Below are 56,997 nucleotides of genomic sequence, written 5' to 3'. Positions count from 1 at the left end.
CGCCCACCCACGACGAGACGGTGCCAGCCGACGCCGTGCCCGTCGCCCTGCTGACGTTCCGCGAGAACATCCGGCCCGACGCCCGTGAGACGCTCGACTACTTCGCGGCGCAGGGGGTCGCGGTGCGGGTGATCTCCGGCGACAACCCACAGACCGTCGCCGCCATCGCCCGCGACGTGGGCCTCGACGCACCGCACGGCTTCGATGCGCGCGAACTGCCCGAAGACCAGGATGCCCTGATCGCCCTGCTCGAGACCACGACGGTCTTCGGGCGGGTCACCCCCGAACAGAAGAAGCGGATCGTCGTCGCGTTGAAAGCGGCCGGGCACACCGTGGCCATGACCGGCGACGGCGTCAACGACGCGCTCGCGATCAAGGAGGCCGACATCGGCGTCGCCATGAACTCGGGCGCCGCAGCGACGAAGGCCGTGGCCCGGCTCATCCTGCTCGACGGGCGATTCTCGCATCTGCCGCACGTGGTGGCCGAGGGGCGGCAGGTGATTGCGAACATCGAACGCGTCTCGATGCTTTTCCTCACGAAGACGGCCTACGCCGCATTCCTCGCGCTCGTGTTCGGGGTGCTGCTTCTCCCGTTCCCGTTCCTGCCGCGCCAGCTCTCGATCACCGACGGGCTGACCATCGGCATCCCCGCGTTCTTCTTCGCGCTGCTGCCGAATGCGAAGCGGTACATTCCCGGTTTCCTGCGGCGTTCACTGACCTTCGCCCTTCCGGCCGGGGCCGTCGTGACGCTCGGTCTGGCGGTCTTCGCCGTCGTCTCGGCGAACCTCGGAACGCCCCAGGCCGAGATCCGCACCGGCTCGACGCTCATCCTCACGGTCATCGGGCTCTGGATACTCGTGGTGCTCTCCCGCCCGGTCACCCCGTTCAAGACCGTCGTGATCGGCGCGATGATGATCGGGCTCGTGCTCGTCTACACGATTCCGATTGTGGGCGACTTCCTGCAGCTCGTCGACCCGTCGTTCGAGACCGCCGCGCTCATCCTGGTCGTCTCGGCCGGCTGCATCGGGCTCATCGAGATCGTGCGGTTCGTGCATCGTCGGCTGACAAGGCGCGACGAGATGAGGATGCTCGGCGGCCAGGCCGCGAACCGGAGCCTGCTGCACCGTCCGGCCGCGGGCGCGCCCTCAGCTCAGACCGGGACGGTGGATGCGGCGAAGTAACGCCCGCCCCGGCCGATCCAGAGCGGCAGGATGACCACGGTCGAGATCACCGCCTGCACGATCATCCCCGCGGGGCCCTGGCCGGTGTCGGCGATGAAATACACGGCGGTGAGCACGAAGCTGATCAGCAGGAGCCCGGTGACGCACCAGCGCGCGACGCGGTCGCCCCTTGCGATGCCCGAAGCCAGGGCGACGGTGAGCAGACCGAACAGCAGCGTCGCCGCACCCACGAGGGTGACGACGAGGCGTATGCCCTCGCCGTCTTCGATGACCTCGGGCAGGTAGCGCGCGAAGATCGCGAGGATGCCGAGCAGCACGTCGAACAGCCCCGCGACGTAGGTGAGCACGACGACGAGCGTCACGACCCCCGGGCGCCGCATCCGCGATCCGGCCTGCACCGCGTGGGAAACCTCTGTCATGCGCTCCAGCATACGGCCGCGCTCTCTTCCGAGCTCAGACCGGCCGATCGGAGGCGTCAGCGGTACTGCTGAATGAGCTGTCCCATCGTGGAGAGGGCCGAGACGACCTGCACCCCGACCACGATGAAGGTCACGACGACCAATCCGATGTAGGCCCAGATGACGGCGAGGCCGCGGCCGCTCTCCTTTCGCACCATGACGGTACGGCCGATGAGGTAGACGACAGTCAGGAAGCCCCACGCCCAGTGGAACCGGCGCGCGAAGCCCAGGCGGCCGAGGCGTCTCCAGTCGAAGTAGGCGCACACGACCATCCCGGCCCAGATCAGGAAGCTCAGCAGTTGGATCAGGAGGTACCCCGGCGTGAGCATGTACGAGCTGCCGAAGCTCCGGCTTCCCGGGTTCGCCAGCGCCTGGCGCATCGACTGCTCCATCACCGCGCTGAGGTTGAAAGGGATGAGGGAGAGCAGTGACACGACCGGCAGCAGCGTGAAGAGCCAGATGAACACGTTGTAGACCGGCGTCGACGCGGTGACCGTCGAGGTCGCCGCAGACGCGACGTACGGCTGGTTCTGGAGGTGCTCGGTCCACTGCACGCCGTCCCACCAGCGGAACGTCGGCGAGCCCGGCGCGGTCGGGTACCAGCCGGGTGCCGCGGCACCGGCGGGAAGACGGTTCGGATCGCGCTGGGGATCATGAATGTCGGTCACGGTCAGCCTTTCGAGGGGGTGCACTGCGCTGGGTAGGGGTCGCTCGCCCGGGGGCGACCCCGTCGTGGCGCACTCGACACATTAGCGCTCCGGGCGGGGTGAGGCGCTAGGTTCGACCTATGCGGCTTGGCGTTCTCGATATCGGATCCAACACGGTGCACCTCCTCCTCATCGACGCGCACCCGGGGGCACGGCCGATCCCGTTCGGCTCGTTCAAGCGGGCGTTGCAGCTGGTGGCCTTCCTCGACGACGACGGGGCGATCAATGAGAAGGGCCAGCGCGAGCTGCTCGACTTCATCACCGAGGCGGCTGCCTTCGCACGCACGCACGACGCCGAAGACCTGCTGGCGTTCGCCACGTCGGCCATCCGTGAGGCGGCGAACGGTGAGGCGGTTCTCGCCCGCGTGTATGTGGAGACGGGCATCCGACTCGCCGAGCTGAGCGGGCCGGATGAGGCGGCGGCCACGTTCCTCGCTGTGCGGCGCTGGTACGGCTGGGGTTCGGGCAACATCCTGAACCTCGACATCGGCGGCGGGTCGTTCGAGCTCGCGATGGGGGCGGATGAGCATCCGGAGCTCGCGCTGTCGGTGCCACTCGGTGCCGGCCGACTGACCTGGGACCACCTGCCGGGCGATCCGCCGAGCGCGAAGAGCGTGAAGGCGGCGAGGCGATACATCCGCGAGACGCTCGAGGAGCCGATCGCGGCGCTCAGGCAACTCGAACCGGCGACGATCGTGGCGGCGACCTCGAAGTCGTTCCGGTCGCTGGCACGCATCACGGGGGCGGCACCGCGCGCGGCGGGCCCGTACGTCAGACGCGAGCTGCACCTCCGCGATCTGACGCTCTGGGCGAACCGCCTGGCAGCGATGAGTGTGGCCGACCGGGCTGAGCTGCCGGGGGTCTCGGATGTTCGCGCGAAACAGATGCTCGCTGCGGCCCTCGTGGCGGAGGCCGCGCTCTCGGGCCTCGGCATCGCGGTCGCCCAGATCTGCCCGTGGGCCCTCCGGGAGGGCCTCATCCTGCAGCGGTTCGACCAGCTGCGAGCCCTCTGACACCAGTCGCCCCCCGCCCCAGCCGGGCGCCCTGTAGGATGAAGACCTGCCCGACCACGTGGTCTGGGGACGGTCAGGCGGGCACAGAGTGTCGTGCAGATCCGAGGCTCGAAACCTCCAGCATCTTCGTTTCTTCAGAAGCCTGGGGGTTTCTCCATGTCCGACGCACTCCGCCTGCCGAACGCGATCCGCCTGCCCAACAGGTGGCTCTCGCTCGCCGTTCTCGCGCTCACCCAGCTCGTGGTGGTGCTCGACGCCACCATCGTCACGATCGCGCTTCCGGATGCCCAGGCCGAGCTCGGGCTCAGCGACCTCGAGCGCCAATGGGTCGTGACGGCTTACGTTCTGGTCTTCGGCGCGCTGCTGCTGCTCGGCGGCCGTGTCGCCGACTACTGGGGCCGCAAGCGGGCGTTCCTCGTGGGCCTGCTCGGCTTCGGGATCGCATCGGCGCTCGGCGGGATCGCCCAGAACGGCACCGAGCTGGTGATCGCCCGGGGGCTTCAGGGCCTGTTCGCCGCGCTGCTGGCCCCGGCCGCGCTCGCCCTGCTCACGGTGACCTTTGCTTCGGGCAAGGACCGCAACACCGCCTTCGCCGTGTTCGGCATCATCGGTGGTAGCGGCGCGGCGGTGGGACTCATCCTCGGCGGTGTGCTGACCGAGTTCACCAGCTGGCGCTGGTGCCTTCTCGTCAATGTGGTCTTCGTGGTCATCGGATTCATCGGCGGCATCCTGTACCTGCGTGAGAGCCGATCGGAGGGCGAGAACCGCCTCGACATCGGCGGCGCCATTACTGTCACCCTCGGCCTCGGCTCGCTGGTCTACGGCTTCAGCCTCGCGGAAGACGGCTGGGGTTCGGCCAACACCATCGGTTTCCTCGCGCTCGGGGCGGGGCTCCTGGTGCTCTTCGTCGTGATCGAGTCCCGAGTGGCGCAGCCGCTCCTGCCGCTCCGGGTCGTGGCCGACCGGGTTCGAGGCGGAGCGTTCCTCATCCAGGCGATCATCGGCAGTGTGCTGATCGGCGCCACGCTCTACCTCACGTTCCACTTCCAGATCGTGCTCGGCATGCGCCCGCTCACGGCGGGGCTCGCGAACGTCGCGATGACCATCGTGATCCTGCTGGTCGTGCCGTTCCTCACCAAGATGCTGCCGAAGATCGGCCCGCGGCCCCTGCTCATCGTGGGACCACTCGTCGGTGCGGCCGGCCTCTGGTACCTCAGCGGCATCACGCCCGGCGGCAACTACTTCACCGAGGTGCTGCCCGGGCTCGTGCTGCTCGGCATCGGGCTCTCGATGCTCTTCGTCACGCTGCAGAACCTCGCCCTGGCCGGTGTTGCTCCGCACGACGCCGGTGCGGCATCCGCCACCGTCAACGCAGCGCTTCAGATCGGCGGATCGATCGGTGTCTCCGTGTTCACTGCGATCTACGCCGGTGTCGAGAAGTCATCCCTCGAGTCGGGCGTTCCGATGTTCGCGGCCTTCACCGACGGCTATTCGGCGGTCTTCGTCGCCGCTGCGATCGTGATGGTGGCGGCATCCGTGATCGCCGTGATCTTCATCCGCGGCTCGAAGAGCGAGCTGCTGCCGCAGGGCGAGCAGCAGCTCGCCGCGCACATGGGCTGACGCGCCGGCGCCGGCGCCCGCGCCTCCGCCGCCCGCCCGCGCGCGACCCGTCGAGGCGAACCACCACGATCGAGTGGGCAGTTCGGGCCCCTTGGGGGCGATCTGCGGGCCGAAACTGCCCACTCGAGCATCCGGCAACCGCCCGGTCTTCCGCGGGCGGGCCGGCGGGCGTATGTTCGGGGCATGGCAACCTCGAACGAATGGACCTTCGACGGAACCGACGGTGAACGCGTCGCCCGCACCTGGGGCGGTGCCGCCGACCGCGGCGATGCCCCCGAACCCCGGTATGTCGTGCTGCTCGCGCACGGTTACGGCGAACACATCGGGCGCTACGAGTACGTCGCCGACTGGCTGGTGTCGCGCGGCGCGATCGTGCACGGCGTCGACCATGTCGGCCACGGCAAGAGTGCCGGCGAACGGGTGCTCGTCGGCGACTACGAGGATGTCGTGGCCGACCTGCACACGCTGTTGGAGCTCGCCCGGGCATCCGCACCCGGCTCGGCCGGCCGGGCAGACCTTCCCGTCGTGCTCATCGGGCACTCGATGGGCGGCATGATCGGCGCGCGTTTCGCCCAGCGCTACGGCGGAGAGCTGGCCGCGCTGGTGCTCTCCGGCCCGGTGCTCGGCCGCTGGCAGGTGGTGGATGACCTGCTGCTGCTCGACCCGATCCCCGACACCCCCATCGAACCGTCGACCCTCTCGCGCGACCCTGCGGTCGGCGAGGCGTACGTGGCCGACCCGCTCGTCTGGCACGGTCCGTTCAAACGGCCGACCCTCGAGGCGCTGAACGCCGGCCTTGCGCTGATTGCCCGCTCCGGCGACCTCGGCGCCCTTCCCACGCTCTGGATCCAGGGCTCGGATGACCAGCTCGTGCCGCTCGTCGACAGTCGTGCCGGCATCGAGGTGATCGCGGGTTCGGCGCTCACCGAGCACATCTTCCCCGGGGCGCGCCACGAAGTGTTCAACGAGACGAACCGGGACGAGGTGCTCGGCACGGTGACCGACTTCGTCGACGGGGTGCTCGGCGGCTGAGGATGCTCGGCCGGCGTGCTGCTCAGCCGGCACAGGGCTCAGCCGGCGTTGTGTTCAGCCGACGTTGTGCTCAGCCGGCGTGGGGCTGGCCCGTGGACGCGCTCGTTCCGCCATCGACGGCGAGGATCGCGCCCGTGATGTACGCGGCATCCGCACTCGCCAGGAACAGCACGGCGGGTGCGATGTCGTCGGGCGTGCCGGGGCGCGCCAGGGCGACGCGGTTCGTGAACGGGGCGAGCGCTTCGGGGGTCGCCGCCATGTGGTCGGTCATCTCGGTGAGGGTGAAGGCCGGGGCGACAGCGTTCACTCGCACGCCCCGGGCGCCCAGGTCGAGGGCGAGCGACTGCACCATCGCGTTCACCGCACCCTTGGTGGCGTTGTAGGCGGCCTGGCCCCAGTCGCCCCGGAGCCCTGAGACCGAGGAGACGGCAACAATGTTGCCCTGTGAGGCGACGAGGTGGGGGAGGGCCGCCTGCACCGAGAACACCACCCCGTCGATGTTCGTACCCTTCAGCGTCGCCCATTGCGGGTCGGTGAGTTCGTCGATCTCTCCGCCGAAATACACGCCCGCGTTGGCGACCAGCACGTCGAGGGCCCCGAAACGCTCCACCGTCGTCGCAACGAGGGCGTCGACGTCGGCTCGCGCGGCGATGTCGCCGGGCATGACCAGGGTGCGGGCATCCGGGAACCCGCTGATCGTCTCCGCCAGGGCTTCCGCACGTCGGCCCGAGACGACCACGTTCGCATCGTTACCGAGAAAGTGTCGCGCGATCGAACGGCCGATCCCGGAGCCGGCCCCGGTGACGATGACGGTCTTCCCGCTGAAGGCGTACGTGTTCGTGGTGGTCACGGGGCTCCTCTGGTCGGCTTCCTCCAGACTGGTCACGCGGGGTCAGGGTGCGGCGACCGGTCCCACGTTCATCCAGTCGACGGTGTTGCTGCAGGCGAGGATGCCCGCGGACGCCACGAAGAACGCGGTGAACGAGTGCGGCGGGTAGATGCGGTAGCCGTCGCCCGGGACGACAGTGCAGTTGCCGGCGAGGGGCCCGCCGGCGGCATCGATGTTGGTCTGCTGGAGCGGGGCGGAGACACTCTGGCCCGGCTGCAGGGTCACCGTGGCGAGCGTCTGGTCGGTCTGCCTGGCGGGGGAGCCCAGCTGGGTGCCGTTGCCGTCGCCGACGATCGAGACCCCGGGTGCGCCGCGGAGGTCGCAGGCGCCCGCGCCCGTGTTGGTGAAGTCGACCGTGAAGAAGACGGACCCCGCTGCCGCGCCGCCCGCGGCCGGGGTGACGGCGACAGCCAGCGCACTGTCGGCACACTGGCCGGCCGGGGCGTCCGGGTCGACCTGGCCACCCGCCGTGGCAGTCGGGGTGGGGGTGCCGGTGGCGGTGGATGTCGCGGGAGCCGTCGGTGCGGAGGTGACGGTGGTCGTCGTGGTCACGGTCGGCGCGGGTTGACCGGCCGCGCATCCGGTGACGGTGAGGGCGGCGGCGGCAACGACGAAAAGTGCGGCTCGGGTGTTCATGCCCCCCACGCTAGCCCCCGCCAACGACGGGGGCGCGTCACTGGCCGCCAAATGTGCCGGTCCAGTCGCTCCCGCTAGCCTGAGAACATGGACGAGGCTCGGATCGACGTGACGACGGTCGAGATCATCGGCGGCGCGGAGGCGGGGAGACTCGAACTCCACAGCTACGACGAACACTGGGTCAGCGCGTACCTCGATCACCGGCGACGCATCGCGGAAGCGCTCTCGGCTGTGCGCACTGACATCGAACACATCGGTTCCACGTCGGTTCCGGGGCTGGCCGCGAAACCGATCGTCGACATCGTCGTGACGGTCGACGACATCACCGCCGAGGAGGACTACCTCCCGGCTCTGCTGGCCGCCGGATACGAGCTGCGCGTGCGGGAGCCCGGGCATCGTCTCGTGCGCACACCGGAACGGGATGTCCACGTGCACATCTACGAACGGAACGCCCCTGCCGTAGGGGAGTACCTCCTGCTCCGCGACCATCTTCGCGGCGACCCGCGCGACCGCGCCCTCTACGAGAGCACCAAGCGGGAGCTGCTCAGCCGGCAATGGAACGACATGAACGAATACGCGGAGGCCAAGACCGATGTGATCCGCGAGATCAAGGCGCGGGCGAGGGCGGCGCGCGGCGACTGATCCGCGCGGTGCGGCGAGCCGCCCCCGCGCGGTGCGGCGAGTCGCGCCGCGGGATCTACTCCTGCGGTTGGGTCGTGTGAGCGGCGAGCCAGCTGACGGTCTGCGCGAGGGCGGCCTGCGCGTCGGGCAGTTTCAGGTGGAACTGGTACTCATGGGGGAGCTGTGGCTCGTGGTCGGCCGGCCAGAACAGCTCGGTGACATCGACCCCGCGGGCCTTCAGAGCGTTGCTCATCGGCACCGACTCGAGCCAGGTCAGTTCGTCGCCGTTGCCGCCGCTGATGTAGGTGGGCGGAAGATCGGCCGTGACGAAGTCGATCGTCGACATGGTCGAGCCGACGGAGGTCGACGACCACTTCTTCGTGCCGGTGTATGCCCAGAGCGAGACCTGGAGTCCCCACGCGAAGATACCGTCGAGCTCCGCCATCGAGGTCATGTCGTACACGCCGCAGTTCAGGATCATGCCGCGCAGCTGGTTGGCGGAGAGCGCAGGGGTGATGCCGAGCAGATTGGCGTAGTCGGCGTTGTCGGTCAGCACGGCCAGTTGGCTGGCGAGCTGGGCCCCGGCGGAATCACCCGCCAGGACCAGTTGGGTGGGATCGACGTTCAGCTCGGCGGCATGGCTGTTGATGTAGCCCAGGGCATCGTTCAGCTGGAAGACAGCGGTCGGGTAGGTGGCTTCGGGGCCCCGCGAGTAGTTGACGCCGATCGTCGTGTACCCGTGCGCCGCGAGGATGCGCAGGTAGGGTGCCACGTTCTCCTTGCTGCCCGCAATCCAGGCCCCGCCGTGCACCCAGACCACCGTGGGAAGGGGCTTCGTGGCCGAGGCGGGAGTGTAGGCATCCAACTGTGTGTCCACCCCGTCGTCGCCGTACTGCACGTCGAGCTGCTCGGTCAGTGGGGTGTCGGTCACGAAGGGTTCCATCTCCTTCACGGCACTGTTCCCGCCGGCCTCGAAGACGGCGCGGATGAGCATCGCCGACGGCCACGACGTTCCGGACGTCACCAGCAGCACCACGAGCAGGATCGCGGCCACTACGGCCAGGCGGAAGGCGGCCCGGGATGACAGGAGGCCGGGCCGGACCATTCGTGCGGATCTCGACATGCCTGAAGTCTGTCGGGCATCCACCCCCGGTGTCCACTCTCACCGAGTGATGACGGCGACCCGCTCTTCGACGACCTGCTGCAGAAGGCGGGCATCGAGGTCATCCCGATCATCCGCGACGCCGTCGACTACTGAGGCGCGCCGCCGGCGCGTCAGAACCGCCTCAAATGGTTGGAAAGGCGGTCCGGGCAAGCAAGAGCGTGAGTCTGCCCGCTTCGAACAACTCTCGAGGTGTTTCGGAGAGGTCGCCGCAGGGTGCGACCCACCATTCAAGAACGCCCGATCGCCGGTCGTCGTCATCGAGGGTGCTGGCCAGGTGCTCGTAGAGATCAGCGTTGATGGCACCGACGAGCGGATGTATGTCGCCAGAACGGGCGTCGATCTGAAAGGTGGGAAAGAATTTAGCCTCGCCCACCGATGTCCACATGAGGGCATGGTGCTTCGTGAGGTAGTTCAGCCAGCTCCGTCGCCCCTTCGGCTCTCTACTGTGGAGGAGGTCGCGCAGGGTTGCAGTGCTTGCGACGGAGAGACCAGCGAGCAGGCCGATGCGTCTGGTGGTTGCGGGGTCGCGTCGATAACTGTCCGACCAGAGGCTGGCCTCGCCCCATCCTGCTGGGAAACCCAGAGCGTCCAGATCGATTCTGAGTTCCAGGGTCCGGGTCTGGATCAGGTCGCGGACACGGAGGCGCCACTCGGATTCAGGCGTGATGCGAGCCAGGAGGAACGAGAGGATGGAAATCGTTCCGTACAGTCGGCGTCGCGATTTCTCGGTCAGATGCGCCAGTTCGGGGATGCGGGGCACCGCGGCCAGCTCAACGTCGAAACTACGATTCCAAAGCCGTGAATGGTGGGCGCAGAGGTTTCTCACGTACCTGATGTGGTTCAGCCAGTTGGACAGAAGGGCGACGTCACCCTTGCCGTCCTTCCCCAGAAGATCGAAACCGACAGCGATGGAGGCACGGTCATCTTCGGAGGCACCGTCGTACAGCTGTCCGAGAGTTCCCAAGGACATGACCTCGGTCGCCACCCACACAGGAAGGTGTGGGCCATATATGGCGCGGAAATGCGCCGCGAAAGCCTCTCGGGAACGGCGTTCCTGTTCGTCGAATCGCACGAGCCATTCCTGATGTCTCGTCACAGCTGTTCGTTCTGGACGCACTGCAGCGAAAGCCGGGTTCAAGGACGCCGGATCGCGATGAGCAAACGTGTTTCGACGGCCCAAGGTGTGGCCGATCTGGAATCGAAGTGCGATTTCGACAGTGTCCAGCGCCTCGAAGATCGCTGTGCGAAGGTCGCGATCGAAGTCGTAGATGGCGCAGACATGCTGCAGCATCGTCCCGGGCAGGAAGGTCGACGACACCATCGCGTGGCCGATCTCGTCGACAAGACGCTCGCGGAAGGGGTACCAATACCCTGAAAGGCGGTAGTACCCGATTCGCGTCAGCAGGCTTTCCGCCTCAGCGCGGTCGCCCACATCCATGCCGCGAGAGGCGAGGAGCGTGACCTGCTCGCGTACGGTCAGATACGGTTTGGTGTAGGTACTGTCGGAGTGCATGTTAAAGAAAACTAGCCGCCTCCCGGTGAAGGGATAGCGACTAGCCGTGTTGAGGAGAGAATAACACACAAGTCTGAGAATGCTCTGCGGATGTGTGCTCGAAGCTGGCTGCGCCGTCGCCCGCGCTGGCCCGCTGCCGAAACCTCGAGGCGCGTCAGAACTGCCAGGGGTAGGGGCCCCAGTCTGCCTCGCGCTTCTCGAGGAACGAGTCCCGGCCCTCGACCGCTTCGTCGGTTCCGTAGGCGAGCCGGGTCGCCTCGCCTGCGAAGATCTGCTGGCCCACGAGCCCGTCGTCGACGGCGTTGAACGCGAATTTGAGCATCCGGATCGCCGTCGGCGACTTGCCGAGGATGGTGTTCGCCCAGGCGTAGGCCGTCGACTCGAGCTCGGCGTGGGGCACGACCGCGTTGACGGCGCCCATCTCGTAGGCGCGCTGGGCGCTGTACTCCTCGGCGAGGAAGAAGATCTCGCGGGCGACCTTCTGCCCCACCTGCCGGGCGAGGTAGGCACTGCCGTAGCCGCCGTCGAACGAGCCGACATCGGCATCGGTCTGCTTGAAGTGGGCGTGCTCCGCGCTCGCGATGGTGAGGTCGCAGATCACGTGGAGGGAGTGACCGCCGCCCGCTGCCCAGCCCGGGACCACGGCGATGACGACCTTCGGCATGAACCGGATGAGGCGCTGCACCTCGAGGATGTGGAGCCGGCCCGTGGAGTGCGTACCGTCTTTGTACTGGTAGCCGTCGCGGCCCCGGATGCGCTGGTCGCCGCCCGAGCAGAACGCCCACTTGCCGTCCTTCGGGCTGGGGCCGTTGCCGGTCAGCAGCACAACGCCGATGCGGGTGTTCTGGCGGGCATCCTCGAGCACCCGGAACAGTTCGTCGACCGACTGCGGGCGGAACGCGTTCAGCACCTCCGGCCGGTTGAAGGCCACCCGGGCGACCCTGCCCGCGGTGTCGTGGTGGTAGGTGATGTCCGTCAGGTCGGAGAAGCCATCGACGGGCATCCACACGGATGCATCGAACAGGTCGGAAACGTTGGTCATGACGACAGCTTATTCAGCCGCGCGGTCGGGCGGGCCGGGCGGCTGACGAGTCGTTCAGCCGCCGAGCGTGACGCGCAGGATCTTCTCGTCGCTGTTGTTCGGCACGCTGTCCTTGTCTCCGAGAGTGCTGGTCGTCAGCCAGAGCCCTCCGCCCGGCGCAGGCTCGACGGTGCGGAGCCGCCCGTAGGTGCCGTTGAAGAGCACCTGCACGTTCGTCAGGGCGGTGCCCGAGATGACCTCCCGGTAGAGCCGGGTGCCCCGCTCGCACGCCACATAGAGCACATCGCGCACGATCGCGATGCCCGAGCAGGAGCCCTCTGAGGTGGGATACGTCTGTGCGGGGGCGCGGTAGCCGGCCGTGCCGCAGGTACCCGTCGTGCCCTCACAGGCTGGCCAGCCGTAGTTGCCGCCCCGCACGATGAGGTTCGTCTCGTCCATCACGCTGTTTCCGAACTCCTGCTCCCAGAGGCGTCCCTGCGAGTCGAATGCCAGGCCCTGGGGGTTCCTGTGGCCGTAACTCCAGACGTAGTTGCCGTAGGGGTTGTCGCCAGGCACGGTGCCGTCGGCGTTCATCCGCAGCACTTTGCCGTTCAGTGAGGCGAGGTTCTGCGCGTTGTCGCCGTTCTGGGCGTCGCCGGTGCTCGCGTAGAGCTTCCCGTCCGGGCCGAAGCGCAGGCGCCCACCGTTGTGGAACTTGTTGCGGAGGATTCCGGTCAGCAGCACCTGCTCGCTGGACGCCACGAGAGTGTCGTTCTCGACCTTGATGCGAACGATGCGGTTGTCGGTCGCGGTGGTGTGCATGATGTAGAGCCAGTGCGTGGATGCGAAATCGGGGGCGATCGCCAGCCCGAGCAGCCCGCCCTCACCGTCGGTGCTCTCGACGTTCGGCACCGTCCCGAGGGTCGTCTTCGCCCCCGTCGCCGGGTTCAGGTGGGTGATGTCGTGGGCGTCCCGCCGACTGTAGAGGATCGACCCGTCGGCGAGTGTGACGAGGCCCCACGGGATGTCGGTGTCGACGCCGACCTGGCTGACCGAGCAGACGGCCTGGGCGCATCCGGAGCCGGTCTTCACTGACACGGAGGCGCTGTGCGTCGACACGTTCGCCTGGCTGTCCCGCGCGACGACGAAGTAGCCGTAGGTCGTCGCCGGGGCGAGTCCGCTGTCGACGAACGTGGTGGCGGGGGCCGCGGATGCCGTGCCGGTCACCGCGCCGACCTTCACCGAACCGCGATAGATGTCGTAGGCCCGAACGCTGATGTTGTCGGTCGAGGCCTTCCAGTTCAGTGTGACCGCCGTTCCCGAGGCGGCTGCCGTGAGCCCGGTCGGCGCGGTGGGCGGCTGCGTGTCGGCCTGGCAGTTGGGAGGGGTGATCGACACCGTCTGGCTCGCCTGGGACACATTGCCCGCGGCATCCCGTGCATTCACATAGAGCCCCCACGTCGCACCCGCGACCACCCTCAGGTTCGCGCGGCGGGTTGGGGCGGCCACCGAGGTCATCAGCTGGCCGTCGTGGTAGACGTCGTAGAAGGTGACGCCCACATTGTCGGTCGAGACGGTCCAGCCGAAGCCGACGCTGTTGCAGGTGAGCGTGCTGATGTGGGCGTCGCCCGGAATGCTCGGCGGGGTGGTGTCGGGCACCAGGCTGGTGCTGAATTTCTGGCCGGCGCTGCCGTTGCAGGTCAGCATGCCCACGGGGGTGCTGTTGGCTGTGGCGCCGCCGGTGACGTCGAGGCAGAGGCCCGACTCCAAGCCGGTGATCGTGCCGTTCGCGTTCAGTCGCCACTTCTGGTTCGCGCCGCCGTTGCAGGTGTAGATCTGTGCGCGTGCGGGGGAGGTGGTGACGTGGCTGGCGACGTCGAGGCAGCGGGTGTCGCCGAAGGCCTTCAGCTCGCCGGCGGTGCTGAACGTCCAGCCCTGGTTGGGCTGGTTGTTGCAGTCGTAGATGTTCATGCCCGTGCCGGGTGTGGCCACGTTGCCGGTGACGTCGAGGCAGCGGCCGGAGGGGGTGCTCAGGATGCGGGCGGGGGTGGCCGCGCCCGTGGTCGATACGGCCTGGGCCGCGGCGGTGGCAGCAGCCTGGGCCGGGGCGACCGCGGGGCCGGCGAGGGTCACGGCCAGCGTCAGCGCGACGAGGGCGGCGCCCAGGACGACAGGGCGGGAGCTTAGGAATCGGTGCAGCGACATAGCAGGGCCTCCGCGGCCGAGGCTACTCCCGAAGGTGAGCCGGTGTCACGCCCTTCCGGCCGGTTCCGGCCCAGAGGGTCAGGTCCAGGCGCGCGCGGTGCGTTCCGCCCAGTACTGCCCGGGCGGCTCCGCAAGCGCGGCCAGGGCGTCGTCGTCTGAGCGTGGCGGCCCGGCGTCGAGGTTCTCGCGCAACTGCGCTCCGGTGACGGCCCCGGTGAGCACGATGTCGGCCCACGGATGCGCGAGCGCCGCCCCGAGCGCGAACCCGGCGAGCGGCTGGCCGTCGGATGCAGCCAGTGCCGCCGCCGCGCGCTCGCCGCCGTGCACCTCACCCGCCGCACCCGCACCCCCCGCGCCCGCGTCGCCGCCATCCGCGCCGTCCGCGCCGTCCGCACCGCGCGCCGTCAGGCGCCCGTTCGCCAGCGCCTCCTTCACCACCACGAGCCACTTCGCGTCGTTCGCCCGGGCGAGGGCAGCCCCCGCGGACTGTTCCAGCAGGTTCCACGTGCACTGCACCGCGCTGAAGGGCGAATCCGGCATGGCGAGGGCGGCGTCGATCACCGCGGACTGGCTCGGTCCGCTCGTCGAGAACCCGACCCGCACCCCGGCCGCCGCGATCTCGCGCAGACGGTCGAGCAGTGCACTGTCCGCGAGGGCAGAGCTGTCGGGCGTGAGCGAGTGCACGAGGTACACGTCGGGCGACCCGCCGAGCGCGTCGAGCGTCTCTGGCCACTGTGCCTCGAGCATCCGGAGGCTGTGCTCCTTGCGTTCCTGCACGGCCGCGTCCATGCGCCAGCCGCCCACGTATTCGTAGCCCCACTTCGAGCCGATCGTGAGTTCGTCGCGGCGTTCCGGATGTTCGGCGAGCCAGGATCCGAGGAACTGTTCGGCGTGCCCGTACGACCGCGCGGCGTCGAAATAGCGGATGCCGAGCATCCACGCCCCCTCGAGCAGTCGGTGCGCGCGGCTGCGCATCACGTCGACCGACCTCTCGGTGCCGGCGCCCAGATCGTCTCCCCGCCCGACCGTGATGTACGCGGGGCGGCCGATGGCGGCGAGCCCGAGTCCGAGGCGGGAGGCGTTGTCGCTCATGCCTCCGACCCTACCCGCGCTGCCGCCTCTCGCTCCCACTGGGTGCATCCGGGCATCCGGGACCGAACTGTCGGGGAGATGTGCGAAAGCGCAACCCCCCGCTGCCCCCGCCGCCGCCCGCGTAGCGTCGAAGCATGACCGATGACCAGTACACGTTCCAGGATCCCTCGAAGATGTTCGCCGACATCACCCCGTCTGCGCAGTACCAGGAAGGCGCCGGGCTCGACTCCGAACTCGACGACCGTGCCGACCGCGGAGAGAAGACCTACCGCGGCAGCGGACGGCTCGCCGGTCGCAAGGCGCTCGTCACGGGAGGCGATTCGGGGATCGGCGCGGCTGTCGCGATCGCGTTCGCGCGCGAAGGCGCCGACGTCGCGATCTCGTTCCTGCCCGAGGAGCAGGAGGACGCCGACCGTATTCTCGCCCTGATCGACGAGGCCGGGCAGAAGGGCGCGGGTTTCGCGGGTGACATCACGAGCGCCGAGTTCAGCCGGAGCCTCGTCGCCGACGCCGTCGCCGCCCTCGGCGGGCTCGACATTTTGGTGAACAACGCTGGAAAGCAGCAGTTCGTCGAAGACCTGCTCGAACTCTCCGACGAGCAGTTCGACGAGACGTACAAGACGAACGTCTATGCGATGTTCTGGATCACGAAGGCCGCGCTCCCGCACCTCGCGCCGGGTTCCAGCATCATCAACACGTCGTCGATCCAGGCGTACTCGCCCTCGGAGACCCTCGTGGACTACGCCTCGACGAAGGCCGCGATCAACACGTTCTCGAAGGCGCTCTCGCAGCAGCTCGCGCCGAAGGGCATCCGCGTGAACGTCGTTGCGCCCGGCCCGATCTGGACTCCGCTGCAGACCGCGGGTGGCCAGCCCACCCAGGAGCTGCCGACGGTCGGCGAGCAGACGCCGCTCGGCCGCTGGGGCCAGCCGTCGGAGCTGGCGCCGGCCTATGTGTTCCTCGCGTCGGGCGAGTCGAGCTACGTCGTCGGAGAGACGCTGCACGTGAATGGCGGCATGCCGACGCCGTAGCCAGCTCCCCCCCCCTCCCATCGAGTGGGCAGTTTGGGCCCTGTATTCATGCTTTTTGGGGCCCGAACTGCCCTCTCGATCAGGGTGCGGCGCGGGCGAGCGGGGCGGGGCGAGCGGGGCGGACGGGCAAGGCGGGCTGCCCGCCGGGCGACTCCCATCGAGGGGGCAGTTTCGGCCCCATAGCCGCGTGTTTTGGGCCCGAATCGCCCACTCGATGGAGGTGCGGGGCGGGCGCCGTCAGGCGCGCGGCGGGTCGTAGACCGGGATGCCCGCCGCCACCGCGACCTCGCGGTACGCGGCCCCGAGCGACTCCGCCGTCTCGTGCGCATTCAGTCCGCTCGGGTTCGGCACGACCCAGAGCGGCACCCCGCCGAGCGGCTCTGGCTGGAGCCCCGGCGTCGCACGGGGGCGCCCGAAGGCGGCACGGTAGGCCGTGACACCGAGCATCGCGACCACGGTGGGTGCAATCATCCGCACCCGTCGTTCGAGATCGACGGCTCCGGCCACAAGAGCTTCGTGCGAGAGTTCGTCCGCCCGGGCGGATGCCGTAGCCACCAGGCTCGTGATGCCGATGCCACGCGCTTCGAGGTGGGTCCGGTCATCCGGCAGCAGTCCGTCGCTGGCGTCGATGCGGTGGTCGACGATTCCCGCGCGGAAGAGGGCCGGGTAGAACCGGTTGCTCCCTCCGCCGAAGGGCGCCTTTACGGCGACAGCCCGGAGCCCCGGGTTGATGCCGACGAACAGGAGGCGGACGCCTGGCCCGGCGAGGTCGGGGAGGGTGCCGCCGTGGAAGGCGGCCAGCTGGGCGCGGCTGAGCTTCATCCCTGCACGATACGCCGGTCAGTCGGCGCTCTGGGCCCAGTGGCTGTTGCCTGTGTGGTCGCCGTTCGCCGCATCGATCTGCGCCCACGTGTTGTAGCCGACCACCACCGACAGCACGATGCCGAGCGCTCCGAGAGCGGGGCGGATCTTCGTCAGGTACCTGTTCATCGTGTCCTCCTCGGTTTTGTCCCATCGTGGGTGCAGTCCCTATGAGCACTCAGTGAGAATGCTGGACGTGCGCTGGATGATCAGCCCGGGCATCCGGACGTATTCTGAACTCATGGCACGCGAACTCCTGCACGACACCGAGCGGCACCGATACTCGCTGCGCGTCGATGGCGCCCTCGTGAGCGCGGCGGACTACGTGCTGCGTGACAACACCATCTCGTTCAACCACACCTTCACCGACCCGAAGCTCCGCGGCAGGGGTTACGCGAACGAGGTCGTCACCTACGCCGTCGACGACGTGGAACAGAACACGACCTATCGCGTGGTGCCGATGTGCTGGTACGTCGGGCAGTGGTTCGACGGGCATCCGGAGCGCGCCGCCCTCCTCACGCGCTGACCCCCGCCACCCGCAGCGCCCCCGGGCGCTCCCCTCTTGTTTTGCGGAGGCGGGGGAGCGTTGTGGGTGTCCGTCAGGCGCTTTTGAGCCATTCGCGAAGGGCGTGACGAATGACTTCGCTTCGGCTCACGTGCTCAGCCGCGGCTCGTTGCTCGAGCGCCGACTCGAGCTCCGGGTCGAGCCGAATGGTTGTCACGTGAGCCACCGAGCTCCCCATGCGGGGTCGACCGCGGCGTTTCAGGTCTGTTGTGTCGTAGCCGATTTCGGCTTCATCTGCCCACTTCTGAAGCTGGGCGTCTGAGACCGGCTCGCCGTTGATCGAGTTGTCTGCCATGTTCCTCACCTTCAGTCCAGTAAATCGTAATAGGCCTTGCGCGCTTTCATCGAGTGGATGATGAGTTCGCGTTGGTTGTCGAATGTGAGGACAACCAGCTCAAGCAGCTGCCCGGTGGTGTCGAACCCCAGCCGGAGTTGCCTACTCGGATTGCCTTCTTCAAGGTCGATGGAGAAGAGACCGCCGGTTGCGGCTGCGATCGAGTCCGCCGGCTCAATTCCGTGTTTCAATGCTGAGTGGTGCACCTTCACCTGATTATCGTATTACGAAAAGCGTTGGCTGGTGAAGCTTTCCTTTGATGGCTGAGGAATCGGCACGCCGCCTCAGGCGTGCGGCACCGGCCGTTCACCGGGCGTCAAGGTGCCGGATGCCCGGAACCGGGATGCTCTGCGTGGGGAGAGCGACCGCGCGCCTCCCGAGGAAGTGAGAAGCATCGTGCCTGCCCGTTGGCGTTTCCCTGTCGGGATCGTTCTTGCCGCTGCCGTTCTGGCGTCGCCGTTCGTCGGACTCCAGACCGCGACCGCTGCCCCCGTCTCGAGCAGCGTGAAGATCAACGAGGTCGAGTCCAGCGGCGGCACGCCGGGCGACTGGGTGGAGCTTGCGAACACCGCCGCGACCCCCGTGGACCTGTCGGGCTACATCGTGAAGGACAACGACGACACGCACGTGTTCACGATCGCCGCGAACACCACAATTGCGGCGAACGGATTCCTCGCGCTCGATGTGGAGACCGCCTTCGGCCTGGGCGCATCCGACTCCGCCCGGCTCTTCGCGCCCGACGGCACGACCCTCGTCGACTCGTACACCTGGACGTCGCACGCAAACCCGACGTACGGCCGCTGCCCCGACGGCACCGGCACCTTCACCACGACCCTCGCCTCGACGAAGGGTGCCGCGAACAGCTGCACGCCGCCTGCCCCGACTGTGGCCACCTCCGTGAAGATCAACGAGGTCGAGTCCAGCGGCGGCACGCCGGGCGACTGGGCCGAGCTCGTGAACACCTCGGCGGTGGCTCTGGATGTCGCGGGCTACATCATCAAGGACAACGACGACACGCACGTCTTCACCATCCCCTCGGGCACGAGCATCGCCGCGAAGGGGTACCTCGCGCTCGACGTGGAGACCGCGTACGGTTTGGGCGCATCCGACTCGGCCCGGTTCTTCGCGCCGAACGGCACGACACTCATCGACTCCTACACCTGGACGGCTCACGCCAGCACGACCTACGGACGCTGCCCCGACGGCACCGGTGCGTTCCAGGCGACCACGACGTCGACCAAGGGCGCGGCCAACGACTGCGGCCCGGCCACGCCGACCACCCCCACCACGCCGACCGGCCCCACGGCCGAAGCGTGGCCGGGTGCGGCATCCATCGCCACCGCAGACCAGAACGGCGCAATCGGCGGCAACCTGAGCGGCCTCGCCTACGACCCGTCGGGCACCAGCGCCCGCGGAACCCTGTGGGCCGTGAAGAACGGTCCGAGCACGCTCTACAAGCTGAAGTACAACGGCAGCGCGTGGGTCTCCGACACCTCCGGCACGGGAGCCTTCGCGGCTGGCAAGTCGCTGCACTACGCCGACGGTACGGGCGATCCGGATGCCGAGGGTGTGACCTTCACCGGCGCGGGCCCCTCGGGCGGCGCCTTCGTGTCGACCGAGCGCAACAACAGCGTCAGCTCGGTCAGCCGCCCCTCGGTGCTGAAGTTCGACGCGACAGGCGCAGCGACCAGCGGCGCAACCAGCCTGAACGCCACTATGGAGTGGAATCTCACCGCCGACCTGCCGGCCGTGGCGCCCAACAGCGGTCTCGAGGCCATCTCGTGGATCTCCGACTCCTTCCTCACCTCGAAGGGCTTCGTCGACGAGAAGACCGGAGCCGCCTACAACCCCGCGACCTATGCCGATCACGGCAACGGGCTCTTCTTCGTCGGGCTCGAAGCGAACGGTGCGGTCTACGCCTACGCCCTCAACCAGGTGACCGGCGGGTACACCCGCGTCGCCACGATCGCCAGCGGCTTCACGGGCGTGATGGATCTCGAGTTCGAACAGGAGTCGAGCCGCTTCTGGGCAGTCTGCGACGACACCTGCAACGGGCAGTCGGCGATCCTCGAGATCGCACAGTCGGGCACGAACAAGGGTCACTTCGCGGTGACCCACGTCTATGACCGACCGACCGGCATGCCGAACTACAACAACGAGGGTTTCGCGCTCGCACCGCAGGCCGAGTGCGTGGCCGGACAGAAGCCGGTCTTCTGGTCGGACGACACGAACGACCAGGGCTCCGCGCTCCGAAGCGGCACGGTGAACTGCACCGTCATCCCCGACACGACGCCACCGGTGGTCTCGGCGGCGCTTGCGGGTCGCACGCTCACGCTGTCGGCGACGGACTCCGGATCGGGCGTCGCCACCATCGAGTACCAGCTCGACACAGCCACCGCGTGGTCCCTCTACAGCGCTCCGGTGGTGCTCGACGGCAGTGCCCACGCCGTGCGCTACCGGGCAACGGATGTCGCGGGGGTCGTCAGCTCGGTGCAGACGCTCTCGGCCTCCGCGACCGCCCCCGCGGGCATCCTCACCCTGCAACCGCAGGGCGTCGCTCGCACCATCGAGCCGAGCGGCACCGTCTCTGGCCTCGGCGCGCGGCTGGTCGATGCGAACCTCAATCCGGTGGTCGGTCTCAAGATCGCCTTCCGGATCACCGGCCCGGGCACGTTCGTGGGCGGGGCGACCTCGACCAGTGTCGTCACGAACTCGGCCGGAATCGCCCTGGCGCCGGTCGTCGTCGGAACAGCTCCCGGCTCGGTCGTGCTGACGGCCGCGCGCTCGGGGTCGACGACGATCGCGCTGCCGACGATCACCGTCGCTGCACCGGCCGCCGCCCTCACGGCAACGGTGGCGGCGTCGACGGCTGTCGTGGCGGGCAGGGTCTCGCTCACGGTGACGGCGACGAACACCTCGACGGTACCGGTCACAGTGCTGCTGAAGTCGACCTACGGAACGAAGACCTTCACGGCCGTCGCGCCCGGCGCCACTGTCACGCAGACCTTCAAGACATACGTGGCAGCGGTGGCGGCCGGGTCGGCCACCGTCGTGCTAACGGGTGATGCCGGCCAGCGCAGCCTCGCTGTGCCGTACGCGGCCGCCTCGGCGAACTGACGTCGTCACCGCGGCGGCACCGTCTCGCCATCGGAGCACCCGACACACCAGAAGAGAGAAATCATGCACAACGAGCCGTCGACCGACCCTGATGACCTCGCGAACGGATGGTCGCCCAGCCGTCGCGCGGTGATGCGCACGGCGGTCTGGAGCATGCCGGTCATCGCTCTCGCCGTCGGCGTGCCAGCGTTGGCCGCGTCGGGCGCTGCAGCGACGATCACTCCGCCTGACCCGATCGAGGCCGGTATCGGTGACTCGGTCCCGCTGGTCTTCACGGTCTCCGAGAACGGCGCACCCTTGGCGAGCGGAGTGCTGACGGTCACCCTGAATGACACCAGCGTGGTGTCGTTCGATCCGGATGGCGAAGGCTACTCGAGCCCCACGCTGGCGTCGTACACGATCACCGACGGCTACGCCTTCCCGCTGGTGATCGTCGCCGCGTACGGCACCGTCACGGGGTCGGCGACGGTCGGCGGAGTGACGATCTCGTTCGCCGTGCCGGTGTCGGCGGGCTGACCCGCCCCCCGCCCCGCCCACTCGATGGCCTCAGCGGGCGCCGGCGCTGGCCGAGCAGCACCCCGGCGACGACCAGCCCGGTGCCGATCGCCTGGCGAGGGCCGAAGGGCTCGGCGGCCAGCAGTGTGCCGAGCAGCACGCCGGTGACCGGGTTGAGCAGCCCCACCAGGCCGACGGTGCCGGCCGGCAGGTGGCGGAGCCCCGTGAACCACGCGACGAAGGCGAGCGCCGTGGCGACCACGGTGACGTAGCCGAAGGCGAGGGCCGCGGTGCCGTCGATCGCGGGGGGAGCCCCCTCGACGATAAGCGCGAAGGGCAGCACCATCAGCCCGCCGGCGATCAACTGCCAGGAAGTGATCGCCAGGGTCTTCTGTGCGACAGCCCATTTCTTCGTGAGCACGAAACCGAATGACGACAGCAGCATCGCTGCGAGGGACGCGAGCACTCCGGCGGGTTCGATGGACGCGGTGCCGCCGAGCAGCATCGTGCCGACCCCGATGAATCCGACCAGGGCGCCGAGCAGCGGGAAGAGGGTCGGCCGGTCCCGCAGCAGCGGCCACGCGACCAGCATGAGCACCGCCGCGGACGTCGCCATGATGGTGGACGCGATGCTCGACGGAAGGAGCTTGGACGCGAGGTAGACCAGCACGAAGAACGCGCCCACGTTGAGCGTGCCGAGTACGACAGACTTCCACCACCACGATCCGTGCGGACGGGATCGGGCCAGAGCGAGCAGCAGCACTCCGGCGGGCAGGGCACGAAGCACGGCGCCCCAGAGCGGATGATCGAGCGGCAGGAACTGGCGCGTCACATAGTAGTTCGAGCCCCACGCGATCGGCGCGATGGCGGTGATGAGCAACCACCGCCAGGCGACGGGGCGGGAGGTCATCCGAAGGCCGGTATCTTCCATGGAAGCGACTATAGCTTCCTCGGAAGTTATAGTCGAGTGTGCACAGGGATCGGGTTTCAGGCATCCAGGCGGAATGGCGGCGCGAGCGCCCCGACCTCGACGTGTCACCGCAGGGGGTGATCGGCCGGCTGCACCGGCTCGCCGCGCACCTCACGGCCGAGCTGACCGTCGTGTACGAGCGGCACGGCCTGGGGGAGGGCGAGTTCGACGTGCTCGCGGCCCTGCGGCGTGCGGGCGAGCCCTTCGAACGGGCGCCGGGTGAGCTCGCCGAACACACGATGGTGACGACCGGGGCGATGACGAAACGTGTCGATCGGCTCGTGGCCGCGGGCCTCGTGGTGCGCCGTGTGGCTGAGGGAGACGGGCGGCGGCGCGTGGTGGCACTCACCGCCCGCGGGCGTGCGGTGATCGACGAGGCGTTCACGGAGCACATGGCGAACGAGCGCCGGCTCGTCGACCTCGTTCCGGCGGCCGAGCGCCCCGCCCTCGAGGCGCTGCTCGCCGGCTGGCTCGCCGCCTTCGAGCGCCCCGGGCCCGACCGCGCCTGACCCGCCGCCCCCTCCCCGCCTCCCGCCCCCCACCTCCGGATCGAGTGGGCAGTTCAGGCCCTCACGATCCGATTCACGGGACCGAACTGCCCACTCGATGGCCTCAGGCGGTGCGCGACGACTCGAGCGCCGAGGCGACCGCGGCCTGCACGCGCGCGTCTTCCGCGGCGAGGCGCGAAGCCGCACGGCGGCGTCGGAGGCGCACCCCGAGCACGATCAGCGCGGCGAGCACGAGGATGATCAGCAGCAGCATCCACGGCACCGCCCAGCCCGACGCCGATGCAGTCACCGGGTCGAGGTCGGTCGTCGAACCTGACGCGTCGATCACCACAGGGACGATGCTCGCCGACGCGCCCAGCCAGAACGATGCGGGGACGCCCGGCACCGGCACCGACACGTTCCAGCTCTCGCCGGGGAGCAGCTGCGGGGGAGCATCCAGCGCACCGGCGGACGCACCGAACCAGCCGAACGGTCCCGCCACCGAGGCCGACTGCTGGGCCGAGAGAACCGCGTTGCCGGTGTTGTGCAGCGTGTAGCCGATCGTCGCGTCGCCGCCGGCGAACGGGTTGAGGCCGCCGTTCCAGTCGACGTGCATGTTCTCCACGGCGAGGGCTGGTGCCAGGTCGCCGCCCACGCGGAGGGTGATCTTGATGCCGAGCCGGCGGTCGACAGAGATGCCGTTCTCGGCGCCGGGCTGCGTCAGCGAGGTGACAATGCCTCCCGAGTAGTCGCCGGGAGTCGCGTTGGCGGGCACCGCGAGGGTGAAGGGGAACTCGGTGGTCTCGCCGGGCGCGACCGTGATGTGGTCGGTGCCGCCCGCGACCCAGGCGCCCACGCCGACGGACTCCGTTCCGGCCACGACGAGGTCGAACTGGCCGCTCTCGGTGGTGTATCCATCGGCGGCGTACACCTCGAGGTCGACGGCGGTGTCACCGTGGTTCGCCACCACCAGGGCATCGGCGACCGAGGCGCCCGGGGTGATCGCGTAGTTGTAGCCCGTGCGCTCTGCGCCGAACTGGTTGGATGCCGTGCGCACCGTCCACGTCACATCATCCCCCTCGGCGTGGGCGACCCCGGCGGGCATCCCGATGACACCGACGAGGGAGAGGATGGCGACCGCCACCGCGAACGCCACCGTGGAGAGGGGGAAGCGGGCTGATCTGTGCACGTTCATGATGTCCTTGAGGGGTTAAGAGCGAATGCCCGGCGGGGTGCGAGCCATCAGGCGCACACCCCGCCGGGGCCGTTCAGGTGCTGCTGCCTAGCTGCTGAGCGCGGTCAGCGTCAGGGTCGCGCGGTAGCTTCCCTTGTCGACGGAGCCCGGGATCTTCAGGTCGAGGTCGGCGCCGAGCGAGGCGGTTCCGCGGGCGTGGCCCTGGGTCGCCGAGCCGAGGCCGCGGGAGACCGAGAGGCCGTCGCCACCGTTGTAGCCGGACTGGATGGCGACTCCAGCGGTCGCACCCGCCCCGGCGGTGACGATCTTCGGCGTCCAGCCGAGGTTCTTGCCCGAGAAGGTGGCGGTGCCGTCGCGGAAGTCGCCGACCGATGCGGAGATCGACCACGGCGACTGCGTGTGACGGGTGTCGGAGACGACGATCGGGTTGATCGAGCCGGCGGCCTGGAAGTACTGGCCGTTCACCTCGGTCGCGGTGCCGAGGTCGACGAGGCGGTTGCCGCCGTCGATCGTCCAGCCGAATTCACCCGGGGCGGCGGTGGGAACCGTCACCTGGATGTCCTCGCCGCTGCCGTGGTTCGCGTGGATCGTGACCGAGTCGGTGACGGAACCCACGGGCTGTGCGGCAGTCGCGCCGCTGTTCGGGCCACACCACGCGACCTTGCCGAGCTCGACGGCAGCGTTCGGCGCGGCGCACGTGCCGGAGCGCACGTTCTGCACGACGAGCTGGTCGGACTGCACCTGCACCTTGACGTACGAGCGCACGTGCTCCTGGTTCTCAACGGAGTCGTACCAGTAGTTCGACGGATTCAGCGGATCGGCGCCGTTGCCGGCACCCGTGGTGCCGGAGGTGTCGGGAGCCGTGATGTCGTAGTACTTCGAGCCGGAGGAGCTGTTCGCCGTCACATAGATGACGCCGCCGGGGCCGGGGAACACATCGTTCGCGCCGGGCTGTTCCGCCGGGTTCGCCTTGATGCCGTTCTTGATCTCATAGCTGCGGGTGTAGACGTGGTCGTGTCCCTGCAGAACGAGGTCGACGCCGAGGTTGGAGAAGGTCGTCGGGAAGTCGACGCGGCGCACCTTGTTGTCGCTGTCCTTCGCGTGGTCGGCCGCGGAGTAGATCGAGTGGTGGTAGACGAGAACCGTGTACTTCGCCTCTGCGCCGTGCTGGGTGACCACGTCGGTGACGTAGCCGACGTGCGCGGCATTTCCGCCACCGCCCTGTGCGGTCGAGTAGCTGTTGCTGTTCAGGTCGATGAACAGAACGTCTTTGTAGATGTACCAGTAGTCGCCACCCGAGGTGTTCGACGCGGGGTTGCCGTTGGAGTAGTAGGCGGATGACCGGTCGGTGTTCGGGGTGGAGAGGTGCTGCTCGTAGGCCTTGCCGCCGACGTCGTGGTTTCCGATCGTCGCTGCGTAGGGAACCTGGCGCAGCTGGTCGGGCGCGAGGAACGAGTCCCACTGCGCCTCGGTGTTCGCGGTCTCGACCTGGTCGCCGCCCGAGACGAGCAGTTCCGCGTTCGGGTTGGCGGCGGTGGCGACGGCGAGCGTGTCGGCCCAGCCCGCGCCATCCTTCGCCACGTTGCCCGACGAACCGATCTGCGGGTCGCCGAGGAACAGGAAGTCGTAGTTGCCGTCGAAGCTCTGCGTCTTGAAGCTGTAGGCCGCGGACCAGTTGCCTTCCGAACCGACCCGGTACGAGTACGTCGTGTTCTCGCTGAGCCCTGTGATGGTGGCGTGGCGGTTGTAGCCGCCGCTGGTCGCGATGTTCGCCGCGCCGATGGCTGCGAACGTCTGGGCGCCCGCCGGGAATGCGCCCGCGACGATCGCCGAGGTCGGCGCGAGCTGCACCTGCTGGCTGGTGTCGGCCGAGGAGTACCAGGACACGATGCGCTGTGATTCGCTCGCACCGACTCCGAGGATGACCCCGGTGAGGTTCGCGGTCTCGGCCGCTGAAGCGGAGGGGGCAGCGAAGCCGCTGCCGACCGAGACGCAGCCCACGAGGGCTGCGGCGGTCAGGATCACGGCAGCGCGGTAGCGGGTGCGCCGCCGCCCTGCTGTGAATGCTGTGGGGGAGGACATGAGTCGTCCGTTCTCTTGGGGTTCCCGTGAGGGGAACAGGTTGACTGCCTCACGCTCTCGGCGCGGAGTGAACGGCGGTTGAACGGATGTCTCTGGGGTAGTTGATCGAGTGCGAATGTTCTGAGCCGATTCACACGAACGGCGCGGCTTTCTCACAGGTCCAGGAGGCGTTCGACGAACCAGATGAGCCCGAACACAGAAACCGCGACCGCAAGGGCCCCCGTTGCCCACAACCCGATCCGCGGCCGGCGGCGGCGCAGCAGTGCGAGCAGCGGGAACAGTGCGGCGATGATCGCGACCTGCACCGCCTCGATCCCGAGGTTGAAGACGAGCAGCGACCAGAGGAGGGTCCACGACCAGGGTTCGTCGATCCCGAGTGCCGACGCGAACCCGAGACCGTGCACCAGTCCGAACAGGAACACCACCCCGAGTCGCAGCCAGCCGGCCCGGTCGAGCCCGAGCGGCCCGCTCGACGAATCGAGCTCGTTCGCGGCATCCCCCCGCCGCCAGAGCCGCCAGAGGTACCACGAGGCCACGACGGCGATCGAGAGGGCGATGATCGGTTCGATGATGCGGGCCGAGACCGAGATCACGCCGGTGGCGGCGAGGATGAACGTGACGGAGTGCGCGAGTGTGAACGTCGTCGCGGCGAAGATGACCTCGCGGAACTTCCGCGATCCCGCGATGAGCGCCAGCAGGAAGAGGATGTGGTCGATGCCGGAGAGCAGGTGCTCGGCGCCGAGGTGGAAGAACTCCCAGAACCGCTCGCCGGTGCTCTGCTCGGTCGAGAAGGAGGGCTGGTTCGCGTCGAGCGCAGCGGTTCCCGAGCGTTCGTCGATGTCGTAGGTGAGGATCGTCTTCGTGCCGGTGACGTAGCCCTCCGAGTCCCCGAACAGGGTGCTCGTGACGATGTGCCCCTGGCTTGTCGGGGCGCACGCCTGGTCGAGGATGATCTTGGCGTAGGGAACGCCCTGCTGGAGTGTCTCCGTGATGTCGCCGGCGAGAGTCGGGGTGCAGGTCTCGCCTCCGGCCGTCACGGTGAGATGGCTGGCCAAGTAGGCGGCGAGGGATGCCTCGTGGTTCGCGAGCACGGCAGGTCGGGTCGTCTCGTCGCCATTCTCGAAGGCATCCGTGCCCGCCAGGAACAGGTCGTTGTCGTGCTCCGCGTCCGCGGCGGAGACCACCAGCAGGTCGTATTCCAGCTGGAGTTCGGTTCGGACAACACCCTGTTCTGCCGAGCTGACGTCGATGTAGGCGACGGAGGAGAAGCCGTGGGCCGATGCCGACGAGGCCGCACCGAACGCGGGTGCGAAAGCCAGTGCGACGAGCGGGAGCGCCAGAAGGGCGCGGTGGATCCGGGTGGACATGGTTCTCCTTGGGTCAGCTAGGGAGGCTGTCGTGAACCGGTGAACGGAGTGAGGACCGACGGCCAACGAACGGGGAACTCTGGGCCGGATGGCGCATCCACGTCACTGGAGTGACCGAGGATATGGAAGCACGCGACCACGCCCCCCGGCCCGCCCCGGCCGGGCCCGATCCGAGACGGATGCCCCTTTGCGATTCCGCGCCCGAATGCTCACTGTCCTCGTTCTCGCGAGCGGTGGTTCTGCGCTTCTCTCCGGCTGCGCCCCCGGCGACAGCTGGGCAGAGCCGCATCCCGCCCCGACCCTCGTGGGAGCTGTCGGGGCGGGGTTCCTGCCCGAATCCTCACCCAGCCCCGAGGCGACGGTGCAGCCGAAGGCGGGATCGTGGGACGACGTGCATCCGTCGAACGGTCTCCGGGTCGTGTTGGTCACCGCCGGCGGCGACGACCCCACCCGCACGCTCGTCTCGGCCGTCGAGTCCTGGGCGACGGCCGAGAACGTGGAACTCCGCACCGTCTCGGCCGGCGACGACCACGTCGGCGGAATCGTTCAGGCGTTGGAGATGAAGCCCGACCTGGTGGTGAGCGCCGGCAACGACCTCGTCGATGCTCTTGCGGTCGTGACGCCGAGCCACCTCGAACAGGACTTCCTGATTGTCGGGGCCGAGATCGCCGAGCCCACAGAGAACGTCACTGCCGTCGACTGGACCGGCGCGTCGTTCCGCGGTGTCGGGCTCGGAGCAGCCTCCGAGTACGACGCGGCGACCTTCACTCCGGAGCGCAGCGAGCGGGCCCTTCGCGCGGGTGTCGCCTCCGTGCTCCACGGCCAGACCGGCGTGGTGCTCTGGGTCGACTGAGCCCTGAATCAGTCGAGCTGGGCGCGGGCCGCATCCATCGCCTCGAGCACGGCGAGGGTGTGCGCGTGCGGCATCAGCGTCGATTCGGTCAGGCCCGCCGCGACCGCGCGCTCGAGTTCGAGTGCCTGGAACTGCATACCTCGGGAATCTTCCATGCCGCTGGCGGCATATGGCTCCCATGACTCGACGAGCCGGGTGGGCCGGGAGGCGTCGTGGCGCTGGAACGACGTCCACGCGAAGTACGGGGCGTCGAGATGGATCCAGCCCTCGTCGCCCATGATCGACGCATCGTTCGGGCCGGGGTGCTCCATCGAGAACGAGAGTGTGGCAACCGCGTCGGGGTAGCCGAGATGCACCTGCAGGCCGAGATCGACGCCCGCAGCATCCACCCGCCCCGTCGAGGCGATCGAGCGCGGCGTTCCCAGCACGTCGACCGCGAGCGCGAAGGCGTAGACCCCGAGGTCGAGCAGCGCTCCGCCGGCGAGCGCGGGGTCACCGTGCCGCCCGGTCGGGGAGAGGTCGAGCCGCTGGTGGTGCGCCGTCGTGATCGCGCGCACAGTGCCGATGTCACCCCGGGCGATGCGCTCCCGCACCGCGGTCATCGTGGGGGTGAACCGCGTCCAGAGCGCCTCCATCACGAACACGCCGGCCTCGCGGGCGGCAGCGAACACGCGGCGGGCGGATGCCGCGTCCACGGTGAACGCCTTCTCGACGAGCACGTGCTTGCCGGCCGCGATCGCCAGCAGCGCCTGCTCGGCGTGGAAGGCCTGCGGGGTCGCGATGTACACCACGTCGACGTTCGGATCCGCGCAGAGCGCCTCGTACGAGCCGTGTGCCCGGGCGATGTCGAAGCGGTCGGCGAAGGCCCTTGACCGCCCGGCGTCGCGTGCACCGACAGCGGCGAACCGGATGCCCGCCGCCGACGCATCCGCCACGAAGACGCTCGCGATCCTGCCCGCGCCGATCACTCCCCAGCCGAGTCCGGCCTGTCGCTCTGCACTCATGGTCCCCATCTCTAGCACGATGTGCCCCGGGTCGGGCGTGTGCTATCGTGCCTTTCAGGACATGTAACTGGTCACGCAGGCAGGATCCGAACGTCAGGCGAGAGTCGACGATCGGGTCCTTTTTTTGTGCCCGAATCACCCCGGACCGAAGAATCCAAGGAAGGACTCCCATGGCCACCCAGGAAGACGCGAAGGCGATCATCGCCGGCGTCGGAGGCGCCGCGAACATCGCCGGCCTCACGCACTGCAGCACACGGCTGCGGTTCACGCTCATCGACGACGCGAAGGCCGACCTCGGCGCCCTCAAGAAGCTGCCCGGCGTGCTGAGCGCCGTGCAGAGCGGTGCCCAGACGCAGGTCGTCATCGGCAACGGCGTCGTCGGCGTCTTCAACGCGGTCGAACGTGAGCGCGGCGGCAGGGCACAGGGCGTCAGGGCACAGGGCGACGCGGCGAACCGCGCACGCCGGCCTCTCACCTGGCGCCGCACCGGCGGCATCCTGATGGACTTCGTCGTCAGCATCTTCTCGCCCATCGTTCCGGCCATCGCCGGCGCGGGCATCTTCAAGTCGCTGCTCGTCGGTGCCGCGGCACTCGGCTGGCTGCCCGCCGACTCGCAGAACTACAAGCTGCTGGCGGTCATCCCCGACGCGGTGTTCGCGTTCCTTCCCCTGCTCATCGCCTACACGACGGCCAAGAAGCTGAACGTCAATCGGCCGCTCGCGCTCGGTGTCGTCTCGTTCCTGCTGTTCGCGAACTTCAGCGCCCTCATCAATGCCGAGGGCGGCGCGGCTCTCTTCGGCATCACGGTGCAGGCGGTCGCGTATGCCTCGCAGGTCTTCCCGTCGATCCTCGCCGTGTTGCTGCTCTGGCCGCTCGAACGCTTCTTCACGAGGATTTCTCCCGGCCCGATCCGCGTGTTCTTCGTGCCCCTGATGTGCTATCTGATCGTCGGTCCGCTCCTCATGCTGGTGCTCGGCCCGGTCGGCTTCTGGCTCGGCTCACTCCTCACCGGCGCGATGATCGGCCTCTACAGCCTGCTCGGCTGGGTTGCCGTCGCCGTTCTCGCAGCGCTCCTGCCGTTCATCATCGCCGTCGGCATGCACAAGGCGTTCATCCCTCCGACGATCGCCACGATGGCGGCCACCGGCCGTGACTCGTTCTACCTCGTCGCCTCCCTCGGCCACAACGCGGCGGAGGCCGGCGCGTGCTTCGCGGTCGCCATCCGCACCAGCAGCAGTCGCCTGCGCGCCACCGCCATCTCGGCCGGTGTGTCTGCGATCTTCGGCATCACCGAACCCGCGCTCTACGGTGTCACGCTCCAGAACCGCAAGGTGCTCCTCTCCGTGATGGCCGGTGCATTCGCCGGCGGCGCCTACCTCGGCCTCACTGTCGTGGCCGCTTTCGCGGTCGTCGGCCCGGGGCTCGCGAGCTTCACGATGTTCGTGGATGCCGCGAACCCGATGAACATCCTGAACGCCGCGATCGGCGGGCTCATCTCGGTCGCCGTCGCCTTCGTGATCTCGGCTGTCCTCTGGAAGGACTCGACCTCGCCGACCATCAGGAAGGAACTCGAAGACGCTGCCGAGGGTCTGGCCGACGAGGACTTTCCGGCCGAGATCGCCGCCGAGTCGCTGGGGGGCTCCGGACACAGGCTCCAGACGCACGGCGCTTCGGCTCCGGATGTCGAGGCAGCACCGTCTCGGTCGGCAGGCCCCGGCCACTACGGCCTCATCGCGCCGCTGACCGGCACGCTCATCCCGCTCGCCGATGTGGACGACCCGGTGTTCGCGGGCGGCATCCTCGGCAACGGTGTGGCCATCCGGCCGACCTCGGGAAGCGTGCGCGCCCCCATCGCCGGAGTCGTCACCTCGCTGCTCACCTCCAGGCACGCCATCGGCATCACTTCCGACGGCGGCGTCGAGGTGCTCGTGCACGTCGGCATCGACACCATGAAGCTGAACGGCCAGCACTTCACCACCCACGTCGCCCAGGGCGACCGCGTCGAAGCGGGCCAGCTGGTCATCGAGGCCGACCTCGCCGCCATCGAGGCGGCGGGCTACGACACCACCACCCCCGTCGTCGTCACGAACTCCGACCGGTTCGCCGTCGCCGCGAGCGCAGCCGCGAGCACAGGCCTGAACACAGCCGGCACCATCACAGCGGGCGAGCCTCTCGTCCAGATCACGGAGAAGGAGCTCGCCAATGGCGTTGCCTGACGGATTCATGTGGGGCGGCGCCATCGCCGCGAACCAGGCCGAGGGCGCCTGGAAGGAAGGGGGCCGTGGCCCCGCCGTCACAGACGTGAACAGGTACCGGCCCGAAGCCGATCCGAAGCTCTACGCGATCCATCACCACAACACGGTCGAGAGCATCACGGCGGCGATGGCGGACGACGACGAGGTGTACTACCCGAAGCGGCGCGGTATCGACTTCTACCACCGCTACCCCGAAGACCTGGCGCTGTTCGCCGAGATGGGCTTCCAGACGCTGCGGGTCTCGATCGCCTGGACGCGCCTCTACCCGACGGGAGAGGAGCTCGAGCCGAACGAGGAGGGCATCGCCTTCTACCTCGGGTTCTTCACGGAGATGCGCCGACTCGGCATCGAACCGCTCGTGACGCTCTCGCACTACGACCCGCCCCTCGCGCTGGCTCTGAAGAACAACTGCTGGCTCGACCGCTCCACGATCGGTCTCTTCGAGCGCTTCGTGAAGACCTGTTACGAGCGCTTCGGTCACCTGATCACCTACTGGCTGAGCTTCAACGAGATCGACGGCATCATCCGCCACCCGTTCACCTCGGGCGGGCTGATCGAGGAGACCGTCGAGGGCGACTTCGAGGAGGCCTGCTACACGGCGCTGCACCACCAGTTCATCGCGTCGGCCTCGGCGACGAAGATGCTGAAGGAGATGTGGCCCGAGTCGAAGCTCGGCTGCATGCTCACGATGCTGACGACCTACCCCAACACGTGCCATCCGGACGACGTCGTGGCGACGCAGGAGAAGGAGCGCCTGCTCTACCTCTGCACCGACGTGCAGGCGGGCGGCGCCTACCCGCGACTCGCGCTGAACCTGCTCGAACGACGCGGGGTCACGATCCCGTTCGAAGACGGCGACGCGGAGCTGCTGGCCGAGTACCCCGTCGACTTCATCAGCTTCAGCTACTACATGTCGATGACCGAGTCGGTGCGGCCGGATGCCGAGCGCACCCCCGGCAACACGATCCTGGGAGTGAAGAACCCGTTCCTGGAGTCGAGCGAGTGGGGCTGGCAGATCGACCCGGTCGGCCTCCGCGTCTCGCTCATCGACCTCTACGACCGCTACGGCAAGCCGCTGTTCATCGTCGAGAACGGGCTCGGAATGCGCGACGAGGTGACGGAGGAGGGCCGCATCCACGACCCGTACCGCATCGACTACTTCCGCGCGCACTTCGAGGAGATGATCAAGGCTGTGGATGAAGGGGTGGAGCTTCTGGGCTACACCAGCTGGTCGCCGATCGACTTCATCAGTGCATCCACCTCCCAGATCACGAAGCGCTACGGCTTCATCCACGTCGATATGGACGATCTCGGGCGTGGGACAATGGAGCGTCGCCGGAAGGACTCGTTCTTCTGGTACCAGAAGGTCATTGCATCGAACGGAGCCGACCTGTCGTGATTCCCCCGCGGGTGTCGACGGAGATACCCATGCAGAGCATCAAGAAGGTCCTGAACTCCAGCGTCGTGCTCGTCGTCGATGAGCACGGCGTGGAGCGGGTCGTGCTCGGCAAGGGCATCGGCTACGGCCGGAAGCCCGGCGAGCTGGTCGCTCCGGATGCGGCGCACCAGGTCTTCGTCTCGCTGCCCGAGCGCGACCAGTCGAATCTCGTGCAACTGCTCGCCGAAGTGCCGGCCGAATACGCCGACCTCACGCACTCGATCGTTGAGCTGGCCGAGGAGGCCGGTTTCGAACTCGACCCGCACATCTACCTCACGCTCACAGACCACCTGCACTTCGCGGTCGAACGCCAGCGCAAGGGGCTCGTGACCGTGAACCGCCTCGCGTGGGAGGTGCGCACGATCTATCCGCGGGAGTATGCGATCGGCGAGCAGGCCGTCTCCCTGCTGCTCGAGCGTTTCGGGGTGCAGCTGCCCCCGGAGGAGGCGGCGAACGTCGCCTTCCACCTGGTGAACGCCGAGGTCGGGAACGCAGGGGTCGACTCGGTGCGCGTCGTGCAGCTGGTGAGCCAGGTGGCGACCATCGTCACGCACTCGACCGGCGTGCAACTGCATTTCGACGACCTGCACGGGGCGCGGTTCGTCGCGCACCTGCAGTACTTCGCCCAACGCTTCTTCGCGGGGCGACTGGCCACCAGCGACGACGACTTCCTCTTCACCAACCTCAGTGCCCGCTACCCGTCGGCCGTTCTCGCGGCCGAGCGCGTGCGGGCGCTGGTGCAGCAGGAGTACGACCAGACCCTGCCGAACGAGGAGATCGCCTTCCTCGCCCTGCACATCGCGCGGGTCGTCGCCGACTGAACCGGTTCCCGACCACCTGACCGCTCGACCACCTCCCGACCACCCGATCGCGTCCCGACCACCATGCCTCTCGACCACCTCCCGACCTCCCGGAGCTCCATGACCGACAGCGCCCTCCGCATCCACCTCGTGCGTCACGCCGAGACCCTCTTCAACGTGCGGCGCCAGCTCCAGGGCTGGTGCGACTCGCCTCTGACCCCGCGCGGTCTGCGCCAGGTCGAGGCGCTCGGTGAGTACTTCGCAGGGCTCCCGCTCGTCGCCGCCTTCTCGAGCGACCTCACCCGCACGCGCACCACCACCGCGGGGGCCCTGGCCGGGCATCCGCACCTCGTGCCCGAATGGATGCCCGCCCTCCGCGAATGGAACTTCGGCGGCTGGGAGGGCCAGCCGAACCCCTCCCTCTGGACGCCGATCTTCGAGGCGCACGGCTACGTCTACGGAACAGCCGGCCACTGGGACCAGCTCACCGTTGAAGGTCCCGACACCGTGATCGACCTCATTGCGTCGACGGACACATCGGGGATGGCGGAGGATGCCGCCGCCGTGAACTCCCGGATGCGCGACGCGGTCGCGGCCATCCTCGGCGCCGCAACCAGTGGCGACGTACTGGTCGTCGCCCACGGTGCCGTGCTGCAGTCGCTCGCGCCGCTGCTCGCGCCCGGGGCCCGGATCAGTCCCGGCTACCCGAACTGCGGGGTGACGACGGTGACGATCTCGGGCGGGCGGGCCACGCTCGGCGAGCTCGACGCGAGCTGTGCGCTTCTGGATGAGTCGTTCCCCGCACTGGTGCTGCCGGGGGCTGCTCCGGTGGCCTGACCCTCCGGCCCGCCGGCGGAGCCGCGGCGTGGCGACGACCCCGCCCGAACGTGCCCGGCCCCTAGAATCGGGGGTGAAGCGACCGGTCGAGGGGATGAGCGGGTCGTTCCGAGTACGGCCCCACGGTCATCCGCGAGTCGAGGGAGGGCACCGATGGCGTTCCTCGCTGCGATCGTTGCCCTCGTCGGTGTGGCGGTCGCCCTCGCAGCGCTCGTCTTCCTGCACCTGGGCCGCACGGGGCTGAGCCCGATCACCGCGGCCGTCAGCGAATACGGCATCTCGGCGCTCCGCGGCGGTTACCGGGTCGCCACCGTCGCGCTCGGGGTCGCGGCCATCGCCCTCGGTGTCGCCATCACCTTCTACCTGGCTGTGCCGAACCTCCCCGCGTTCCTCTTCCTGCTGCTGTTCGGCGTGGTGCTCCTCGTCATCAGTTGGGCGCCGACGGATGCGCCCGGGACCCCGCGCACAGGAACGGGCCGCGCGCACACCGTGCTGGCGACGCTCTTCTTCGCGTCGGCGACGGTGGCCGCGTTCCTGTGCAGCGCCTCGTTCGCGGGGGATCCCGTCTTCGGACCGATCGCCGGCCCCTCCAGCGCGCTCGCGTGGGCGATGGCGGCGCTCGCGGCCTTCGTGGTCGCCACCGTCGTCGCGCCGGCCGCGCGCCCCGTGTTCGGGCTGGCCGAGCGGCTGCTCTACGCCGCCGTCCTGCTCTGGATGACGGTGGTGGCCGTCGCCGTGCTGGCGCGCTGACGCGCCCCGCCCCCTCGCCGCCCGTCGCTCTCGTTCCGCGCCGATTTGGGTCATCCGCCCCTGCGCGCGCACGCGCTGTTGACCCAAAGGGGCGCGCTTCCGGCTCGCAGGCTGCTAGCGGGCTGCTCGGCGGCGCGGGGGGATCGTCCGGGGGGATGAGATCCGGCCGCCGGGCTGGGTGCGGGGCGCGCAGACCCCTAGCGTGAAGACATGCCCGCCCCGCTGAAGCTCCTGCGCCCCGCCATCCTCCCCGCCATCGCGGTCGTCTTCCTGGTGCTCTGGATCATGGCCGAAGCGGGCCGCATCCACGCCATCTCGTTCTACATCGCCCTCGCGGCGTATGCCCTCGCCATCGGCATCGCCCGGGAGTTCCCCCGTATCGCGCTCGGGATCCTGCTCGTGGTGCCGCTGGCCCAGGCCGCCGGGCTGCTCGAACGGCCGCAGTCGACGACCTGGCAGATCGCTGGGGCGAGCATCCTCGTCGCCTTCGTGGTCGCAGCCCACGCCTCACCGCGCGTGCGCTGGGCAGGCCTGCTCATCGTGGTGCTGCACGCTGTGCTCGTCGGCTTCCTGCTGGTCTTCACCGGCGACTGGCTGGGCTGGGCCGGGGGAGGGCTGCGGTCGTCTCCCGGCGAATACCTGCGCTACGCGATCACGCTCGCCGTGGTGGGCGCGGTGTTCTGCGCCGCAGCCTGGACCGCCGGCTTCGCGATGACGGTCAGCGCCCGCCGCCGTGACGACCGCAGGCTCCTCGACGAGGCAGAGGCCGAACTGACGCTGGCGGCCTTCGAGCTGCAGGGCGTCAAGGAGCGTGCGCGCATCGCACAGGAGGTGCACGACGTGCTCGCCCATTCGCTCGCTGTCGTCGTCGCCGTGGCCGACGGGTCGCGCTTCCTCCGGGAGACGAGGCCCGAGACGACCGACCTCGCTCTGCGGGAGATCGCCGACACCGCGCGCACCGCCCTCGGCGACCTCCGCGGGCTGATCGAGGGGCTCCGCGACGAGCTGCCCGATCGTCCGCAGCCCGGCCTCGAGGATCTGCCCGCGCTCACCGCCCGGCTCACGGCGGCAGGCATGCCCGTCGAGGTGCAGGCATTCGGGGACCCGCGCCCGCTCACCCCCAGCCAGGAGCTGGCCGTCTACCGCATCGTGCAGGAGAGTCTCACGAACGCGCTGAGGCACAGCGGTGCGCATCCAGCCGCCGTGGTCACCCTCACCTGGGAGGGCCCCGGGCTCGCGCTCGCCATCACGAGCGCCGGCGACGGCGTGCCTCCGGGGTCGGCGGCCGCGGCATCCCCCGTGTCGGCAGGCGGGGCGTCTGAAAGCTCGGCAGGTGGGGCACTGGATGCCCGGCCGGGGTTCGGGCTGCGGGGGATGACGGATCGAGCCCGGCTCGCCGGCGGCTGGCTCACGGCTGGCCCGGGCGACGGTGCGAGTGGTGGCGACGACACCGACTATATCGTGACCGCCTACATCCCCGCCGCGTCGCAGGCATCTCAGGCGCCGGGGGAGGAGGCCGCGTGAGCCCGATCCGCGTGCTGGTCGTCGATGACCAGCGACTGTTCGTCTACGGCATCCGGATGCTCATCGAATCCCAGCCCGACCTCGAACTCGTCGGCTCGGCCGGCGACGGGGCAGAAGCCGTGCGACTGGTCGAGGATCTGCGCCCCGATGTGGTGCTGATGGACATCCGGATGCCCGTGATGGGCGGCATCGAGGCGACGCACCGCATCACGCGGGGGTCCGGCGGCGCTCCGGATGGGGCCCTGCCGCGCGTCATCGTGCTGACCACGTTCCAGCGGGAGGAGGCGGTGTTCGAGGCAATGAAGCACGGGGCGAGCGCGTTCCTCACCAAGGATGCGTCGCCGGAGTCGGTGCTGGAGACCATCCGCACCGTCCACGCGGGGAATGCTGTCGCCTCACCCGCTGCGACACTCGCGCTCGTGCGGGAGTTCGGGGCTGCACCGCCGTCCGGGCCGGGCCGCCGACCAGCACCCGGCCCCGCCCCGCTTGACGCCCTGGCACCCCTCACCCCGCGCGAACAGGAGATCTTCCTGCTCGCCGCCACCGGCCTCAGCAACGGCGACATCGCGGCGTCGGCGTTCATCAGCGAGACGACGGCCAAGACGCACATCCGCAGCATCCTGTCGAAGCTCGCCCTGCAGAGCCGCGTGCAGATCGTCGTCTTCGCCTATGAGAACGGGTTGCTGAGGCTCTGAGCCGGGCGGGGTTGGCCGGCTGCCGGGTCGGCAGGGTCGATCGCCGGCGCGATCGCCGGGTCGCGGGGGCCGGATGCCGGGTCGGCGGGCCCGGGTGCGGGTGCGGGTGCGGCGGTGCGGCTGCGTGCGGCCGTGTACGCGGCGACGGCGAAGGCGATCCCTGCGAGCACCAAGCCCACTGCGCCCGGGTAGCCGACTCCGGGCGGTGAGTCGTACGACGGATTGATCGGTTCCAGCAGCACATATTCGACGAGCTGGTCGCCGGCGAGTGTCGCCAGCAGCGGCACGCCCCAAGCGATACGTACGCGCACTCCCGTCGACGTCGCGATGAGCAGTGCGGAGGCGGTGATCGGCACCGCCGTTGCTGCGAACCAGACCACGAGGCCCACCGCGTAACCGGCGACCCCGAAGGCGCTTCCGCTCGCGGCGGCGAGCAGCTGGCTCACACCGACCAGCGCGAAGACGGCTGCGGCCCCGATGCAGAAGATCCGTGTGACGGAGGCGCTCCGGCTCTGCAGGGCCGGCAACGACCTCGCTCCGAAGAACCAGAAGGCCGCCAGGAGCAACGACGAGATACCGGCCAGGGGAACGGCGACGGGGATCGCCTCGAACGGTTGGCTGACAATCTTGTAGTCGAACGTATGGTTCTGGATCAGCGCACATTCCATCCCACCGAGATCCCGGATGCACGGGGCCCACCTGATCGTCGCGGCGACCGCCTGCAGCGCCCCCGCGGCCAGCAGCAGAACGGAGAGCGTCACGAGCGGCCTCCGTGCGTGCATCCGCGCCGCCGTGCTCGTCCGTGCGCTGCCTCTGCCTCGCGCTTCGGCGCTGCTCCCGCCTCCGGTTCCGCCTGGCTGTGCCGATGCTGGTCGCCCCATGCCCCGATCCTCCACCGAACCAAGGCCCACCGCTACCGGGCCCGGGTGAACAGATCGCAGCTGCTGGCACACGCGATCACACCGGGCAGGAATTGCCCCGCGGCGGCGAGTCGGAGCGAAGGCGATGCTGGCTAGCTGTTCTTCCGCGCGGGGGCGGAGTCGCGCACTACCAGAGTCGGCCGGAACACGGTCGCCGAGTGCCGATGGGTGTCGTCTTTCTCGGTGATCTCGGCGAGCATCATCTCAACAGCGGCATTGCCGAGGGCGAACTTCGGCTGGTCGACCGTGGTCAGTGGGATGGGCGCGTCTGCCGCAGGGGCGAGATCTCCGTAGCCGACTATCGCGACACGGTCGGGAACCGCGATCCCGTGATGCGCGAGGCCGCGCATCAGGCCGATCGCGAGCAGATCGTTGGTGCAGAAGACCCCGGAGGGCAGTTCCTTCTCGAGCAGGCGTTCTGCGATTTCCACACCGGCTTCGGTCGTCATGTCGTCGACCTCGTACTCGACCAGCGAGTCCGGATCGCGCCCGGCGGCGCTCAGGGCGGCCCGAGCGCCTGTGCGGCGATCGGCGCACTGGGGGATCGAGTGCGATCCGTTGACCAGCACGAAGTCCGCATCGCGGCTCTCGAGGAGGTGCTGGGCGGCAAGTCGGCCACCGAGCACGTCGTCGATCGAGGTCGAACAGCCGTCGGGAGATTCGCGGTCGATGAGAACGAGGTGCGTGCCGAGGGAGCGCAACCGGGAGAGCCGCCGGTTGTCTGCGGTGAGGGGAACGACCAGCGCCCCGGCGGCCCTGTGCTCGGCGAGCATCTCGAGCTGGTCGAGTTCCCGGTCCGGGTCGTCCTGGCTGTTGCAGAGGATCACTCCGTAGCGGTGCCGGTCGGCGGCGGCGGTGACCCCTCGGGCGATCTCGGAATAGAACGGATTCGAGATGTCGGGCACCACGAGCCCGATCAGACGGTTGCTTCCCCGCCGGAGGGAGGCGGCAGCCGTGTTCGGCACGAAGTCCATCTTCGCGATGACGGCGAGCACGCGGGCTCGGGTGGCTGCAGAGACCACATCCGGCCGGTTGAGCGTATTGGAGACGGTGGCGATCGATACGCCCGCTTCTTTCGCCACGGCGAGAAGCCCGATGCGGCTGCCTGTTTCTCGGGCCATCGATGAACCTCCAGGAGCAGGGCGATAAGGACAGGGTACGGGATCCGTCGCACACTGAGACGAAATTAATCGTTACAAACTGACTTTAGACGATCTCGATCAGTCAAATAAAGGCATCTGGACGGATCCTGTCGACGAGGAGCGTCGAATAACTTGAATCGTTTTAGATACTCCGCTAGTGTCCAGACATCGCACGATTTTCCCAATGGAGGGTGAGACACCGGTGTCTTCCGTATTTGACTCGCAGTTCGTTTCGTCGGCGCTCGCTCCGCGGCGAAAGACGGTCACGAAGATCGGACTGGTCGCGGGCGGTCTGGCCGCCTACTGGCCGCAGTTTCCGCATCTCCTGCCCCAGCTCGAAGAGTCCGCGGCCTTCGTCCGCAGCCGGTTCGAGTCGATGAGTGCCGAGGTGGTCGACGTCGGTTTCATCTCCGATGCCGAAGAGGCTGCGCTTGCCGCAGAGACGCTCAGGATCGCCGACCCGGACCTGGTCGTGATCTTCCTGACGACCTACCTCACGTCTTCGATGATCCTGCCGATCGCCCAGAAAGTGACGGCGCCCGTGCTGATCATCGACCTGCAACCGTCGTCGAAGATGGACCATGACTCTTTCGGAACAGGTGAGTGGCTCGCCTACTGCGGCCAGTGCTCGGTTCCCGAGGTCGGAAACCTGTTCCGGCGGGCCGGGGTCGCCTTCCGCTCGGTCACCGGGCATCTCCGGGAGGAACGGGCATGGACGCGGATCGACCGCTGGGTGATCGCGGCCGGTGTCCGGGCGCGCTTCGAGGGGGCGCGCCACGGTCTGCTCGGCCACCTCTATCCCGGGATGCTGGATGTCGCCACAGACCTGACGCGCGTCTCGACGACGTTCGGATCCCACATCGAGGTTCTCGAGCCCGACGATCTCCGGGTTCGGGTCGAGGAGGTCACCGCTCTGCAGACGGCCGAACGCAGGGAACTGGCGCGTCAGATCTTCACTATCGACGATTCGGTCAACGACGAGGACTTCGACTGGGCCGCGAAGGTCTCGGTCGGGCTCGACCGTCTGGTCGAAGACTTCCGTCTCGACTCCCTGGCGTACTACCACCGGGGCCTGGCGGGTGAGATCCATGAACGTCTCGGTGCCGGCTTCATCCTCGGGTCGTCGCTCCTCACGGCCAGGGGTATCCCCGCCGCGGGCGAGTACGAGCTCCGCAACAGCATTGCAATGCTGATCAGCGACGCGATCGGCGCCGGCGGATCGTTCACGGAGATCCAGGGCATCAACTTCGACGACGGTGTCGTGGAGATGGGCCACGACGGCCCGGCGCATCTTGCGATCAGCAACGAGAAGCCGGTTCTCCGCGGGCTCGGCATCTTCCACGGTAAACGAGGCTACGGTGTCAGCGTCGAGTTCGACGTGCAGCCCGGCCCCGTGACGACCCTCGGGCTCGGGCAGGAGCACGACGGCAGCTACGTGCTGGTCGCATCCGAGGGCACGGTGGTTCCGGGTCCGCTCCTCCGGATCGGAAACACCACCTCCCGCGTCGACTTCGACTGCCACCCCGGCGAGTGGGTCGACGCGTGGAGTTCCACGGGAGTCAACCATCACTGGGCCCTCTCGGTCGGGCACAACGCCGCCACGTTCCGGGCTGCCGCGAGTCTTCTCGGTGTGCCGTTCCGCGAGGTGCGGGGTACCGAGGTCGTCGACCGTCCCGTTCTGCTCTGACGGTCATCCGGGCGCATCCATCCCCCCCCCCACCTCCCCGAACGAAAAGGCAGGCAGAACCCATGATCGAACTCGTTCCCCGATTCCCCCGCACGCCGCCGGCGCCGCTCGTGCGCACACCTGTGGCCGCACCGCGGATCGCGCTGGTCGCCGGAGGGCTCGGCGCCTACTGGCCGCAGTTCGACGGCCTCCTCGACACCGTGGGTGAGACGAACGTCCGCATCACGGCGCACCTCGAGGAGCTCGGCGCGACCATCGTCGACTTCGGGATCGTCTCCGATGTACCCGAAGGTGCCGCGGTGGCGAAACGGATCGCCGCCGACGATGTCGACATGCTCTTCCTTTTGGTGTCGACGTACCTGACCAGTGGGCAGATCCTCCCGCTGCTGCGCGACCTGAACGTTCCGATTGTGGTGATCGCCCTTCAGCCGTCGCCGAAGATGGAGCACGACACCTTCGGAACCGGGGAGTGGCTGGCCTATGCCGGCTCGGCCGGTCTGCCGGAGATGGGGGTGGCTCTCGAACGCCTCGGCAAGCCGGTGCACGCCGTAGCCGGACACGTCGACGATGCTCGGGCTTGGGAACGCATCTCCTCCTTCGTCGCCGTCGCACGCACGATGCGACTCCTCCATTCGGCGCGGCACGGCATGATGGGGCACCTGTACCCGGGAATGTTCGACATCGCGAGCAACATCACATCGGTGTTGAAGACCCTGGGCGGGCATGTCGAGATCCTCGAATACGACGACCTCAGGGTGCGCTACGAAGCCGTGACGAGCGAGGAGATCGACGCCGTGGTCGAGACAGTCCAGGCGACTTTCAAGAAGGCCCCGGGGGCGGATGCGGAGAACATCCGCTTCCAGTCACGCGTGTCTGCTGCGCTCGACAGGCTCGTCGCCGACAAGAACCTCGACACGCTGGCGTACTTCCACTTCGGGCAACCGAGTGACATCTACTACCAGCTGGCCTCGGGCTTCCCCATCGGCGCCACCCTCCTCTCGAGCCGAGGCATCCCGACTGTCACCGAGTTCGAGCTGCGCGCGGCGATCGCGATGCTGATCACCGGGGCGCTCGGCGGCGGCGGAACCCTGACAGAGGGCCAGGCTCTCGACTTCGACGCCGGAGTCGTCGAGCTCGGCCACAACGACGCCGCCGACATGTCGATCGCCGAGACGCCGCCGACGCTTCGAAACCTTGCGGTCTTCCACGGCAAGGGCGGGGGAGGCGTTTCGATCGAGTGCGGTGTGGCACTCGGGCCGGTCACCCAGTTCTCGATCGGGGAACTCGGCAACGGTCGTTTGAAGTTCATCGTCTCCGAGGGTGTCGCGGTCGACGGCCCGCACATCAGGATCGGCAACACGACCACGCGGGTGGACTTCGGATGCGACCCGGGGCTCTGGACCGAGCAGTGGGCGATGTCGGGGTCGACCCACCACTGGTCGATGGGGCGCGGGCACCTGGCCGGCGACATCCGGCTCCTCGCCGGTCTTCTCGGCGCAGACTTCCAACTCGTTCAACCCTGAGAGAGCATCGGTAGAGAGGCAGAACCCATGGCATCGACAACAGTGACAACCACGACAGAGACAACCACCGAGGCGACGTCCACGGCGCTTCCGCCCCTCATGAAGGCGTGGGTGCTGCATGGCAAAGAGGACATGCGGCTCGAGGAGCGACCGGTGCCGACCCCCGGGGCCGGCGAGGTTCTGCTGCAGATCGGCTCCGTCGGCGTGTGCGGGTCTGACAAGCACATGTTCTTCGAGGGTCGGGCCTCCAGCGACATCCTGCGAGCCCCGGTTGTTCTCGGCCACGAATTCGGCGGAACGATCGTCGGTGTCGGCGAGGGCATCGACCCGGCCCGCCTCGGCGTGCGCGTCGCCGTCGAACCCCTCGTTCCCGACTGGACTTCCCGCGAAGCCCGCGAGGGTCGGTACAACATCGACCCGAACCAGCGGTTCTTCGGAGTTCCCGGGCTCGACGGCGCGCTGCAGCAGTATCTCGTGGTGCCGAGCGACAACGCCCACGCGATTCCCGATTCGGTGTCGGATGATGCGGCCGCCATGGTCGAGACGATCTCTGTCGCCCTCAACGGAGTCGAGAAGGCGGCTCTGCCGATGGGATCACGCGTGGTCATCGTCGGCGGCGGACCCGTCGGTCTCTTCGTGGCGCAACTCTGCCGGGCCCAGGGCGTCGGAACCATCGCCCTGGTCGAGCCGCAGGAGTCGCGCAGGAACGCAGCCGCAGGGTTCGGCTGCGTGACCTACTCCGACCTCGCGGAAGCGGGCGGGGACTACGACGCGTTCATCGACTGCACGGGTGTGGCGTCGGTGCGCCACGACGGCTGTTACACCGTGCGCCCCGGTGGCCGAGCCGTCTTCATCGGCGTCGGCGCGGAGGATGCCACTGTGCCGATGCCCGCCGTGATCGAGCGCGAAGTGTCGATCCACGGCGTCATGCGGTACGCGTTCACCTGGCCGAAGGTCATCGCGATGCTCGAGGCCGGCCTCATCGAAGCCGACGGCCTGGTGTCACGCACCCTCCGCATGGATGACGCCCTCGAGGCGTGGACGAGGCCGCTCGCGACCGAGGTGAAGACGATGGTCCTGGTGGGCGAGTAGCGCCGGCCGGCTCAGCGTCGGCCGCCCTCGCTGGCGGTCGACCAGGTCACCACGACCGTGTTCGACTCGCCGGGCCCGAGCGTCACGAGAGGGCCGAGCACTTCGAGTTCAGCCAGGTGGGCATCTGGATGAAGCCCCGCCAGCTCCCCGATCGGTGCGGCCGTCGGGCGCTGCAGCCAGACCTCGGTGCGACATCCACCGTCGGGATACTCGGCCCCGTCGACCGGCCGCATCGAGAGCATGAGGGTCGTTCCCGAGCGACGCCGGAGTGCGATGGCGCCGGAGCCGCCCACGCAGCCATGTTTCGAGATACCCGATCCCGTCTCGAAGGACACCTGCTGCGGCCCCGGGCGGGCGGATGCTCTGCCTTCGTAGAGACCGAGTTCCCGCATCTCGGGCAGCGCGGCCCCCTCGAACGTGATGAGATCGCCAGGGGTGGTGCGCACCTGGCAGACCTCCCAGGGCGACCATCGGATCGTGCGGCCGGAGATGTTCTCGAGCGTGATGGCTTCGGCGAAGTCGGGCTGGTCGCCGGCGAAGGTGAAGACGCGCGTCATCCTGAGCCCTGAACGTGCATCAGCCGCACTCAGGAGGCTGACCGTCACACTGCCTGTGTTCTGGGTGACAGCGGATGTCCACACGCCGCTGTCGAGCACCGGATCGGGTGGCCCCGCCCACTCGTCGGGCCCGTTCCAGCCCTGGGGAGCCGGCCAGGTCTTCGAGCCGCCGACGTTCGCCCACGTGCCCATGCCTCCCTCGCCCTGGGGCCACTCTGTGAGCGGGGTTCGCGGGTGCAGATCATCGTCGAGGAGGGCAGGGTTCTGCCAGAGGAGTTCCTCACCTGCCAGCGACAACGCCAGGAGCCGCCCGCCTCTCGTGGGTGCGAACACGGCGCGATACGAGCCTGAGTCGACCGTGAGGAGCGGAAGATCCGGCGAGCCGGAGGTGCGGACGGTGGGCTTGCTGCTGGCCGCATCCGTCACCGGACCGGTGCTCCTTCCGGCACCAGCACGACCTTGCCCTCGGCACCGGCCGCGGCAAGCCGGTATCCCTCATCCGCTTCGAGAAGGGGGAGGGTGTGGGAGACGACGATCTCCGGATGGAGCCCGGCGTGTGCCAGCATCCGCGCGACATCCTCCATGCCCTGCAGGGAGGTGACCCAGGAGGCGGTGAGCGTCAGCTGCTTGTGCAGCAGGGTGTCTGACACCTCTGTCTCGAGTCGCCCGCCCTCGCCGAGAAGCCCGACCCGGCCCCACTCGGCCGCGCACTCGACTGCGGTGGAGCGGCCGGGAGTCGTACCTGAGCAGTCGACGGTCACCTGGCAGCCGACCCCGTCGGTGAGGCCGAGCACGGCGGCTGTGGTGTTCTCGTCGGCGACCACGATGTCGTCGACGAGGCCCGTCGACTTCACGAACTCGATCCGCGCGGCGCTCCGCTCGACGCCGATGATGCGTCTGGCTCCGAGCATCCTGCCGAGCATTGCGGCAGCGAGCCCCACCGGCCCCAGCCCCACGACGAGCAGGTCTTCACCCCCGCGGATGCCGGTGCGCTTCAGGCCCTCGTAGGCAGTGCCGAAGCCGCAGGCGATGAGGGCGCCGTCGACGAAGGTGAGGTCACCGAGCAGCGGTATGCACGTGGATTCGTCGACCAGCACGAATTCGGCGTGCCCGCCGTCGCGCTGCCATCCGTACGACGCCTTGTGGGGCTGGTCTGTGCAGCTGATGAAGTAGCCGGAACGGCAGTTGCGACAGCGCCCGCACCCCTGGATGTGGTAGACGATGACGTCGTCCCCGACACCGAACCGGGTGACTCCGGCTCCGGCCGCGACGATCCGGCCGCTCGGTTCGTGCCCGGCGATCACCCCCTTGTAGGCGGGCGCCCCGTCGAGGCCCTTGTGGGTCTTGTACCCCCGGTAGATGAAACCGATGTCGCTGCCGCAGATGCCGGAGGCGCCGACGTGCACGACGACCTGGCCCGGGCCCGGTTCGGGCTTCGGGAACTGCCTGATGACGGCGGTCTCGTCGCCGGGGAGGAATACGCCGTGCATTGTCGGTGAGCCTTTCGATGGGAGGGTCATGGAGTTCAGTCTGTTCCGTCGGGCTCGGTGGCGTTCAGTTCAGCGGAGATCGCCCTGTGGAGGTTCCGGAGCCTGGTCGTCCGCCGGTCGCGCTCGTCGGTGGGTGAGTCATGGAAGAGAAGCATCGAGGGGAGGGAGGTCGCGAAGAAGTCGACCTCTGCGGGCCTGACCGCGTCGTCTTCGATGAAGCGGAGGAAGGCATCGAGTGCCTCCTCCGCCTCCGTTCTGCGATTCAGTCGCTGCAGCGCGACGATCGCCCAGGCGCTCCGCTCTGTGAAGGTGGCGACCATCATTCCGGAGAAGTCCCCCGTGGAGGATGCCGCCCTCTCCCACGCATCGCGGGCCGGAGCCGCCTGGCCGAGGCGCGCCAGCGCGTCTCCTCGAAGCAGGTGCAGATCGGCGGCCGTCGCGAACGGATGGCGGGCCTCCCCGAGGGTGCTGGGCGGATCCAGAGCGCCGTCGAGCACGCTGACCGCACCCGCGGCATCGCCGTCGGCGAGCAGTCGCCGACCGTGAGCGAGAGCCGCCCGGTCCCAGGCTGTGAGCACGATGCCCTCGCCCCCCTCCCAGGGTTGGAAGCGCCGCCCGGCCAGAATCGTCTGAGCCTCATCGGCCCGCCCCAGGGTTGTGAGCAGAACCGCTCGTTCAACCGTGAGGTCATCCCGTTCGGCCACGAGGTCGGGCCGGGCATCCAGTCGCGCCAGACGCTCGGGAGCGCCGACTCCCGTGCGCGCTGCGAGCTGGTCGGACTCGTACAGCAGACGCGAGTCGTTCGGCCTGGCGGCGGACGCCGTTGCGAAGTGGAGCATCGCCTGTGTCGGCGAATGTTGCACGTTATAGGCCGCAATACCGAGGTTCCTCTCCAGGAGGGCGCGGGTGTCGGGATCGGGGTCGAGCGTGGTGCCCCGGGTCCAGGCGTCGACCGCATCGTGCTGCCTGTCATGCGCGAAGTACCAGCTGCCGAGCAGTGACCAGAGCAGGGGCTGATCCGGTGCGAAGGCGGCCACCCGCAGCAGGGCGTCGATGTCGTCGAGCCGGGACGGGAGCGCATTGGTCGCGTCGAGCGAGGCGGCGCTCCGGATGTGGGCGCGCGCCCGGTCGAGGTCTCCCACGCTGAGCGCTGACGCCGCGAGGTGGTACGCGACCAGCGGTCCGACGTTGACCTGCCCCGAAGCCGATCGCACGACGGCCTCGCCCGCGCGGACGAGCAGGCGTTCACCCTGCACACGGTCGCCCATCGCCACGTACTCGAGGGCCGTGTCGAGGAGCGTGGGTGCGTCATCGGTCAGGCGGAGTCCGGCGAGATCGCGCGCCCACTGGTCGAGAGGGTCGAGCCTCAGGGTCTCGTCGAGAATCGCCGTGGCCTCCTCAGGGCGACCGAGGGTTCGGAGCAGCACGACGAGCAGATCCCGAACCTGAAGGTGCTCGCTGTCGCCGCGGAGGGCCTGCCGGGCATGCTCGAACGCCCCGGCCGGATCCTGCTCGGCCAGCATCCGGGCGAGCGCGAGGTGCGCCGCGGTCGACTGCGCCGCGTTCCAACTCGATGTGGCGAAGGCCTTCTGTGCTTCCGGCAGGCGACCGGCGCGTCGGAGCGCCAGGCCGAGGCGGTAGTGGGCTTCTCCGTCTGGCGGGTTCGGCGCCCACCGGGTCTGCCGGGAGACGGCACGCTGCAGGTGGTCGATCGCATCGTCGTAACGGGCCGATTCGTAGCGGAGCGCGCCGAGTGCGGTGTTCGACCGCAGATCGTCGGGGTCCCGTTCGATCGCTTCGAGCCAGTAGGGCTCAGGAGACCGGGTGGCGTGCCGATACTGTTGCAGGTAGGTGGCTGTGAGATGCAGCTCCTCGATCGTCGCGACATCCTCCGGCGCGGGCGGGGCCACGGCGGGGGAGGGCTCGAACAAAGGCTCCCCGGCCGGGCGCCAGCTGTGCGCAACGAGCGTACGACCGCCGTGGACAACACGCACTTCGAGCTCGGAGGCCGCGACGCCCACGGGCGCTGCCCAGTCGAAGACCGCGGGAGCATCCGGCGCCAGATCACGCTGCACCGCGCTCACGACCGTTCCGTGCGCATCGAGGAACTGGATGATCGCTCCCGCGGCCCGGGCCGTGGTGGCCACACCCACCCTCAGTTCCCCGCCCTCGAGCATGGTGACCCGCAGCGCCCCGTCACGCGTCGCCTGCATCGCGGGACCGATCGAGGAGATCGGGTACCAGAACTGGCTGAACGTCTTGGTCTCGCCCGGTGCGAGAAAAGAGAAGTCGGGCTGGTTGTCGGTGTAGACCCCGGCCATCAGTTCGATGTAGGGCCCGTCTGTGTCGGTGAGGTTGGCGTTCCAGGTGTGCCCGAACGGCGCGTCCCCCCATGTCCACTGCTTCTTCCCCGGTGAGATCGACCGGTCGGCCCAGTGCACGAAACCCGCAGCCCGGGCGTGGTCGTAGCCACCGAAGAAGGATTCTTCCGAATCGACGACCATGTACGAGGTGGGTACCGGGATGTTGCGGTACCAGTCGAGTCGGTCGGCATCCGGATGGTCGGCATCCGCCCGGGCGGGATAGTCGACGCCGTAGTACTCGCCCGACGCCGCCGGAAAGCCGGTTGTAGCCCGTTTCGCATGGTCGGCGACATGGTGCACGTCGGTCGGGAAGAAGGACTGGTAGTCCTCGTTGACCGCTGCCGCGACGTTCGCCCACCAGAGGAACGTCCGGGTCTGCTCCGAGCGGTTGAAAAGCCGCACACGGGCCTCGATCACCGAGGAGCCGGGTCGGAGCCTGATCCCGTGCATGCCCTTCATGCGGTCGAAGGGGTCGTGGTCGGAGCACCAGACCGTGACACTGCCATCCTCTTCGCGCTCGATCGACACATCGGTGGGGAGGTAGGTCGCGGGTCGGTGGTGCTGGGGCCAGTTGAACTCGACCCCGCCGGAGATCCATGGGCCGGCCAGACCCACGAGGGCCGGCTTGATCACGTTGTTGCGATAGAAGATGTCGTAGTCCGCCGACTTGTCGTAGGCGATGTGGATGCGACCACCCAGCTGCGGCAGGATGACGAGCCGCAGCCATTCGTTGTCGAGGTGGATGGCCTGCCAGCTGTGGGGGTGCTTCTCCGTCTCGACACGCTCGTGGAACGGAAGCGGGAAGACCCTTCCCGAGGAGCCCTGGTAAACGCGCGCATCGAGGAACTGCGGGTACCGATCCGGTTCGGCGGTCGCGTACGTGTCGATTGTGAGCGCCTCAGGCCAGGCGGCGACAGCAAGCTGGTCCTGGTCGGAGGGGCGGGAGGGGAGGTCGATCTTCGACTCTTCACTGAGCATGCCGTCATCGTACGGAGACCGTCAGAGCGAGGGAAACGACCGATCCGGCGATGATTCTGGATGAAACGACGATTGTCGGATCATCCCTTGGCGTGGCCGCGGTAGCGTAGCGGGGTCGTGCCGTGGAGGGCCTTGAACTGCCGGGAGAAGTAGAACGGATCGCTGTAGCCCGCCATCCCAGCGACGGTCGCCACCGCCAGATCCGTCGTGTCGAGCAGCTCGCGCGCGCGGGCCATCCGCAGCTGCACCTGGTAGCGCAGGGGAGTCGTTCCGGTCTGCTGGCGGAAGAGCGCAGCGAAGTGCGAGGGGCTGAGGCGGGCGACCGCTGCCAGATCGGCGATCGAGACATCTTCTGCGAAGTTCTTCCGCAGGTGCTCCCTGGCCCTGTCGATGGCCGAGAGTCGGGGCGACTGGGGCGAGCGCTCCGAGGCCAGCAGGGAGAGCAGGTGCCAGGCCGCTCCGGCTGCGGCGAGGAGGCTCGCGTCGGTCTGGTCGTGCTCGAGAGCCCGAACCGACTCGTCGACAAGCTCCGAGATCCGGAACGGGTCGGTGAGCTCGCGAACGGGCGACGAAGCGGTGAGAGTGGTCACGCCGAGGAGGTCGACGAGGTCGTCTCCGGCGAGATGCATCCACCACAGCGTCCAGGGATCGTCGGGGTCTGCGCCGTAGGCGTGCGCGGTTCCGGGAGGGATCACCAGTGCCTGTCCGGGCCCGACCCGGTGGGTGGTGCCGGCGATCGAACACCATCCCGTGCCCTGGGTGCAGACGATCACGATCGCCTGGGGGATGCCCGTTCGCCGTGTCATCCCGTGGGAGCGGGCCCGCGGAAAGAAACCGGCGTCGGTGACGAGCAGATGAGAGGTGGCCGGGCTCGCCAGCGCCGCCCGGATCTGCGGAACGGGAAGCACGCGCAGCCGTTGACCGGGGAATCCTTCTTCGATCAGCACTCCACGATCTTTGCGCGGTTTCGTCGTTTTATCCAGTTTCATCCGAGGATTGCCACTTCCGCGCCGGGATGTGCTCTTCGTACGATTGCCGCAAGCCGAAAGGTCCCGGTCGCGGTTCCTCCGGTCGGTAGAAAATCGTTTAAATTCTTCCACCGCTTTTTGTTGACTGAGCTCTCTCCCATTGCATAAGGTGGGCGATGCATCTTGAATTTAACCGTTTCAATAGCGCCACCACTTCCAGGGCGGCGTACAACCAAACACGGCAGGTCTGTCGCCGAGGCGCAGGCCAGAAAGAGGTCATTGTGGATCTCCAGAGAAAAAGGAAGCTGATCGCCTCTGTCGCGATCATCGGTGCGATGGTCATGACGGTCGCCGGATGCGCGGGCACAGGCGGCAACGCGGGATCGACAGACAAGAGCATCACCGTCGGCGCGATCTACCTCGATACGCAGGGCTTCTACGGTGGGGTACAGCGCGGCGTGCAGGACGGCGCGGCGGAGAACGGCACCACGGTGAAGGTGCTCGAATCGAATGCACAGGACGACGCCTCGAAGGAGAGCACCTTCGTCAGCACGTACATCACCGCCAACGTCAACGCCATCCTCCTCTCGGCCGCGTCGGGTGAGAGCTCGATCCCGGCCATCAAGCAGGCCTTCGACGCCAACATCCCCGTGATCTGCTACAACACCTGTATCGCTGACGAATCGGCCCAGAAATACGTCTACTCCTACGTCTTCGGCGACCCGGTGAAGTTCGGGGAGCAGATCGGCCAGGCGGCAGCGGACTACTTCATCGCCAACAACATCGCCGCGCCGAAGATCGGGGTTCTCAACTGCGAGTTCGTCGAAGTCTGTGTCCAGCGCCGCGAAGGCTTCGAGAACGTTCTGAAAGAGAAGGTTCCCGGCTACACCATCGTCTCCAACCAGCTGGCCACCGACCCGACCAAATCCATCGACACGGCTACGGCCATGCTCACCGCCAACCCTGACACCGACGCCTTCTTCGGCGAATCGGGCGGCGCTGCGATCGGCGGCGTCAAGGCGGTCGAGCAGAACAACCGTGTGGGCAAGACCGTCGTCTTCGGCTCCGACATGACAACCGACCTCGCGAACGCTCTGGTCAAGGGCGACGTGCTCAAAGCCTCCGTGGATGTCTCCGGCCAGGCGGTCGGCAAGCTGGCCATCAAAGCGGCGATCGATGCCGTCGGCGGCGTGGCAAAACCTGCGAGCATCAACGTGGATGCTCCGATCGTGCTGTACACCGGGCCGGAAGACGGCAAGAAGTGGCTCGAGGCGCACGCGAACGGTATCCCGTAACCAGCCCTCGGCGGTGACGGCATGAGTGGTACGCCCGAACTGCAGACGACAACCGAGAAGACGCTCACGACGAAGTGAAGGACACCAGTGACTGACTCACTCCCACACACCACCGCAGACCTGGTGGTCGACGTGCGCGACGTCTCCAAGCAGTACCCGAACGTCAAAGCACTCACCCGGGTCGACTTCACGGTCAGCCCGGGTGAGGTGCGGGCGCTGCTCGGCAAGAACGGCGCCGGCAAATCCACGATGATCCGGCTCCTGTCGGGAGCGGAGACGCCGGACAGCGGGCAGGTCTTCGTCGGAGGCCACCTTCTCGGCACAGGCGGGATCGACGGAGCGCGAGCTCTCGGTGTGCGTACCGTCTATCAGGAACTGTCCCTGATCCAGTCGATGACGATCGCCGAGAACATGTTCATGGGTCACTGGCTGCGCAATCGCACGGGCATCGACTACCGAGCCATGGCGGCTGCCACCGATCTGGCTCTGAAGCGTCTCGCGCTCGACTTCCGACCCAACCAGCTCGTCTCTGAGCTCGGAATCGCCGACCAGCAGATGGTCGAGATCGCCCGTGCGCTGATGGACGACCTCAAGCTCCTCATTCTCGACGAACCGACCAGTTCGCTCTCTGCCGGGGAGGTGACCCGGGTGCTCGACGTCGTCGCGCAGCTCTCCTCTGAGGGTGTTGCCGTCATCTATGTGAGCCACCGGCTGAGCGAGATCAGGCGGGTGGCCTCCAGCGCGTCGGTGATGCGCGACGGCCGACTCATCGACACCCGCGCGATCGGCGAGCTGACCACCAGGGAGGTGGTGCAGATGATGCTGGGCGAGGCGGCATCCGAGATGGAACCGATCGAATCGGCGCCAGACGGTGCCGGCGAGATCCTGATCTCGGTGCGGGGGCTGACGCTCGAACCAAAACTCCGGAACGTCGACCTCGATCTCCGGGCCGGCGAGGTGATCGGCATCGCCGGTATCCTCGGATCAGGCAGAACCGAGCTCCTCCAGTCGATCGCGGGGATCGTTGCCCCCGATTCCGGATCGATCACCATGGCCGGCAGGGAACTCGCCGGCAGAGGCAATGCCCGGGCCCTCAGAAGCGGGATCGGCATGACGCCGGAGAACCGCAAGGAAGACGGCATCTTTCCGCTGCTCGGAATCGACGAGAACATCGTGGTCTCCGACTGGCGTCGGGTGAGTTCGGGCGGAGTGCTTCGCCCGCGGCGGGTTGCCGCCGCGGCGCAGACGATCGTCGACCAGATGTCGATCAAGACATCGTCCACCCGCGCCGAGTTGAACACCCTAAGCGGTGGCAACCAGCAGAAGGCCGTAATCGGCCGCTGGCTCCACGCCGACAGCACGGTGCTGCTGCTGGATGAACCGACCCGGGGAGTCGACATCGAGGCGAAAGCCCAGATCTACGCCCTCATCAGAAATCTCGCTGCCAGTGGCCGGGTCGTCGTCTTCGTGTCGAGCGAAGTCGAAGAACTGCCTGCCGTGTGCGACAGGGTCTTCGTCCTTCGCGGTGGCGAACTCGTCGACGAGTTCGTGGCACCGAACATTTCAACCGACACACTTCTGGCCACCGCCATGGCCGAACACTGAGAACCCGCAAGGAAATTGGACATACGATGACGAACTCGCCCGAAACCCTCACGACGTCAGAAGGCCGCACAGGTTCCCGCCGCCGCTTCCGAGTGGAGATCGGCTCGCAGCAGATCAACATCATCGGACTCGTCGTAGGAATCGTGGTTCTCTTCGTTGTGCTGTCGATCCTGGCGCCGAACTTCGGGACACCCCGCAACATCTTCAGCATCCTGCAGTCTGCGGCGAACATCGGGATCATCGCCTGGGCCGCGACCCTCGTGATCGTCGCGGGTGAGATCGACATCAGCGTCGGTCCCGCTGTGGCGTTCTGGTCGGTCATGCTGGCCGAGATGGCGGGGCCCTGGGGGTTCGGTCTGCCGCTGGCCATCGTGCTGACCCTGGTGGGAGGAATCGGCATCGGCGCGTTCGCCGGCTGGTTGCGCGCGAGATTCGGAGTTCCTTCCTTCGTGGTCACGCTGGGCCTCTGGCTGGCGCTCCGAGGTCAGGCCCAGTTCATCACGAACGCACTGCCGGTGCCGATCGACGAGAGTCCCTTCATGGACTTCCTCGGTGGAACGCTTCCGGGCGGCATCCCCGTGAATGTCGTGCTGATGTTCGTGCTCTTCTTCATCTACGTCTTCATCGCCAGGCGCACCGGCTTCGGACGCTCGGTCTACGCCGTCGGCGGCAACGCGAAGGCCGCAGTGCTCAGCGGTATCAAGGTCGCGCGCGTGCGCGTGCTGGTCTTCGTCGGCACCGGCCTGCTGGCTGCCGTCGTGGGGATCGTCACCGCAGCGCGGCTCAGCAGTGGCAACGCGGCAGCGGCCACCGGGCTCGAGTTCGATGTGATCGCCGCGATCGTCGTCGGCGGAACCTCCCTCTCCGGTGGACGGGGATCGATGCTCGGCACACTGCTCGGAGTGATCTTCATCGCCGTCATCGGCAACGGTCTGATCCTCCTCGGCGTCAACCCGTTCTTCCAGAACGTCGTCAGCGGTGTGATCATCGTCGGCGCGGTCCTGGTCAACCTGGCCCTCGCGCGCCGCGGCTCCGCCGAGGCCGTCTAGCTTCAGAATCGGCTCCTTCGGGATCGCCTGAGCGGGTTCGCTTGAGCGGGATCGACGTCATGTGTACGCTGTTCACAAGACCTGACCCCGATCATCCGACCCGCCGGAGGCTCCCATGTGCCGCAACATCCACACCCTGCACAACTTCGAACCAGCCGCGACTGGCGACGAGGTGCACGCTGCCGCGCTGCAGTACGTGCGCAAGATCAGCGGCACGTCGAAGCCCTCGAAGGCGAACGCGGAGGCCTTCGACCGCGCTGTCGCCGAGATCGCCCACATCACGGGGCACCTGCTCGAAGACTTGGTGAGCTCGGCCCCGCCGAAAGACCGCGGGGTGGAGGCGGCCAAGGCGAAGGAGCGCTCGGCGCACCGCTTCGCCGCCGCCTGACCGCACGGGGGCGAGCCGAGGAATGAAAAAAGCCCTACTCCAAGTAGAAGCCTCGAAGTAGGGCAGTGGCTCCGACCGGCATCGATCCGGTGACCTTTCGATTTTCAGTCGAACGCTCTACCAACTGAGCTACAGAGCCGAAGAGGTGAACCCCTCCAGAGGCCGAAAAACCCTTCCCGAGGGAAGGGCATTCGATCCTTTGCGACCCTGACCGGACTTGAACCGGCGACCTCCGCCGTGACAGGGCGGCGCGCTAACCAACTGCGCTACAGGGCCAAACTTGTGAAATTTTCTGTGTTGAAAAACGGTGCCGCAAGTAATTCTAGCGGCCTGGTGACCCCAACGGGATTCGAACCCGTGCTACTGCCGTGAAAGGGCAGCGTCCTAGGCCGCTAAACGATGGGGCCGTTTTTGACAACTCAACGAGTATGCCACACGGATGCCCCTCCTCGCCAATCGTGTTCCGCGGTGGCGGCGAGCAGTTTGCGGCTGGGCATGGTCTGTGCAGATCGCAACTGTCGGCGTGGGGCGCTCCGCTCCCAGCAGGCCCGATTACTGTGGCCGAAAGCCACGTGGGCGACGGATGCCCGGCCCACCCCACTCGACAGGACGAGCTCGTGACCGAACATCCCGCCACTCCGCCCCTGCAGAGCCGTGCCTCCCACGTGCAGGGCGGCGCTGTCGCGCGCCCGCGCCGCCCGTTCCGCGCGCTCGTGCAGGCGGCCGCGGTCGCTTTCGCGTTGGTTCTCGGTGACGGACTCGCGTCGGAATCCGCCCGCGCCGTGGACTACCCGAGCTGGGAGGACGTTCTCGCAGCCCGCTCGAACGAGGAGTCGAAGCAGGGCGAGATCACGCGCATCCGGGGCCTGATCGCTGGGCTCGAAGCCGAGACGGTCGCGGCGCAGGCGCTCTCCGAGCAGCGCGGGTCCGAGTACGAGACCGCGCAGATCGCGTTCGACGAGGGTGTGCGGCTGAGCGACGAGCTCGACGGCAAGGCAGGGGCGGCCACGGCCCAGGCGCAGACATCCAGTCAGCGAGCCGGAGCCTTGGCGGCACAATTGGCACGCTCCGGCGGGTCGAACCTGTCGGTTGCCCTGCTCGGGAGTTCCGGCGGCGGCGATGTGGATGCTCTGCTCTACCAGCTCGGAGCCCTCAGTAAACTCACCGAGCAGACCTCGCAGATCTACGAACTCGCGGCGCAGGGCCGCAACAGCGCGGCGGCTCTCGCCAGCCAGGCGGCTGTGGCGAAATCCGCGCTCGACGGGCTCAGGCTTGCTGCCGAGCAGGCGCTCGCCGAGGCTGCGGCTGCGCAGGCGGCCGTCGAGACGGTGCTCGCTGAGGAGCAGAGTCGCCGGGTCGAACTCGCGTCGCAGCTCGATGTGCTGGTGTCCAACAGGGCGGCGACAGAGGCCGACTACCAGGCCGGTGTCGTCGAGCGGGCGCGCATCGCGGAGGAGCAGGCGCGGGCCGAGCGCGAGGCGCGGGCTGCGGCGGAGCGCGAGCGGGCGGCGCGGGGCGGCGGCAGCAGTGATGGCGGCAGCGGCGGCTCGGGCGGGTCGCCGGCCCCCATCGTCATCGGCCCCGGCGGCCAGGGCTGGAGCAGCCCGCTCCCGAACGCGAGAGTGTCGAGCGAGTTCGGCAACCGGTTCCACCCGATCGACGCGGTCTGGCGCCTGCACGCGGGCATCGACCTCGTGAGCCCCGGAGGCACCTGCGGCGCGAACGTCTACGCGGCATCCGCTGGCACCGTGACCTTCGCGGGGTCGAACGGCGGGCTCGGCAACGCCGTCACAATCAACCACGGTGGCGGACGCACGACGGTCTACGGCCACAACACGTCGCTCGTGGTGCGCTCGGGCTGGGCCGTCGCCGAAGGCCAGCTCATCGCGAAGGCGGGCACGACGGGTGCGTCCACCGGATGCCACGTGCACTTCGAGACCCGCCTGAACGGCACGGCGCAGAACCCCCGCCAGGTGCTGGGACAGTACGGCGCCGGCTTCTAGCCGCCCCCGCGCCCGACCGGCCGGCCCGCCACCCCCGGTCGGCCAGCCCGCCCGCTCCGTCCGGCCCACCCCCGGTCGGCCCGCGCCGCCCCGTCGCCCCCGCCCGGCCGGCCCGCCCCGCCC

General features: G+C 68.3%; 50 protein-coding genes and 3 tRNA genes (1 of these 53 only partly in view). 26 read left to right on the top strand and 27 right to left on the bottom strand.

The annotated features are described in order from the left end of the window. A protein-coding gene (locus B7R21_RS16570; RefSeq protein ID WP_116284367.1) for an HAD-IC family P-type ATPase crosses the window boundary here: on the top strand, positions 1-1,181 show its 3' end. It extends 1,369 nt beyond the left edge of the window; only the last 1,181 of its 2,550 coding nucleotides appear in the window; its start codon lies off the left edge, out of view; its stop codon occupies positions 1,179-1,181. Here B7R21_RS16570 and B7R21_RS16565 read toward each other — a convergent pair. Continuing rightward, the gene (locus tag B7R21_RS16565; RefSeq protein ID WP_147305933.1) at positions 1,151-1,600 is read right to left on the bottom strand and encodes a DUF7144 family membrane protein; all 450 of its coding nucleotides are present in this window, start codon (positions 1,598-1,600) and stop codon (positions 1,151-1,153) included. The two genes, B7R21_RS16570 and B7R21_RS16565, sit on opposite strands and share 31 nt — an antisense overlap. Before the next feature lie 56 nt (positions 1,601-1,656). Beyond that, on the bottom strand, positions 1,657-2,307 hold the full coding sequence (locus B7R21_RS16560; protein WP_172592235.1) for a DUF2510 domain-containing protein: 651 nt from the start codon (positions 2,305-2,307) through the stop codon (positions 1,657-1,659). 119 nt (positions 2,308-2,426) lie between these two features. Between B7R21_RS16560 and B7R21_RS16555 the strand changes: the two genes are divergently transcribed. From B7R21_RS16555 to B7R21_RS16545, 3 genes are all read left to right on the top strand, one after another. Next, entirely contained in the window at positions 2,427-3,359 is a 933-nt protein-coding gene (locus tag B7R21_RS16555; protein ID WP_116284364.1) for a Ppx/GppA phosphatase family protein, read from the top strand. A gap of 156 nt (positions 3,360-3,515) precedes the next feature. Further along, entirely contained in the window at positions 3,516-4,979 is a 1,464-nt protein-coding gene (locus B7R21_RS16550) for an MFS transporter (protein WP_116284363.1), read from the top strand. A 183-nt stretch (positions 4,980-5,162) separates the two neighbouring features. Beyond that, positions 5,163-6,011, top strand: coding sequence for an alpha/beta hydrolase (locus B7R21_RS16545; RefSeq protein ID WP_116284362.1), 849 nt, complete (start codon positions 5,163-5,165; stop codon positions 6,009-6,011). Positions 6,012-6,081: 70 nt separating this feature from the next. Here the strand turns inward: B7R21_RS16545 and B7R21_RS16540 are convergent, their stop codons facing one another. After that, complete coding sequence (locus B7R21_RS16540) at positions 6,082-6,861, bottom strand: SDR family NAD(P)-dependent oxidoreductase (protein ID WP_116284361.1); 780 nt, start codon at positions 6,859-6,861, stop codon at positions 6,082-6,084. Between the two features lie 42 nt (positions 6,862-6,903). Then, positions 6,904-7,536: a DUF4232 domain-containing protein gene (locus B7R21_RS16535; protein ID WP_116284360.1), complete on the bottom strand. Its 633-nt coding sequence runs from the start codon at positions 7,534-7,536 to the stop codon at positions 6,904-6,906. 87 nt (positions 7,537-7,623) lie between these two features. Here B7R21_RS16535 and B7R21_RS16530 point away from each other — a divergent pair, with 87 nt between their 5' ends. After that, positions 7,624-8,178: a GrpB family protein gene (locus B7R21_RS16530; RefSeq protein WP_116284359.1), complete on the top strand. Its 555-nt coding sequence runs from the start codon at positions 7,624-7,626 to the stop codon at positions 8,176-8,178. 55 nt (positions 8,179-8,233) lie between these two features. Here the strand turns inward: B7R21_RS16530 and B7R21_RS16525 are convergent, their stop codons facing one another. From B7R21_RS16525 to B7R21_RS16505, 5 genes are all read right to left on the bottom strand, one after another. Continuing rightward, positions 8,234-9,280, bottom strand: a complete 1,047-nt coding sequence (locus tag B7R21_RS16525) for an alpha/beta hydrolase (RefSeq protein WP_116284358.1) — start codon at positions 9,278-9,280, stop codon at positions 8,234-8,236. Positions 9,281-9,443: 163 nt separating this feature from the next. Then, on the bottom strand, positions 9,444-10,835 hold the full coding sequence (locus B7R21_RS16520; RefSeq protein ID WP_116284357.1) for an Abi family protein: 1,392 nt from the start codon (positions 10,833-10,835) through the stop codon (positions 9,444-9,446). A gap of 154 nt (positions 10,836-10,989) precedes the next feature. Beyond that, a complete protein-coding gene (locus B7R21_RS16515) occupies positions 10,990-11,877 on the bottom strand; it encodes a 1,4-dihydroxy-2-naphthoyl-CoA synthase (RefSeq protein WP_116284356.1) in 888 nt (295 codons plus the stop codon). Positions 11,878-11,931: 54 nt separating this feature from the next. Then, on the bottom strand, positions 11,932-14,061 hold the full coding sequence (locus B7R21_RS16510; RefSeq protein WP_116284355.1) for a PQQ-dependent sugar dehydrogenase: 2,130 nt from the start codon (positions 14,059-14,061) through the stop codon (positions 11,932-11,934). Positions 14,062-14,139: 78 nt separating this feature from the next. Then, positions 14,140-15,153 carry an aldo/keto reductase gene (locus B7R21_RS16505; RefSeq protein ID WP_116284354.1) on the bottom strand — a complete coding sequence of 338 codons (1,014 nt, stop codon included), beginning with the start codon at positions 15,151-15,153 and terminating at the stop codon, positions 14,140-14,142. Between the two features lie 134 nt (positions 15,154-15,287). On the opposite strand from B7R21_RS16505, the gene B7R21_RS16500 reads away from it, so the two are divergent. Then, complete coding sequence (locus B7R21_RS16500) at positions 15,288-16,184, top strand: glucose 1-dehydrogenase (protein ID WP_116284353.1); 897 nt, start codon at positions 15,288-15,290, stop codon at positions 16,182-16,184. A gap of 237 nt (positions 16,185-16,421) precedes the next feature. On the opposite strand, the gene B7R21_RS16495 is transcribed toward B7R21_RS16500, so the two are convergent. Together B7R21_RS16495 and B7R21_RS20250 are read right to left on the bottom strand one after the other, a co-directional pair. Continuing rightward, a complete protein-coding gene (locus B7R21_RS16495) occupies positions 16,422-17,006 on the bottom strand; it encodes a mismatch-specific DNA-glycosylase (protein WP_116284352.1) in 585 nt (194 codons plus the stop codon). 18 nt (positions 17,007-17,024) lie between these two features. Further along, positions 17,025-17,174 carry a hypothetical protein gene (locus B7R21_RS20250; protein ID WP_172592234.1) on the bottom strand — a complete coding sequence of 50 codons (150 nt, stop codon included), beginning with the start codon at positions 17,172-17,174 and terminating at the stop codon, positions 17,025-17,027. On the opposite strand from B7R21_RS20250, the gene B7R21_RS21000 reads away from it, so the two are divergent. Then, positions 17,125-17,571, top strand: a complete 447-nt coding sequence (locus B7R21_RS21000) for a GNAT family N-acetyltransferase (RefSeq protein ID WP_367379413.1) — start codon at positions 17,125-17,127, stop codon at positions 17,569-17,571. The genes B7R21_RS20250 and B7R21_RS21000 overlap by 50 nt on opposite strands. 73 nt (positions 17,572-17,644) lie before the next feature. On the opposite strand, the gene B7R21_RS16485 is transcribed toward B7R21_RS21000, so the two are convergent. Both B7R21_RS16485 and B7R21_RS16480 read right to left on the bottom strand, forming a co-directional pair. After that, complete coding sequence (locus B7R21_RS16485; protein ID WP_116284351.1) at positions 17,645-17,905, bottom strand: CopG family transcriptional regulator; 261 nt, start codon at positions 17,903-17,905, stop codon at positions 17,645-17,647. A gap of 11 nt (positions 17,906-17,916) precedes the next feature. Further along, complete coding sequence (locus B7R21_RS16480) at positions 17,917-18,156, bottom strand: toxin (RefSeq protein WP_116284350.1); 240 nt, start codon at positions 18,154-18,156, stop codon at positions 17,917-17,919. Between the two features lie 184 nt (positions 18,157-18,340). On the opposite strand from B7R21_RS16480, the gene B7R21_RS16475 reads away from it, so the two are divergent. Next, the gene (locus tag B7R21_RS16475) at positions 18,341-21,061 is read left to right on the top strand and encodes a lamin tail domain-containing protein (RefSeq protein ID WP_147305932.1); all 2,721 of its coding nucleotides are present in this window, start codon (positions 18,341-18,343) and stop codon (positions 21,059-21,061) included. Between the two features lie 63 nt (positions 21,062-21,124). Beyond that, positions 21,125-21,577, top strand: coding sequence for a hypothetical protein (locus B7R21_RS16470; RefSeq protein ID WP_116284348.1), 453 nt, complete (start codon positions 21,125-21,127; stop codon positions 21,575-21,577). Here B7R21_RS16470 and B7R21_RS16465 read toward each other — a convergent pair. Then, positions 21,513-22,487 carry a DMT family transporter gene (locus B7R21_RS16465; RefSeq protein ID WP_253259867.1) on the bottom strand — a complete coding sequence of 325 codons (975 nt, stop codon included), beginning with the start codon at positions 22,485-22,487 and terminating at the stop codon, positions 21,513-21,515. The genes B7R21_RS16470 and B7R21_RS16465 overlap by 65 nt on opposite strands. 38 nt (positions 22,488-22,525) lie before the next feature. Between B7R21_RS16465 and B7R21_RS16460 the strand changes: the two genes are divergently transcribed. Beyond that, positions 22,526-23,035, top strand: coding sequence for a MarR family winged helix-turn-helix transcriptional regulator (locus B7R21_RS16460; RefSeq protein WP_116284346.1), 510 nt, complete (start codon positions 22,526-22,528; stop codon positions 23,033-23,035). A 103-nt stretch (positions 23,036-23,138) separates the two neighbouring features. Here B7R21_RS16460 and B7R21_RS16455 read toward each other — a convergent pair whose 3' ends face one another. The 3 genes from B7R21_RS16455 to B7R21_RS16445 form a co-directional block, all read right to left on the bottom strand. Beyond that, positions 23,139-24,209, bottom strand: coding sequence for a WxL protein peptidoglycan domain-containing protein (locus B7R21_RS16455; protein WP_116284345.1), 1,071 nt, complete (start codon positions 24,207-24,209; stop codon positions 23,139-23,141). An 87-nt stretch (positions 24,210-24,296) separates the two neighbouring features. Next, a complete protein-coding gene (locus B7R21_RS16450) occupies positions 24,297-26,291 on the bottom strand; it encodes a purple acid phosphatase family protein (protein WP_116284344.1) in 1,995 nt (664 codons plus the stop codon). Positions 26,292-26,443: 152 nt separating this feature from the next. Further along, the gene (locus tag B7R21_RS16445) at positions 26,444-27,658 is read right to left on the bottom strand and encodes a HupE/UreJ family protein (protein ID WP_116284343.1); all 1,215 of its coding nucleotides are present in this window, start codon (positions 27,656-27,658) and stop codon (positions 26,444-26,446) included. Positions 27,659-27,863: 205 nt separating this feature from the next. Between B7R21_RS16445 and B7R21_RS16440 the strand changes: the two genes are divergently transcribed. Continuing rightward, positions 27,864-28,511: a hypothetical protein gene (locus tag B7R21_RS16440; protein ID WP_116284342.1), complete on the top strand. Its 648-nt coding sequence runs from the start codon at positions 27,864-27,866 to the stop codon at positions 28,509-28,511. Positions 28,512-28,519: 8 nt separating this feature from the next. Here the strand turns inward: B7R21_RS16440 and B7R21_RS16435 are convergent, their stop codons facing one another. After that, positions 28,520-29,515, bottom strand: coding sequence for a Gfo/Idh/MocA family protein (locus tag B7R21_RS16435; RefSeq protein WP_172592233.1), 996 nt, complete (start codon positions 29,513-29,515; stop codon positions 28,520-28,522). Between the two features lie 170 nt (positions 29,516-29,685). Here B7R21_RS16435 and B7R21_RS16430 point away from each other — a divergent pair, with 170 nt between their 5' ends. The 7 genes from B7R21_RS16430 to B7R21_RS16400 all read left to right on the top strand — a co-directional run bounded on the left by B7R21_RS16430 (position 29,686) and on the right by B7R21_RS16400 (position 37,814). Then, positions 29,686-31,731: a glucose PTS transporter subunit IIA gene (locus tag B7R21_RS16430; protein WP_116284340.1), complete on the top strand. Its 2,046-nt coding sequence runs from the start codon at positions 29,686-29,688 to the stop codon at positions 31,729-31,731. Then, positions 31,718-33,169, top strand: a complete 1,452-nt coding sequence (locus B7R21_RS16425; RefSeq protein ID WP_116284339.1) for a glycoside hydrolase family 1 protein — start codon at positions 31,718-31,720, stop codon at positions 33,167-33,169. Before B7R21_RS16430 ends, B7R21_RS16425 begins: the two co-directional genes overlap by 14 nt. 29 nt (positions 33,170-33,198) lie before the next feature. Next, complete coding sequence (locus B7R21_RS16420; RefSeq protein ID WP_116284338.1) at positions 33,199-34,029, top strand: PRD domain-containing protein; 831 nt, start codon at positions 33,199-33,201, stop codon at positions 34,027-34,029. A 99-nt stretch (positions 34,030-34,128) separates the two neighbouring features. Next, on the top strand, positions 34,129-34,845 hold the full coding sequence (locus B7R21_RS16415) for a histidine phosphatase family protein (RefSeq protein ID WP_172592232.1): 717 nt from the start codon (positions 34,129-34,131) through the stop codon (positions 34,843-34,845). A gap of 153 nt (positions 34,846-34,998) precedes the next feature. Beyond that, a complete protein-coding gene (locus tag B7R21_RS16410) occupies positions 34,999-35,595 on the top strand; it encodes a DUF998 domain-containing protein (RefSeq protein ID WP_116284336.1) in 597 nt (198 codons plus the stop codon). A gap of 210 nt (positions 35,596-35,805) precedes the next feature. Further along, entirely contained in the window at positions 35,806-37,119 is a 1,314-nt protein-coding gene (locus B7R21_RS16405; protein WP_116284335.1) for a sensor histidine kinase, read from the top strand. Next, positions 37,116-37,814: a response regulator gene (locus B7R21_RS16400; RefSeq protein ID WP_116284334.1), complete on the top strand. Its 699-nt coding sequence runs from the start codon at positions 37,116-37,118 to the stop codon at positions 37,812-37,814. Before B7R21_RS16405 ends, B7R21_RS16400 begins: the two co-directional genes overlap by 4 nt. On the opposite strand, the gene B7R21_RS16395 is transcribed toward B7R21_RS16400, so the two are convergent. Both B7R21_RS16395 and B7R21_RS16390 read right to left on the bottom strand, forming a co-directional pair. Further along, on the bottom strand, positions 37,787-38,575 hold the full coding sequence (locus B7R21_RS16395; protein WP_116284333.1) for a hypothetical protein: 789 nt from the start codon (positions 38,573-38,575) through the stop codon (positions 37,787-37,789). The two genes, B7R21_RS16400 and B7R21_RS16395, sit on opposite strands and share 28 nt — an antisense overlap. 251 nt (positions 38,576-38,826) lie before the next feature. Then, positions 38,827-39,855 carry a LacI family DNA-binding transcriptional regulator gene (locus B7R21_RS16390; protein WP_116284332.1) on the bottom strand — a complete coding sequence of 343 codons (1,029 nt, stop codon included), beginning with the start codon at positions 39,853-39,855 and terminating at the stop codon, positions 38,827-38,829. Between the two features lie 223 nt (positions 39,856-40,078). Here B7R21_RS16390 and B7R21_RS16385 point away from each other — a divergent pair, with 223 nt between their 5' ends. From B7R21_RS16385 to B7R21_RS16375, 3 genes are all read left to right on the top strand, one after another. After that, a complete protein-coding gene (locus tag B7R21_RS16385; RefSeq protein ID WP_253259866.1) occupies positions 40,079-41,563 on the top strand; it encodes an L-fucose/L-arabinose isomerase family protein in 1,485 nt (494 codons plus the stop codon). Between the two features lie 62 nt (positions 41,564-41,625). Next, on the top strand, positions 41,626-43,086 hold the full coding sequence (locus tag B7R21_RS16380; protein ID WP_116284330.1) for an arabinose isomerase: 1,461 nt from the start codon (positions 41,626-41,628) through the stop codon (positions 43,084-43,086). Between the two features lie 27 nt (positions 43,087-43,113). Beyond that, positions 43,114-44,178 carry an alcohol dehydrogenase catalytic domain-containing protein gene (locus B7R21_RS16375; RefSeq protein ID WP_216364275.1) on the top strand — a complete coding sequence of 355 codons (1,065 nt, stop codon included), beginning with the start codon at positions 43,114-43,116 and terminating at the stop codon, positions 44,176-44,178. Between the two features lie 11 nt (positions 44,179-44,189). On the opposite strand, the gene B7R21_RS16370 is transcribed toward B7R21_RS16375, so the two are convergent. The 4 genes from B7R21_RS16370 to B7R21_RS16355 form a co-directional block, all read right to left on the bottom strand. Then, positions 44,190-45,161 carry a hypothetical protein gene (locus B7R21_RS16370; RefSeq protein ID WP_116284329.1) on the bottom strand — a complete coding sequence of 324 codons (972 nt, stop codon included), beginning with the start codon at positions 45,159-45,161 and terminating at the stop codon, positions 44,190-44,192. After that, positions 45,158-46,255 (bottom strand): zinc-dependent alcohol dehydrogenase family protein, encoded by a 1,098-nt coding sequence (locus B7R21_RS16365; RefSeq protein ID WP_216364274.1) that lies wholly within the window; start codon positions 46,253-46,255, stop codon positions 45,158-45,160. Before B7R21_RS16365 ends, B7R21_RS16370 begins: the two co-directional genes overlap by 4 nt. A 5-nt stretch (positions 46,256-46,260) precedes the next feature. Further along, the gene (locus tag B7R21_RS16360) at positions 46,261-49,566 is read right to left on the bottom strand and encodes a DUF5107 domain-containing protein (protein ID WP_116284327.1); all 3,306 of its coding nucleotides are present in this window, start codon (positions 49,564-49,566) and stop codon (positions 46,261-46,263) included. An 80-nt stretch (positions 49,567-49,646) separates the two neighbouring features. Then, positions 49,647-50,513 (bottom strand): AraC family transcriptional regulator, encoded by an 867-nt coding sequence (locus B7R21_RS16355; RefSeq protein ID WP_172592231.1) that lies wholly within the window; start codon positions 50,511-50,513, stop codon positions 49,647-49,649. 302 nt (positions 50,514-50,815) lie between these two features. On the opposite strand from B7R21_RS16355, the gene B7R21_RS16350 reads away from it, so the two are divergent. The 4 genes from B7R21_RS16350 (at position 50,816) to B7R21_RS16335 (ending at position 54,871) form a co-directional block, all read left to right on the top strand. Then, on the top strand, positions 50,816-51,829 hold the full coding sequence (locus B7R21_RS16350) for a substrate-binding domain-containing protein (protein WP_216364273.1): 1,014 nt from the start codon (positions 50,816-50,818) through the stop codon (positions 51,827-51,829). Between the two features lie 87 nt (positions 51,830-51,916). Next, positions 51,917-53,434, top strand: a complete 1,518-nt coding sequence (locus B7R21_RS16345; RefSeq protein ID WP_116284325.1) for a sugar ABC transporter ATP-binding protein — start codon at positions 51,917-51,919, stop codon at positions 53,432-53,434. Between the two features lie 26 nt (positions 53,435-53,460). After that, entirely contained in the window at positions 53,461-54,483 is a 1,023-nt protein-coding gene (locus B7R21_RS16340) for an ABC transporter permease (RefSeq protein ID WP_116284324.1), read from the top strand. Positions 54,484-54,598: 115 nt separating this feature from the next. Next, positions 54,599-54,871: a DUF2277 domain-containing protein gene (locus tag B7R21_RS16335; RefSeq protein ID WP_116284323.1), complete on the top strand. Its 273-nt coding sequence runs from the start codon at positions 54,599-54,601 to the stop codon at positions 54,869-54,871. A 66-nt stretch (positions 54,872-54,937) separates the two neighbouring features. On the opposite strand, the gene B7R21_RS16330 is transcribed toward B7R21_RS16335, so the two are convergent. The 3 genes from B7R21_RS16330 to B7R21_RS16320 form a co-directional block, all read right to left on the bottom strand. After that, positions 54,938-55,010: transfer RNA gene (locus B7R21_RS16330), tRNA-Phe, on the bottom strand. A 63-nt stretch (positions 55,011-55,073) separates the two neighbouring features. Further along, a tRNA-Asp gene (locus B7R21_RS16325) sits at positions 55,074-55,147 on the bottom strand. 55 nt (positions 55,148-55,202) lie between these two features. Next, a tRNA-Glu gene (locus B7R21_RS16320) sits at positions 55,203-55,278 on the bottom strand. Between the two features lie 210 nt (positions 55,279-55,488). Between B7R21_RS16320 and B7R21_RS20480 the strand changes: the two genes are divergently transcribed. Further along, positions 55,489-56,874: a M23 family metallopeptidase gene (locus tag B7R21_RS20480; RefSeq protein WP_216364272.1), complete on the top strand. Its 1,386-nt coding sequence runs from the start codon at positions 55,489-55,491 to the stop codon at positions 56,872-56,874. The last annotated feature ends 123 nt before the right edge of the window (positions 56,875-56,997 follow it).

Origin of the sequence: Subtercola boreus, assembly GCF_003399625.1 — a bacterium.
Lineage (GTDB): Bacteria > Actinomycetota > Actinomycetes > Actinomycetales > Microbacteriaceae > Subtercola > Subtercola boreus_C.
This window is presented reverse-complemented; position numbering and strand designations above follow the sequence as displayed.

Bases quoted from the DNA above. Each gene is read 5' to 3' on its own strand.
- B7R21_RS16565 (WP_147305933.1), bottom strand. From the start codon at position 1,600: ATGACAGAGGTTTCCCACGCGGTGCAGGCCGGATCGCGGATGCGGCGC.
- B7R21_RS16555 (WP_116284364.1), top strand. From the start codon at position 2,427: ATGCGGCTTGGCGTTCTCGATATCGGATCCAACACGGTGCACCTCCTC.
- B7R21_RS16550 (WP_116284363.1), top strand. From the start codon at position 3,516: ATGTCCGACGCACTCCGCCTGCCGAACGCGATCCGCCTGCCCAACAGG.
- B7R21_RS16545 (WP_116284362.1), top strand. From the start codon at position 5,163: ATGGCAACCTCGAACGAATGGACCTTCGACGGAACCGACGGTGAACGC.
- B7R21_RS16535 (WP_116284360.1), bottom strand. From the start codon at position 7,536: ATGAACACCCGAGCCGCACTTTTCGTCGTTGCCGCCGCCGCCCTCACC.
- B7R21_RS16530 (WP_116284359.1), top strand. From the start codon at position 7,624: ATGGACGAGGCTCGGATCGACGTGACGACGGTCGAGATCATCGGCGGC.
- B7R21_RS16525 (WP_116284358.1), bottom strand. From the start codon at position 9,280: ATGTCGAGATCCGCACGAATGGTCCGGCCCGGCCTCCTGTCATCCCGG.
- B7R21_RS16520 (WP_116284357.1), bottom strand. From the start codon at position 10,835: ATGCACTCCGACAGTACCTACACCAAACCGTATCTGACCGTACGCGAG.
- B7R21_RS16515 (WP_116284356.1), bottom strand. From the start codon at position 11,877: ATGACCAACGTTTCCGACCTGTTCGATGCATCCGTGTGGATGCCCGTC.
- B7R21_RS16510 (WP_116284355.1), bottom strand. From the start codon at position 14,061: ATGTCGCTGCACCGATTCCTAAGCTCCCGCCCTGTCGTCCTGGGCGCC.
- B7R21_RS16505 (WP_116284354.1), bottom strand. From the start codon at position 15,153: ATGAGCGACAACGCCTCCCGCCTCGGACTCGGGCTCGCCGCCATCGGC.
- B7R21_RS16500 (WP_116284353.1), top strand. From the start codon at position 15,288: ATGACCGATGACCAGTACACGTTCCAGGATCCCTCGAAGATGTTCGCC.
- B7R21_RS16495 (WP_116284352.1), bottom strand. From the start codon at position 17,006: ATGAAGCTCAGCCGCGCCCAGCTGGCCGCCTTCCACGGCGGCACCCTC.
- B7R21_RS21000 (WP_367379413.1), top strand. From the start codon at position 17,125: ATGCCGAGCGCTCCGAGAGCGGGGCGGATCTTCGTCAGGTACCTGTTC.
- B7R21_RS20250 (WP_172592234.1), bottom strand. From the start codon at position 17,174: ATGAACAGGTACCTGACGAAGATCCGCCCCGCTCTCGGAGCGCTCGGC.
- B7R21_RS16485 (WP_116284351.1), bottom strand. From the start codon at position 17,905: ATGGCAGACAACTCGATCAACGGCGAGCCGGTCTCAGACGCCCAGCTT.
- B7R21_RS16470 (WP_116284348.1), top strand. From the start codon at position 21,125: ATGCACAACGAGCCGTCGACCGACCCTGATGACCTCGCGAACGGATGG.
- B7R21_RS16465 (WP_253259867.1), bottom strand. From the start codon at position 22,487: ATGGAAGATACCGGCCTTCGGATGACCTCCCGCCCCGTCGCCTGGCGG.
- B7R21_RS16455 (WP_116284345.1), bottom strand. From the start codon at position 24,209: ATGAACGTGCACAGATCAGCCCGCTTCCCCCTCTCCACGGTGGCGTTC.
- B7R21_RS16450 (WP_116284344.1), bottom strand. From the start codon at position 26,291: ATGTCCTCCCCCACAGCATTCACAGCAGGGCGGCGGCGCACCCGCTAC.
- B7R21_RS16445 (WP_116284343.1), bottom strand. From the start codon at position 27,658: ATGTCCACCCGGATCCACCGCGCCCTTCTGGCGCTCCCGCTCGTCGCA.
- B7R21_RS16440 (WP_116284342.1), top strand. From the start codon at position 27,864: ATGCTCACTGTCCTCGTTCTCGCGAGCGGTGGTTCTGCGCTTCTCTCC.
- B7R21_RS16435 (WP_172592233.1), bottom strand. From the start codon at position 29,515: ATGAGTGCAGAGCGACAGGCCGGACTCGGCTGGGGAGTGATCGGCGCG.
- B7R21_RS16430 (WP_116284340.1), top strand. From the start codon at position 29,686: ATGGCCACCCAGGAAGACGCGAAGGCGATCATCGCCGGCGTCGGAGGC.
- B7R21_RS16425 (WP_116284339.1), top strand. From the start codon at position 31,718: ATGGCGTTGCCTGACGGATTCATGTGGGGCGGCGCCATCGCCGCGAAC.
- B7R21_RS16420 (WP_116284338.1), top strand. From the start codon at position 33,199: ATGCAGAGCATCAAGAAGGTCCTGAACTCCAGCGTCGTGCTCGTCGTC.
- B7R21_RS16415 (WP_172592232.1), top strand. From the start codon at position 34,129: ATGACCGACAGCGCCCTCCGCATCCACCTCGTGCGTCACGCCGAGACC.
- B7R21_RS16410 (WP_116284336.1), top strand. From the start codon at position 34,999: ATGGCGTTCCTCGCTGCGATCGTTGCCCTCGTCGGTGTGGCGGTCGCC.
- B7R21_RS16405 (WP_116284335.1), top strand. From the start codon at position 35,806: ATGCCCGCCCCGCTGAAGCTCCTGCGCCCCGCCATCCTCCCCGCCATC.
- B7R21_RS16390 (WP_116284332.1), bottom strand. From the start codon at position 39,855: ATGGCCCGAGAAACAGGCAGCCGCATCGGGCTTCTCGCCGTGGCGAAA.
- B7R21_RS16380 (WP_116284330.1), top strand. From the start codon at position 41,626: ATGATCGAACTCGTTCCCCGATTCCCCCGCACGCCGCCGGCGCCGCTC.
- B7R21_RS16375 (WP_216364275.1), top strand. From the start codon at position 43,114: ATGGCATCGACAACAGTGACAACCACGACAGAGACAACCACCGAGGCG.
- B7R21_RS16365 (WP_216364274.1), bottom strand. From the start codon at position 46,255: ATGACCCTCCCATCGAAAGGCTCACCGACAATGCACGGCGTATTCCTC.
- B7R21_RS16360 (WP_116284327.1), bottom strand. From the start codon at position 49,566: ATGCTCAGTGAAGAGTCGAAGATCGACCTCCCCTCCCGCCCCTCCGAC.
- B7R21_RS16340 (WP_116284324.1), top strand. From the start codon at position 53,461: ATGACGAACTCGCCCGAAACCCTCACGACGTCAGAAGGCCGCACAGGT.
- B7R21_RS16335 (WP_116284323.1), top strand. From the start codon at position 54,599: ATGTGCCGCAACATCCACACCCTGCACAACTTCGAACCAGCCGCGACT.